We start from the raw sequence: 55,361 nt of genomic DNA, 5'->3' as shown, positions 1-55,361 counted from the left end.
CCCTCCCCGCCCCCCCCCCCCCCCCCCCCCCCCCCCCCCCAACACAACCCCCCCCCCCCCCCCCCCCCCCCCCCCCCCCCCCCCCCCCCCCCCCCTCGGCGGTGCGACCGTGGTGGTAGGCATGAGAGTGAAGTGTGCCTTGTGGCCTTGGTGGATCGGATACCCGGACGGGGTTACTTGCCGGCCTTCTTGACAGCCTCGTCGATCAGCGGCAGGTAGCGGTCGATCGTCCACGGCACGGTCAGCGGGTTGATGATCGAGGAAGCGGTGACGAAGGAGTTGTCGTTGCTCGCGACGACGGCGCCCTTCTTGATCGCGGGGATCGCGCCGTACAGCTTCTGGCCCTCGATCTCCTTGCGGTTCTTCTCGTCCGTGTAGAACGTGAAGATCAGGTCACTGTCCTTCAGCTTCTCGGCGTTCTCCAGGCCGATGAGGGCCGAGTCGGTGCCGGGGGTCTCCTTGAAGCCGTTGACGACCGGGTCGACCTTCAGGCCGAGCGAGGAGACCATCTTGACGCGCTGCTCCTCGGGCTTGAAGACGCCGAGGGTTCCGGGGCCGGAGTTGTAGATGTAGGAGAAGGTGACGTCCTTGTAGTTCGGCCGGGTGGCCGCGGCGTCGGCGAGCTGCTTCTCGATCTTCGTCTTGAGGCCGTCGGTGTCCTCCGTCCGGCCCAGCGCCTTGCCGATGATGTCGATCTGCTCGTCCCAGTCGGTGCTCCACGCCTGGTCCGGGTAGGCGACCGTGGGGGCGATGTCCTTGAGGACGTCGTACTGCTTCTGGGTGAGGCCCGACCAGGGGGCGAGGATGACGTCCGGCTCAAGCTCGGTGATCGCTTCGAAGTCGATCTCCTCGCCGCCGGCGAACTGCTTGGGCAGCTTGTCGCCGGACTTCTTCACGGCTTCGTTGATCCAGGGGAGGTAGCCGGACTTGTCGCTGCCCCACGGGTAGCTCTCGATGCCGACCGGGGTCTGGCCGAGGGCTATCGCGGTCTCGGCGGAGCCCTGGCCGAGGGTGACGATGCGTTCGGGCTTCTCCTCGATCTTCGCGGTGCCGAGCGAGCTCTTGATCGAGACGGGGAAGGCGCCGCCGCTCTTCGCCGTGTCCTTGGCCCCGTCCTTGTCCTTGTCGCTGCCGCTGTCCGATGAGCAGCCGGTCAGGGCGACGGCGAGAGCGACGGCGGTGGCCGAAGCGGCGAGGGTGTGGCGACGCACGCGGGTGGAGCCGAGCATGGAGGGTCCTCAGGTTGGCCGAACGAGTGAAAGTTAGGCAAGCCTAAGCTAGAGGATTCGCCACTTCCAACAGACCCCCCCTCCAAACCCTCTCCAGCCCCCTCCCACAGTCCGCCTGTCAGTGCTCGTGCGGGGCGGACTCGCCGTCCTCCGGGGCCGGATTCCCGGCGGCGGCCTTTCCGGCGTGGACGGTGAAGGCAGCCGTACGGGCCTTGCCCTCGTGCTGGAAGTCGAGGAAGAGTCGATAGGCGCCCTTGCTCGGGGCCGTCGCGGTGAAGGAGATCTCCGGACCCGGCTCCGTCCGGCCGTCGCCCGGCTCTCCGTTCGGGTGGACGTGCAGATGGGCGAGGTCGCCGGAGCGCAGGGCCACGACATGCCCGTACGCACCGAGGTAGGGCTGGAGGTCGGTGACAGGCTTGCCGCCCTTCTCGACGTTGAGCTTCAGCTCGGTGCCCGCCCCCGGGCGCAGGGCGCCGTCGAGGGTGACCTCGTACCCGTCGACGGTCACCACCTTCTCGGCACGCGGCAGCGCCACGGGCCGCGCGTCGCCCGCGACGGAGAGGTCCGCGCCGAGGATGAGGCCCCCGGCGTTCTTCACGTCCGGGGTGAACTCGGCGAAGACGCGGTAGCCGCCGGCCTCCGGCAGCTCGACGGGCGCGGACCAGGTGCCGTCGGCGGCCCGGACCGGGTGCAGGTGCCGGTAGGTCGCCAGGTCGTTCGACGCGACGATCAGGCGCAGCTCCGTGCCGTGCTCACTGCGGAACGCGGTCACGTTGCGGAAGGTGTCCTCCTCCACGACGGCGAAGCGCAGCACCGCCTCCTTGCCCGCCTCGACCCTCGGCGTCCTGAGATCGAGGGCGAAGCCGCCCTCCGAGATCCGCAACCCGCCCGGGAGCTCAGCCGCCTCCCGCTTCTCCCCCTGAGCCCCTTCACCCTTCGGCGCCCCCTTCGCGCCGTGAGCCTCGCCGTGCGGGGGCGGCCCCTTCTCGGCGATCGCGGGGTCCAGCGCGCTGCCCACCGCGTACGCCGCCCCGAAGGTCGCCGCGAGCGCCGCCGCGAAGGCCGTGACCTTGAGCCCGGTATTCATGACCCACTCCCTCGTCGAGGCCGCTGGGGCGCGACCACACCTCCAACCATACCCCCTGGGGGTATACAGTCAAGCGGGGTCGAGCTCTGGTGATGGATACATCCTGGAGGTATGCGCAGAGGCCTTCTGCCCATACCCCCAAGGGGTACATGCTCATGCAGGAGGAAACACGCCGTCGTGCTGTTCGTCCGGTGGACGCGTTCAAGGCCCACGCCAGCTCGCCCTGCGAGAAGATATGTTCGAGCAGGAGAGGCATCGATGGCAGCGGTTTCGCTCGCAGTGATGGCGGAGGCGCGGAACAGCCGGAACAGGGGGATTCCATGGGGGCTTTCGTCGCTCTGGTGGCCGGGGTGGGCAGCTTGTCCGCACTCTGCGCTGTGGTGCTGGTCCGGCGAGGACGGCGCGGCCCCACGGACAACGCGGACGGGCTGCTGATCGAGCAGGAGGCCCGGTTGCGGGCACAGCAGATGCGCAGCAACGGGCGCGACTTCCGGGCCCATCCGCACGGGGGGCCCGGCTCGGGTTCTGGTCCGCGCCGTTACTGACGCCGCTACCGAGGCTACCGAGGTACGCCGTTACTGGCGTGCGTCGCTACCGTCGTGCGTGGCTAGTTGCCTACGTCGTTACGGCGTACGCCGTCACTGGTGTACGTCGTCACTGGTGTACGTCGTCACTGGTGTACGTCGTCACTGGCGTTACGTCGCTACCGGCCTCCCGCCAGCGCGCGGAGCAGGGTGTCCGTCTGATCGTCCATCGGGAAGAACGACTCCACCGCGAGCTCCGAGAGGGTCACATCGGCGGGGGCTCCGAAGGTGGCGATCGTGCTGAGGAACGCCATGTCGCCGAGCGGTGTACGGATGCGCAGCGGGACGACGATGCCCGTCGGGTCCACCGGGCCGGGGTCAGGGTCGAGGTCCGGCGGGTCCGGGTAGCCGGACACCTCCTCGTAGAGCTCCCGCAGGTCGCGGTGGCCGGTGGTGTTGGCCTGGTGCTTCAGCCTGCCGAGGGCGTGGGCGCGGACCTGGGCGAAGTTCAGGCACTGGGAGGCCAGTCCCTCCGGGTGGAGGATCAGGCGCATCACGTTGCCCCCGGACTCCGTCAGATGCGGGGGCACGACACCGAGCAGGATGTTCATCGCGTCGTTGCTCGCGACGATGTTCCAGATCCGGTCGATCGCGACGGCAGGGAAGGGCTCGTGCCCCGTCAGCATCACCTTCACCGCGGACCGGACCATCGTCATGCGCTCGCTGTCGAGCGGCGACTCCCGGTAGGCGGGGGCGTAACCAGCCGCCAGGAGAAGGCCGTTGCGGTCGCGCAGGGGGGATGTCGAGATGCTCGGCGAGCCGCAGGACCATCTCCCGGCCGGGGCGGGCCCGGCCGGTCTCCACGTAGGAGAGGTGCCGGGTCGAGGAGCCCGCCCTCAGGGCGAGATCGAGCTGGCTGAGCCCCCGGCGTCGCCGCCACTCGCGGAGCAACAGGCCTACGCGCGGCCTCTCTTCGGTGTCCATGGCCCCACCGTATCCATGACCTGGGAAGTCATGGAGTCGGGGCCGGGTCCATGACACGGTGTCATCACCCCACCGCACGAAGGAGATCCGTGATGACGCACGCCCTTTCGCCGTCCGCCGCACCCTCATCCGCACCCTCACCCTCAGCCGCGCCCGCACCCGCGTCGACACCTGCCTCCGCCTCCGTCTCTGCGGGGGCCGTACGGGACTCCGCGAGGTTTCTGCGCCTGGTGTTGCGTGTCGACAGTGTGAGCACCGCCGTGATGGGTGTGGTGTTGATCGCCGCCGCTGCGCCGCTGAGCTCCGCGACCGGGATGCCGGTGGCCTTCGCGGTGGCGTTCGGAATCTTCCAGATCGGCGGGGCGGCCTCGCTCGCGCTGATCGCGGGCTACCCGGTGATCCCGCCCGCCCTGGCCCGGACCGTCGTCGCCGTGAACGGCCTGTGCGCCGTCGGCTGCGTCGTGACGGCCTTCGCGGACTTCGTACCGCTGACCGGGTTCGGGGTCGTCTTCATGCTGATCGGCGCACTGATCGTGACGGTCTGCGCCGCACTCCAGTACACCGGGCTGCGGCGGATGACGGCCGCCACCCGGACCTGACGGAGCGGGGCCCCACTCAGGCCACTCAGGCCACTCAGGCCACTCAGGCCACTCAGGAGCGACGCAGGGTGAGCGCGCTGCGCTTCTCCGGCTGCGGTCGGCTGGCCCACAGGGTCCGTACATGCTCCAGATGGTGGCGCATCAGGGCCTCGGCCGCCCCCGCGTCCTTCGCGATCATGAGATCGAGCAGCGTCACGTGCTCCTCGGCGGAGTCGACGAGCACCCCGGCCTCGTCGAGTTCGGTGAGGCCGTAGAGCCGGGACCGCTTACGCAGATCGCTGACGACCGAGACGAGGTGTCGGTTTCCGCCGAGGGCCAGCAGGTCGAGGTGGAATCGGCGATCGGCGTCGAGGTAGCCGATGAGGTCGTGGCCCCGGGCCGCCGCGACGATGGCCTCGGCGCCCGGGCGCAGGGCTTCGAGCTGCTCTCGCGTGGCGGTGCGGACCACCTTGCCGACGGTGGGCACCTCGATGAGCGTACGGATCTCCGTGTACTCGTCGAGGTCCTGCTCGGTCATCTCCGTCACCCGGAAGCCTTTGTTCCGTACGGCTTCGACCAGGCCCTCGCGGGCGAGGTCGAGCATCGCCTCGCGGACCGGGGTGGGCGACACGCCGAACTCCGCCGCGAGGGCCGGTGCCGAATAGACGCCGCCCGGCTTGATCTCCCCAGCGATCAGCGCGGCGCGCAGGGCGTGGGCCACCTGGTCGCGGAGGTTCTCGGTGGGCGACACCAGCTTGCGCGACTGCAAGGTGACCACGGCATCCTCCGGGGCGCGGGACGCGAACTTCGCGACGAGCGATCAGTGCAATATCACGTTACCCCAGCGGGCTTCGCCCGCGGCCGCCCGGCCCCAGCGGAATCCTGCCGGTCACAGCAGAAACCCCGCCGGGAACGGATCGTCGGGATCGTGGCGGAACTGCGAGGTTCCGGTGATCCCGGCACGCCACGCGATGGTCGGCACGACCACGGGCACACCGGCCACCCGGCACTCCTCCAGCCGCCCCGTGAACGACGTACCGAGGAAGGACTCGTTCACGAAGTCGCGATGCAGCGGTTCGGGGCCTTCCACGACCACGAGGCCACCTTTGTTCTCGAACTCGGTCTCCGGGGACGGAACTTGGCTGAGCTCCCCCAGAGGTGGAGCAGGAGCCCGACCAGCTCCGTTTCCGGCGCTGTCTCTTGCCCGAGACGGGGAGGCCGCCCTCCCCGGACCCACTGGTCCCGCCCGCGACCGGCCCCCGGCCGACTACGGCCACCGAGAGGCCGGCCCGGGCGGCGCAGTAGGCACACGCGGCGTCGGCCACTCCGGCACCCAGGACTCCGGAATCCACGAGCCACGGCCCCCCACCGGCTACGGCACCCACGGCTCCAGCGCCGATCGTGACGAGATCCACGGACTCCCCTTGAGCACGGCAGCAACATGCCACACGAGTCATTCACATGCCACATGCCACATGCCACATGCCACATGTCACATGTCACATGTCACGTGCCGCAGACGCTGCCAACACCGCGGACAGCGGGCAGGGCGCACTCAGTACTCGGCGGAGACCGCGAGCCCCGAGACCGCCTTCTCACCGGCGACCGAGACGTAGTGCCAGCCTGGTTCGGGCGCGTTCACGGTCACCGTCTCGGCGTTTCCGGGCCCGGCGGACCGGTGGGTGTACGCGGTCTTGCTCGGCCAGTTGCCCGCCCGGTGGTAGAGGTCGGCGTTGCCTGTCCCCCCGGCCGTGGTGATGCGCAACCGCGGTGTTCCGGCGGGGACATAGAGATACAGGTAGGCGTAGTCCCCGGCTCGGACGGAGATCCCGGAGCGTGCGCAGTCGCGGTCGAGCCGGGCCGTGTCGGGAAGGGTGCACTCGGGGAGGCCGGGCGGGTCGGTGATCCCGCCGCAGTCGCCCGCCGCGCAGACCGTGAGCCAGTCGTACCAGTCGCTGTCGTACCGGGTGCCGATCGTGGACTTCAGGTGCGTGCGGGCGGCGTTCCAGTCACCGGCGCGATAGCGGCCGAGGACGATGTCCAGGTCGGCGCGGTGCGACTGGAGCATGTAGCGGACCGCGAGATAGCCCCAGCGGTACACCCGGGCGCTGTCGCTGTTGTCGTAGGTGGTGTCGAAGAGGGTGCTCAGCGGGTAGGTGCGCTTGCCCGCCTCGGACAGGGCCTCCTCGTAGGTGAGTCGGCGGTAGGAGTACGAGACGTACTCCGCGAAGCCCTCGACCCACCAGACGGTCGGGGTGGTCATCCCGTCGGCGAAGTCACCGGCCATGGTGAAGCGGCCGTCGAGGTAGTGGGTGTACTCGTGGTTGAGGTTCCAGATCTGGAAGTCGGGCCGCAGCCATTCGGCCTCGTACGCGATGAAGCGCGGCTGGTTCCCGGCGGCGGACGGGTCGCCCTCCAGATACATGCCGCCGTTGTCGGTGTCGATGCCGAACATGGCGCCCGCGTACGTGCCGTAGTCGTCGCTGGAGTCGTACACGACCACTTCGAGGCGGGTGTTCAGATCCCCGGCGACGGGCCCGTCGTCCCGGGCGATGTCGTGGAAGAACGCGTCCTGGTCCGCGAGGTTCGCGCAGGTGGCGGCAAGCTGCCCGGCGGACATCTCCTGGGCGCGGATGCGCAGACTGTCGCTGCACTCGTGCCGGACGGGCAGCGCCGCATCGTCCAGGCGGCCGGGGAGGTCGCAGGTGCCGAAGTACGCGCAGTTGGCGTCGTCGTAGTGATTGGCCATCTCGGCGAGGCCCACCCACAGCGGGGCGGTGGGGCCGGTGATGGACGTCCGGCCCAGGAGCCCCTTCACCTGCGGGCGGACGGCGGGCCGCAGCGCGTCGTACTGAAGGAAGCGGGCGAGTTCGCGGCCCGCGTTGGTGGTGAGGAACGCGTGATCGGTGCCCAGCAGGCCGAGGGTGCGGGAGGCGAAGGAGTGCACCGTGTCGACGGTACTGCTGTCCTCCGTGACGGCGGTGACGAACGCCGGGAGCTGGTGCCCGCGGAAGAGCACGGTGAAGGTGCTGTTCACGGCGTTGCGCATGTGCCAGAGGGCGTTGTACGAGCTGTCGTAGTCGGTGAGCAGCCACTCGACCACGCCGAGATAGCGGGCGTTCTCCCGGGCGCTGTCGATGAGTATGACGGCTTCGGAGAGGGTTTCGCCGTTGGCGTCGGTGACGTCGCGGGAGCGCGGGGAGGCGAAGAAGGCGTCGAGCCCGCGCCGTATCGCGGTCGTGAGCGCGGGCCCGTAGGAGCCGACGGCCGCCTCGTTGTACCACTGCACGTAGTACCCGGCGCGCAGATACAGCACCAGCTGCTGTACGCCGGTGGAACCGTCACCCGGGTAGTAGTCGGCGGCGCCGCGCAGCGCGTACGCGACGGTCACCATCTGCGCCTCGCGGAAGGCGAGTCGGGCGTCCTCCCCGGTCAGGCCGAACAGGGTGTTGACGCAGCCGACGGTCGACTCCTTGATCCGCTGCACCAGGGCGGCGCCGGTGCGGGAGGTGAAGTCGGCCGGATCGCAGGGGGCCTCGGCCGCGGCCGCCCCCTGGACCGGCTTGTCGTAGTCACGTCTGCGCTCCTCGCCGGAGGCCGGAACCGGCCCGCGCTCGTCGACCGGGAGCGCCGAGGCACGGACATGCTCGGGCTCGGCCGATCCGCTCCGGCTGAGCGCGTCGACGGGCGGGATCTCCGCCCTGTCGGCGGCCGACGGAGAAGTGGCCACGGACGAGGACGGTGCCGTCCGGGACGGGGACGGCGCGGCGGATGCGTACGCAGGGCCGCCGAGCAGGGTCAGGCCCATGCACATGCAGAGCGTCAGGGCTGCTTGCCTGAGGGCGCGTTGACATCGCGTCCGGGCTGGTCTCACCAGCTGCCTCCTCGGGAGGAACACCCGAAACGGGTGTGGGGGGATGGGGATGGGATGGACGGCGCTACAGCACCCCGCAAACCACCTTTGACATGGGCACGCAAGGTGCCATGCGACAGTACAATTTCACACAGCACTACTTTTGAGAAGGCGTACGGCCGGACTTTCGCGCGCCGGTGGAGGAGGGGTCGAAAGGACTGGCGGAAGGCCAGGGCAGGAGCAACCGTCAACGTCTGGCCGCCTGCCGCTCGGCGATCCCGCCTCGCGCCGAGCTACGTGACCGCCCGGGACAAGGCCGTCCTGTACTCCTACGCCGCGAGGCGTGCAGCGCGTATCGGCCCGATCCCGTGCGGCGGGGAGTCGGCTATCAGCCTCTGGCCCAGCCGGTTCCGGACAAACTCGGCCTACTTGTCGGTGAGGGCCTTCGTCAGGGCCTTGCGCAGCTTCCCCGCCACCTTGACCGGGTCGTCGAGCCGGCCCAGTTGTTGCGTCAGCCCCGCCAGAACGGCCCGTGGCTGTGCCCGTTCGGCCCGGCAGCCCCGTGCGAAGTCCGTCAGGAGGACAGCCACGGCGACAGGGGCGCCGGTCACAGCGGTCGGCATTGGAACGTGCCGGCACATCGGCGCCCGCAGGTAGCAGCGGCGCGATGCGGCCGCCCCTGACCACGAACGACGCCGTTAGGATTTCTTCTCCCGGGTGCCTCAACCACCGGCTCACTCGACACGACGAGCCGACCGGGTGTAACCAAGGGGACACGGAAACCAACGGGTGGGGACAGCGCATGCGAGAAGGCCGGTGGACCACGGTCACCGAGTCCGAGTTCGATCACGAGCGGCGTGGGCTGAAGGCCATCCGCGAGCAGTTGCCGGACTCCGATCCGTGGCGGGCGTGGTCGAACTTCACCTTCACCGCGAACAGCGGCCACGTCCGTGAGGTAGATCTGCTCGTCGTCGCCCCCGGCGGCGTCTGCATGATCGAACTGAAGAACTGGCACGGCTCCCTCACCAGCGAGAACGGCACGTGGGTCCAGACCGCACCGAACGGACGCCGCATCCCGCACGGCAACCCGCTGCATCTGGTCGACAAGAAGGCGAAGGAGCTGGCCGGCCTGCTGGGCCAGCACGGCAGGCGGGTGTGGGTGGGCGAGGCCGTCTGCTTCACCGAAGGCTCTCTGCGCATCCGGCTCCCGGCCAACGACCAGAACGGCGTGTACACCGTCGACGAGTTGGTCACCATGCTCGAGCAGCCGCCGCGCGACGAGCGCCGCCGGATCACCGCACCCGGTTCCCGGGATATCAAGAACGCGCTGGACCGTGTCGGCATCCGCAAGAGTGATGCCGAGTTCAAGGTCGGTCCGTACGAGCTGAAGCGGAAGTCCTTCGACACCGGGCCGACCTGGGCTGACTACCTGGCCGAGCACAGTGAGCTGCCGGAGACCGCCCGGGTCCGCGTCTACCTACGGGAGCGCGGTTCGGACGCCACCATTCGCCGGTCGGTGGAGAACGCGGCCCGGCGCGAGGCCGCGGTGCTGCAGAGGTTCCAGCATCTCGGTGTGGTGCAGCTCAAGCAGTACAACCCGTCGGGTCACTCGGCGGGGCCCGCGTTGATCTTCGACTACCACCCGCAAACCCTGCGCCTGGACGAGTACCTGCTCCAGTACGGCGAGAAGCTCGACATCCTCGGCCGGATGGCCTTGGTGCGCCAGCTGGCGGAGACCATGCGCTCCGCTCACTCCAGCCGGATCTTCCACCGGGCGCTGGCGGCCCGCTCGGTGCACGTCGTACCCCGTGACCGGGGGCGACGGGATCACGATCTGGGCGAGGAGGCCGCCTGGCTGGCCCCCAAGCTCCAGATCTCCGACTGGCAGATCGCCACACAGCAGAGCGGCACGGCACCCGGTTCGACCCGGCTCGCCCCGACCGCGCTGTCCACGACGCACCTCGCCGAGGGCTCGGACGCCTATCTCGCCCCCGAACTGCGGGCCCCGAGCGCGGACCCGGTGTATCTGGACGTGTACGGGCTCGGCGTCCTGACCTACCTCCTGGTCACCGGCAGAGCGCCCGCCGCGAGCCAGGCCGAGCTGCTGGCCCGGCTTGAGGCGGGCGAGGGGCTGCGGCCCAGTTCGCTGGTGGACGGTCTCTCTGAGGACATCGACGAACTGGTGCAGTTGGCGACCGCCTACCGCCCGGAGCACCGGCTCTCCACGGTCGACGAGTTCCTGGAGATGCTGGAGCTGGTCGAGGACGCGCTCACTGCCCCGTCCACCTCACCCGTGACCGAGACCCCGGAGAAGGACCCGCTGGAAGCCGTCGCCGGGGATGTCCTGGGCGGGCGCTGGGAGGTCCGCCGACGCCTCGGTACGGGTTCGACGAGCCGCGCCTTCCTGGTCCGGGACCTGGAGGCAGCGGCGCGCGGCACCCGGCCGCTGGCCGTCCTGAAAGTGGCCCTTTCTGACGGCCGCGGCGATGTGCTCCGCCGGGAGGCGGAGGTCATGGGGCGGCTGCGCCCGGACTCACGCGTCATCCGCCTCGTCGAGCCGGAGCCCCTGCGGATCGCGGAGCGGACGCTGCTCGCCCTGGAATACGTGGGCGACGAGCGGGACGACGACGCGGAGAGCACGGAGTCAGGCGGCAAGCGCACCCGGCGCCGGCAGGAGACCGTGGCCCGCCAGCTCCGCGACAGCGGGCGTCTTCAGGTCGATCAGTTGGAGGCGTACGGGGAGTATCTGTTCGGCGCGGTCGACTTCCTGGAGGGCGAGGGCGTCTGGCACCGGGACATCAAGCCCGACAACATCGCGATCCGGGTCCGCCCGAACCGCACGCGCGAGCTGGTCCTGATCGACTTCTCGCTGGCCGGTTACCCGGCACGGGAGTACGAGGCGGGCACGGACGGCTACCTGGACCCGTTCATCGGCACGCTGACGCGTACGGCCTACGACTCGCACGCGGAGCGGTACGCCGTCGCGGTCACCCTGCACCAGATGGCCTCCGGCGAACTGCCCAAGTGGGGGGACGGCTCGGTCCTGCCCCGCCAGACCGACCACAAGGAGTTCCCCCACCCGACGGTCGCGGCCGACGCGTTCGAGCCGGCGGTACGGGACGGACTGGTCGCGTTCTTCCAGAAGGCCCTCCATCGGGACGCCTCCCTGCGCTACCCCGAGCTGAAGCCGATGCGGGACGCATGGCGGAAGATCTTCCTGGACGCCTCGCAGACCGTTCCGTCCAGCTTCTCCCGCCCCACCGGCACCCCGACCCCCGTCTCCGAAGAGGCTGGCCGGCCCGCCATCGCGGACGCCGAGCCGCTCAGCGCGGAGCAGCAGCGCGACCGGGCCGCCAAGGACGTCACCCGCGAGACCCACCTCTCGGCGGCCGGGCTCACCGAGGCCGCCCAGTCCTTCCTCTACAACCTGGGCATCACCACGGTCGGCGGTCTCCTGGACTACAGCCGCCGCAAGCTCGTCAACGCGCCGGGGCTCGGGGCGAAGACCCGGGGCGAGGTGCAGCGCCGTCAGCGGGAATGGGGCGAGCTACTGCGCGAGGCGCCAGTCTCACCGCTGACGGCCCGGGGCCGTGCGGAGGCCAAGGAGGAGCTGGCGCAGCTCACCTCGGGCGAGACGGCGGTGCTCGACGCCCTCGCCACGGACGGCAAGGCGGCGGGGCTGTCTAGTGCAGCACTCCGCTCGGTCAGCCTGGACACGCTCGCCACGATCCTGGTCCCGGAACTGAACAACAACGGTTCCAACAGCAACAAGGTGGAGATGGTCCGCCTGCTGCTGCGCCTGCCGAACGAGCGCGGTGTCCTGCCGGACATCGGAGTCTGGCCCCGGCCCAAGGACGTCGCCGAGCTGGTGGGCATCACCCCGCAGCGCGTCTACCAGATGCTCAAGGAAGAGCGGAAGCGCTGGAGGAAGGACCCGGCGGTTCAGGCGCTGCGCGCCGAGATCATGGATCTCCTGAAGGGGCTGGGTCGGATCGCGTCCGCCTCGGAGATCGCTGACGCCCTCGCGGTGCGGCGCGGTACGCAGCTGTCCGAGCGGGAGCAGCGCCGGGCGCTGGCGCTGGCGGCGGTTCGGGCCGTGGTGGAGCTGGAGCAGTTCGACCCGGAGAGCGCCCAGTTCCAGCACCAGGCGAACCGCGGGGCCACCGACGAGTCCCTCGGCGCGGGTCTGCTGGCCCTGGACGTCCGGGAGCCGGACGAGGAGGCGGGGACGCCGGGCGACCCTCCGGACACCCCGACGGCCCCGGGCCTCCTCGACTACGCGACCCGGCTGGGCAAAAAGGCGGGCAGCCTGGCGGAGCTGGACACCCTGCCGACGGCGACGACGGTCCTCGGCGAACTGGCGGCGGTCGCCCCGCCACCGGGGACGGTGGAGTGGGACGAACGCCGCCTGGTGGAGCTGGCCGCCGCCGCCTCGGAGAACGCTGCGGCCACCCCCCGCCTCGAGATCTACCCCCGCGACCTCGACCTGGTACGCGCGCTGCGCCTGACCCAGGCCGGTCTGGTGCGCCTGATCCCGGGATCGCCGGAGGCACGGCAGCCGGGGATCACCGGCGACGACGTGCACGAGCGCGTACGGGCACGCTTCCCGGAGCTGGTCGTGCCGGACGGCCGGGGCGGCACGACCGCCGACCTGCCGACAGCGGGCCCGCTGACGAAGGCACTGCGGGAAGCGGGCTTCGAGCTGACCCTCGCCACCCGCGAGGACACCGGGACGCTGCGCTATCTCCCGACGCGGATGGACGCGGCGTCCAGCTACCTCACCACGGACAGCTGGGGCCGCTCGACGAACCTGGGCGCGGTCACGCGCTACGCGGACGATCCGCTGGTGGCAGCCGCGGTACGCACCGACGAGCGCCTCGTCGCCTCGGCCCGCAGGGACGGTTACCGGGTTCTGACGGTACGCCAGGACCTGTCGCCGAAGGCGGTACGGTCCCTGGCGCGCGAGACCGGGGAGGGCGCGCTGGGCGCACACGCGGTGTCGGCGACGCAGGTGTTCCTGGACGCCCTGCGCGCGCTGGTCCCGCCGGGCACGAAGCCGACGTGGGAGACGCTGCTGAAGGCGGACGCGGCGGAACCGGGGCACCGGGGCGCGGTGAAGTTCGCCGAGTACGCACGTACCGCGTGGGGCTCGGTCGAACCGCGTGTACGGGAACTGCTGGCGGAGGGCGGCCCCGGGACGCCGCCGGTGCTGCTGACGGACGCGAACGTCTTCGCCCGGTACGACGCGATGGGCGTCCTGGACCGGCTGGCGCAGGCGGCACGCCATGGCGGGCGGGGGCTGTGGCTGCTGGTCCCGCAGGGCGACCCGGCCCGCGAGCCGAAGCTCGGCCAGGTCGCGGTCGCCTATCAGGCGGGCCTGGGCGAGTGGATCGAACTTCCGGACGCGTGGGTGGACGACGTCCACCGGTCCGTACCCGCCGCCAGGAGCGGCATCCGGCAACACCAGGGGGAAACCAAGTGATCGACCGCAAGGCTCTGTTGAACGACCTGAAGCAGCAGGTCAAGGCGGCCGAGACGGACCTGTCCCAGCAGGTGAAGGCCGTGACCGATGTGGGTACGCGGCTGCGCGCCGAGTACGACCGGGCCCGGAAGCTGGGCCGTACGGCGGCGACCTGGAACTCCTGGCTCGACGAACGCGTCACGCAGGTCGCGGTGGCGTGGGTGCTGGGCACGGTGTTCGTCCGCTTCTGCGAGGACAACCGCCTGATCCCGGAGCCGTACCTGACGGCCCCGGAGGACGACCGCCGCGACCTGGCGCTCGCCCGCTTCGAGGACTACGTGTCCACGTCGGACGACCCGACGTACCGGGGCTGGCTGGAGACGGCGTTCGAGGAACTGGGCGCGGGCCAGGCGGGCCAGCTGCTCTTCGACAAGAAGCACAACCCGCTGTTCCAGATCCCGCTGTCGCACGACGGGGCCCGCGACCTGGTCGACTTCTGGCGCGCCCGGGACGAGGAGGGCGTGCTCGTCCACGACTTCACGGACCCGCTGGAGAAGGACGGCGACGGCACGAAGGGCTGGGACACCCGCTTCCTGGGTGACCTGTACCAGGACCTGAGCGAGGCGGCCCGGAAGACGTACGCGCTGCTCCAGACACCGGAGTTCGTGGAGGAGTTCATCCTCGACCGGACGATGACCCCGGCGGTAAGGGAGTTCGGGTACGAGGGCCTGAAGATGATCGACCCCACGTGCGGGTCGGGGCACTTCGTGCTGGGCGCGTTCCGGCGGCTGGTGCGGCTGTGGGCGGACGGGCAGCCGGGGCGGGATGTGCATGAGCGGGTGGCCGCTGCGCTGGACTCGGTCCACGGGGTGGACCTGAACCCGTTCGCGGTGGCGGTGGCGCGGTTCCGGCTGCTGGTGGCGGCTATGGCGGCTAGCGGGGTGCGGACGCTGGGGGAGGCAGCCCAGTTTGAGTGGCCGATTCACTTGGCGGTGGGGGACTCGCTGATCAAGGCTCGGCAGTTGGAGCTGGACCTGACGCTGGATGGAGATGAGGAGGGCGAGGATGAGCTGGCCTCGTTCGCTTACGCCACCGAGGACGTGCACGACCATCCTGGGATTCTGCAGCAGGGAAAGTACCACGTAGTGGCGGGAAACCCCCCCTATGTTCAGGTAAAGGATCAGGGACTGAATAAACTTTATAAAGAATTGTACGACGCTTGCTCGTTGCAGTATGCGCTGTCCGTGCCATTCGCTCAACGATTCTTCGAGTTGGCAAAAATCGGTGATGCCGATGGTCGCGGCTTCGGGCTGGTCGGCCAGATCACAGCAAATTCGTTCATGAAGCGCGAGTTTGGCTCCAAACTCATCGAGGAGTATTTCGCACACAAAGTCGAGCTGACCGAGGTGATTGACACGTCGGGCGCTTACATCCCCGGACATGGCACACCAACCGTAATTTTGGTCGGCAAACGCCGCGACGGAGTGGGACGCACCGCGTCCATCCGAACTGTGCGGAGCGTCCAGAGCGAGCCTTCCGCGCCGGAGCGAGGCGAGGATGGGCTTGTATGGCGAGCCATCGTTGATCAGATCGACACGCCAGGGTCCATTAGCCAATGGGCTTCCGTGGATGATTTGGCAAGAGACCGCTATTTTGCGAAGCAACCTTGGATTCTCACCGACGGCGGACTAGAGCTGAATGAGAGAATTGAATCAGCGAAGACAGGGAAGCTCGGCCAAATTCAGCGAGTTATCGGTAGATATGGACACACCGGCAGCGACGACGCATACTTCGCACCATTGGGCACCTGGAAGCGCTACGGCGTTTCCAGTTCTCATAGCATTCCCTTGATCGGCGGTGATGCAGTTCGCGAATGGAACATCCAAGGCAGTATCGAAACTATTTTCCCCTATGGAGACACGCTTAAGCCCGAGCTGGCCGAAGATTTCGCACCGCTACTGTGGGGCTATCGATCCCTTCTTCGCACCCGTCGCGAACCAGGAGGAACGCACGACGAAATCGGTTTGACATGGTTCGAGTGGAGCCGCTGGCACCCTGAGCGCTATTCCGCTCCACTCGGAATCTCCTTCCCATTCGTCGCGACTCACAATCACTTCGCCCTCACCCAGGGCGGTCTTACATTTAAGCAAACGGCTCCGGTTATCAAGTTGAAGGATGGAGCAAGCGAAGAAGACTACGTAAATCTACTCGGCCTGCTCAATAGCTCTACTGCAGGCTTCTGGTTGCGGCAAGTTAGCCATGACAAGGGTCGACCCGGTGCAGAGATTGCTGGTGCCGACGAACCCTGGGAGCATCGATTCGAATTCACAGGAACTAAACTCGAGGAGTTCCCACTCCCAGATACTTACCCAACAGTTCTGGCTGCTGCCATAAATTCACTTTCCAAAAGCCTCTCCGCCAGCGCCCCTAATGCGCTTGTTTCTTCAGGAACACCTTGCGCAAGCGATCTGCAAAGCGGCCGAGCCCTGTGGAAATCTATTCGAACTGAAATGATTGCTCTGCAGGAAGAATTGGACTGGCAGGTTTACGCAATTTATGGCCTGCTAGACAATTCGATGACGGTGCCCGTCAATCAAGTTCCCAAAATTTCAGCATCCGAACGCGCCTTTGCTATAGTTCTGGCACGCAGGGCCCAAAGAAGAGAAGCAAACACCACCTGGTTCGAGCACCATAATCACAAGTTCACCCCTGTCACCGAAATTCCGACCCACTGGCCTGCTGCCTACCGTGACGTCGTACAAAGGCGCATCGATGCTATCGAATCAAGCCGTGCCATCGGCATGGTCGAGCGGCCAGAGTACAAGCGTCGCTGGGCTACGGAAGGCTGGGACGCCCTTCAGCAGAAGGCCCTCTACTCCTGGTTGCTGGATCGGATCGAGAAGCGCGATCACTGGTTCGACGAGAACGACATGCCAGTCCTCGTCACTCTCTCCCGTCTCACCGATGTTCTCTCCCGCGACGGGGACTTCGTCTCCGTCGCCAAGATCTACGAGCCGCACAAGGAACTCCACACCGTCGTTGCTGAGCTGATGACCGGTGAGCACGTGCCGTTCCTCGCCGCCCTGCGCTACAAGCCCTCCGGGCTCAAGAAGCGAGCGGACTGGGAGCACGTGTGGGATCTTCAGCGGCAGGAGGACGCGGCGCCGGACGAGCTGGCCAAGCGGAAGATCCGGGACACCATCCCCGTACCGCCGAAGTACACCTCCGCCGACTTCCTGCGGCCCTCCTTCTGGAAAGCGCGCGGCAAGCTGGACGTGCCCAAGGAGCGGTTCATCTCGTACGGGCAGAGCAACGCGGCCACGCCCGAGCTGTACGGCTGGGCCGGCTGGGATCACCGTGAGCAGGCGTACGCGCTCGACGCGTACATCGCGTCACACGAGGCCCTGACCGCCGAAGAGCTGGCCCCGTTCCTCGCGGGTCTGCTCGAACTCCAACCCTGGCTCGACCAGTGGCACAACGAGTTCGACGCCACCTTCAGCTCCTCCCCCGCCACCTACTTCCGGGGCGACCGGCAGATGGTCCAGGGCGAGAACGGGCTCACCGACGACGATCTGCGCGCATGGCGGCCAGTCGCCTTCAAGCGGGGTGCCAAGAGGAAGTAGCCCGCACCCAAAGACGTCGATGGCCCTCGCTGAACGTGTCAGCGAGGGCCATCTTGTACCAGGGTCGGGGTCAGGCGTTCAGCTCGCCATTCCTTACGGCAGTCACGAACGACGACCAGCCGCCAACCGCGAACGCGAGCGCGGGGCCGGACGGGTTCTTGCTGTCACGAACAGGGACGACATCAGAGAAACTGTCAGAAACCTCTACGCACTGGCCGCCGTCAGAGTTGCTATAGCTGCTCTTGCGCCACACGGCAATGCTCAGGTCAATGGATCGCACGGTACTTCCTCCAACACGCGCAGAATGTGCTGACGCGACTCGCCCGGGGACGACGCCAAGTCCCGCACCGAATCGTACAGTTGCTGGAGCTCCTCCACCTGCCGAGATGCCTCGATCAGGTTGCCGTGGCTTGCACTCTCCACGTATGCAACAGTACGTCCCTCGGCAACACGTAGGAACATCACGTCGGTACTCGACAGACTGTGTGCACCAGCGCTGTGCGGCAAAACCTGCACGACCACGTGGGGCCGGGACGCCACCTCCAGCAGATGCTTGAGCTGTTCCCGCCATGCGATCCCGTCGCGGAGGCCCGTACGCAGCACCGTCTCAGAGAGGATGCAGCGGAAGTGAGGTCCGCCCTCGCCCTCAAGTAGATCCCGCCGCGTAAGTCGAGCCTTCACCTGTGCCTCGATCTCCTCGCCTGTGAGCCGTCCAGCCGCCAGCACTTCTCGCGCGTACGCCTCCGTCTGCAGCACTCCAGGCAGTACTCCCACCGCAAAGTGCCACATGCTCACCGCCTCCGCTTCCAGCGTCATATACCGCCGGTACCGCTCCCGGAACTGCGTCTGGTCACTCACCGCCAACTCCCACAGCGCCAGCAGCAACCCAGGCGTCCCGTAGTGCGTGTCCAGCGCCTGGACCACCTCCGGGCCGCCGACCGTCTCCCCCTTTTCCATCTTGCCGAACAGCGACCAGTCCCAGCCCAGCCGGTCGCCCAGTTGCCGCAGGCTGTGGCCGCGTGCCGTGCGCAGGAGGCGTAACTCCTCCGCGAACCGTGCTCGTGGTTCCCTGCTGCGGCCCGTGACCGCTCGCCTCGTCGGCATCGCGCCCTCCGTGGAACGTGTGGAACTTGCGGATCCGGCCGGGGAAACTCCCCCGGCTTCGGCAGGACTCCGCCCCTGACCAGGGCATTCTCGTAACGAGCCCCTCACGCAACGTAGTTCACGACCTACGGCCGGAGCACCGGTTCCGCGCAACAACCAGCCGAAAGAAGAGGCCCCCACATGTCCTCCAAGCCGCCCCTCCCCCGCCGGACGCCCCAGCACACCTCCGCCACCACGGCCACCGCCGCCCACGTCCCGGTTCCGCCCGGCGGACTCCCGGGCTCGGCCAAGGTCCAAGAGGCCCTGGACGCCCGCGACGCCCTCGCCGCCGCCCTGTCCCGGGCCGGCATCCAGCTTCCCGCGATGGATGTCCGTACCCCGTGGGCCGACGCCCTCCGCGAGGACGGCACACCCTCCCCGTACGGCGACGGCGGCGAGAACGCCCACGACCACACGCAGCCGACAACAGAGCGGTCCGGCGAGATCCGTTACGCCCTCGTCCACCTCGGCGTGTGCTCCGCCCCCGTGGCCCACGCCCTCGCGACGGCGATCACCAACGGGCTGGCCCGGTGACCGAGGACGGCGTCCCCGGCGTCGGGGTTGCCGTCCACGACAGCGGGAGCGGGCGGGTCGGGCTCGTGGCGGGCCAGCGGAGCCCGTACGTCCTGCTCCGGCCGCTCGGCGGAGGCCGGGAGTGGGAGGCCGATCCGGGGCACCTACGACCGCTCAGCCGGGCCGAGTTCCTGAGCGCGCAGCTCGCCGAGGTCAACGCCCGCAGCCGACAGCCGCACCACTTCTGACCTCGGCGGCCGCCACCGGTGGCGCGCGCCGGGAGGGGTCCTCTCGGCCTCGCGTTCGAAAAGCCTCGCCGCCTGTCATACCCCCGTCCTACGATGAGAAGGATCATCTCAGCGGCCCGCCGGGCTTCCGTTCCGCGTCAGCGGACTGAAGAGGACATGCCCCCACCCGCACGAGTCATTTCGTGCTGCCTGGGGGCAATTCCTTGCTGTTCCGCGAGTCCGCCGCGTCCGTCGCCGCCCGCAACCTCGAAGGTTCGCTGACGCTGCATCTGATGGAGAACTTCAAGCACGCGCACGGCCGTAGTGCCGGGGACTCCGAGGTGCGCTCCTGGAAGCGCAGCATCCCCGCCCTCACCGGGGCGCTGCTCGACGCGGGGCTCGGCGAGGTCGAGATGCTCATCGAGTACTCCCTGCCGCTGACCAGCAAGCGTGCCGACGTCCTGCTCGCCGGGGTGCACCCGGTCACCGGGGAGCCGTCGTACGTCGTGGTCGAACTCAAGCAGTGGAGCAAGGCCTACGCGGAGGAGGACGAGCCGCTGCTCTGCCGGATCGACGCCTACCCGCGCCCCCTGCTGCACCCCATCGAGCAGGTCCGGGGCTACGTCTCGTACCTGCTGTCGTTCAACGGCGCTCTGGAGCGGATCCCGGAGTCGGTCGCCGGAGTGGCGTTCCTGCACAACGCGAAGGAAGCCGACATCAGCCCCCTGCGCGAGGTAACGGGAGACATCCAGGGGTCCATGTACACCGCCGAGCAGCGTGGCGCATTCCTCGACTTCCTGCGTTCGCGGCTCGCCCCGAAGTCCGGGGCGCACTCCGCCGACCTCCTGCTTCAGGGGAAGGTACGCCCCTCCAAGCAGTTGATGGCGGTCGCGGCGGCCGAGGTCCGCGACCGTGAGCAGTTCGTGCTCCTCGACGAACAGCGGGTCGCCTACGAGCTGGTGCTCTCCGCCGTGCGCAGGGCGAAGCGGTCGAACCACAAGCAGGTGGTCGTCGTGACCGGTGGGCCGGGCTCGGGAAAGAGCGTGATCGCCCTGTCGCTCCTCGGCGAGCTGTACCGGCGCGGCGTGACCGCCCTGCACGCGACCGGGTCCGCGTCGTTCACCAAGACCATGCGCAAGGTCGTGGGGCACCGGAAGCCCGAGGTGCAGAAGTTGTTCATGTACTTCAACAGCTTCATGGACGCCGAGCCCAACGATCTCGACGTCGTCATCTGCGACGAGTCCCATCGGCTCCGCAAGACTTCCGCCAACCGCTACACCAAGGCCGAGCTGCGCACCGGCCGCCCCCAGGTCGCGGAACTGATCGAGGCCGCCCGCGTACCAGTGTTCCTGCTGGACCAGCACCAGGTGGTGCGCCCCGGCGAGATGGGAACCAAGGAGCAGATCAGGGCGGCCGCCGCCGCGATGGGCCTGGACTGCGTGGTTGTGGAGCTGGACAGCCAGTTCCGCTGCGGGGGCAGCGACGCGTACGTGAAGTGGGTCGCGAACCTGCTGGGGCTGGAGGGCGACGGGCCCGTGGCGTGGGAGCCGGACGGCAAGGTGGAACTGCGGACCGCCGAGAGCCCGCAGGAGCTGGAGGACTTCCTGATCGCCAGGCGGGCGGAGAAGTACGGGGCGCGCATGGCGGCCGGGTACTGCTGGAAGTGGACGACGAAGATCACGCCGGAGATGTCCGCCCTGCCCACCGACGTCGTCATCGGTGACTGGGACCGGCCGTGGAACCTGTACGGCGACCGCTCCGTGCTCGGTGCGCCGCCGGCGCCGCTGTGGGCGACCGATCCGGCCGGGTTCGGTCAGGTGGGGTGCGTGTACACCGCCCAGGGCTTCGAGTACGACTGGTCGGGCGTCATCATGGGGCCGGACCTGGTGTGGCGGACCGACCGGTGGGTGGTCGACCGTACGGCGTCGAAGGACCCGGTCTTCACCAAGGCGACCCCGGACGCCGACGTGGCGCGGCTCATCCGCAACACGTACAAGGTGCTGCTGACCCGGGGCATGGTCGGAACGATCATCTACTCCACCGACCCCGAGACCCGGGAGAAGCTGCGCTCCCTCGTCAGCCCGGAGGCCGTGGCGAAGGACCTGGCCGCCGTCTGACCCGGGGCGGTCCCGGGATGGCGGGATCATTGGTCCGCTGTCGTACCCACGCCATACGATCGGACCACACCACCTGCCATCAGCCCGCCGGAGAGTGAGACCGCCCATGGCCCAGCAGCCGCCCCTGCTCCGCGATGTCATCGACATCAAGGAGTCCCTGTCGACCTCGGACTTCGTTCTCCGGCTCTCGGAGGCGACGACCCCGGCCGGCGCCGAGGGCGCTCTGCGGGACTACGTGGTCACGGAGCGGCTGCGGGACAACTTCGACGAGGCCCTGGGCCTGATCAAGGCGGCGCTGGACGGGCACACGTCGAAGGCGGCCTATCTGCACGGTTCGTTCGGTTCGGGTAAGTCGCACTTCATGGCGGTGCTGCACGCCCTGCTGAGCGGCAGCCCCGCCGCACGGGCACGGGTCGACCTCGACCCGGTGCTGTCCAAGCACGAGTGGCTGGGCACTGACGGGAAACGGTTCCTGCTGGTGCCCTACCACATGCTGGGGGCCAAGGCCCTGGAGCAGCGGGTCCTCGGGGGCTATGTCACACACGTGAAGAAGCTGCACCCGGAGGCCCCGACTCCGCAGGTGTACCGGACGGACGCGCTCTTCGACACCATCCGGTCGCTGCGGGAGCGCAACGGGGACCGTTTCATCATCGACGGCCTCGCGCCCTCGGAGGCCACCGGTGGCGACGAGGACGACGAGTGGGGTGAGGCGTTCGCCTGGCAGCCGGAACTGCTGGACACCGCGTTGGCCGCCGAGGAAGTGCACGAGTCGGGTCGTGCGCTGAATCTGGTGAGTCCGTCGACGCCGGCCGAGCTGCGCGCCCGGCTGGTGGAGGACGCGAACGCGCATCTGCTGCCGGGCTTCACGAGGAGCGCCGCCGAGGACGAGCACGGGTTCGTGTCGCTGGACGCGGGCCTGTCCGTCATCGCCGAGCACGCCAAGTCCCTCGGGTACGACGGGCTGATCCTGTTCCTGGACGAGCTGATCCTCTGGCTGGCGACGCTGATCCACGACCAGAAGTTCGTGGCACGCGAGGCCAGCAAAATCACCAACTTCGTGGAGGGCGGCGACGCACGGCGTGCCGTGCCCGTGGTGTCGTTCATCGCACGCCAGCGTGACCTGCGCGAGCTGGTGGGCGAGGAGGTTTCGGGGGCGGCCGAGTCGTCCATCCAGGACACACTGAACCTGGCGTCCGGGCGCTTCGACAAGATCACCCTGGAGGACCGCAACCTGCCCCAGGTGGCGCACGCGCGGCTGCTGACCCCGAAGGACCTGGAGTCGGCGGCGCTGGTGAACGCCGAGTTCGAGAAGACGCGCAAGGTCCGCCAGGAGGTGTGGGACACCCTGCTGGGCTCGGACCGGGGGGCCGACGGAGTGGGGGCCGACGAGGAGAGCTTCCGGCTGACGTACCCGTTCTCCCCCGCCTTCATGGACACCCTCGTCCACGTCTCCTCCGCCCTCCAGCGCAACCGGACGGGTATGAAGCTGATGGGGCAGCTGCTCGCCGACCACCGGGACGAGCTGCGGCTCGGGGACCTGATCCCGGTGGGAGATCTGTACCCGTTGATCACGGCCGGTGGCGACAAGCCGTTCACCGACAGCCTGAAGGTCGTCTTCGAGGCGGCCGACAAGCTCTACCGCACCAAGTTGCGCCCCTACCTGCTCGGCACGCACAACGTGTCCGAGGAGGACGTCGAGCAGTACACCCACCGGGGCCCTGACAGCATCGCCGACCCGGAGCTGAGGGGTCGGGTGAAGATCTTCGTCGGGGACAACCGGATCGTGGGCACCCTGCTGCTGTCGGCGCTCGCGCCCAGCGTGCCCGCGCTCTCCGACCTCACGATCCGTCGGCTGTCCGCGCTGAACTACGGGTCCGTCGTCGCCCCGATCCCGGGCCGCGAGTACGGCATCCTGAAGAACAAGATCGCGGAGTGGGCGGGGCGCTTCCCGGAGATCAAGGAGACCGGCACCGACACGAACCCGGGTGTCCGGCTCGAACTGACCGGTGTGGACGTCGACTCCGTCATCGCCAACGCCAAGGTCAACGACAACCCGGGCAACCGGCAGGCGCTCGCCAAGCGACTCCTGTCCGAGGAACTCGCCATCGAGCACGGCCAGTTGACGAATCGTGTCAACTTCGACTGGCGCGGTACGAGCCGCAGCGCGGAGGTCCTCTTCGGTAACCTCGCCGACGAGGAGGAGCTGCCCGACCACGACCTGTCGCCGAACGAGGACGGTCTCTGGCGGATCGTCGTCGACCTCCCGTACGACGAGGGCGAGTACGGACCCATCGACGACGTCAACCGGGTGCGACGGCTCCGGGAGAAGCAGCAGGACGGCGAGCCGTGGCGCACGGTCGCCTGGCTGCCGGCCCACCTCTCCGCCCAGCGGTACACCGACTTCTGCCGGCTCGTCGTCATCGACAAGGCACTCTCCGACGAGCAGCGGTTCGACAGCCAGTACGCCGGTCATCTGAACGCGGACAACCGCGCCCGCGCCAAGGGGCTGCTGGAGACCCAGCGGGAGTCGCTTCTGAAGAACGTGAAGGCCGCGTTCAAGCAGGCGTACGGGCTGGCGGAGAAGAAGCCCACCGATGTGGAGCTGGGCTTCTCCGAACACCTCCAGTCGCTGCGTGACATCGACGGGCTGGTCTTCTCCTTCGGTCAGTCGATGCGGGACGGGCTGCGACACGTGGCGGGCAAGCTGCTGGCCGATCAGTTCCCCGAGCACCCGGACCTGGACCCGGACCACACCGGCATCCCGTTGAAGGCGGCCGACGCCCGCAAGGTCTTCACCCATATCCGGGCGGCGGCGGAGGCTCGCGACCACCGGACCGAGGTGCCGGCCGCGGACCGGAAGCTGCTCCAGCGCATCGCGGGGCCGCTGCGTCTCGGTCAGCAGAAGGAGGCGTACTTCGAGCTGTCGCTCTTCTGGGCCGACCACTTCCGGCAGCTCGCGCGGGAGCGTGGGGTGGCCGGTGACCTCTCGCTGATCACCCTCACCGACTGGACCGATCTGCCGCAGCCGCGCGGGCTGCCCGACTTCCTCACCCGGCTGATCGTGGCCGCGTTCGCGGAGATGGACGACCGGGTGTGGGTACGGAGCGGGATGCCGCTGGACCCTGCCCCGGAGCTGTCCCAGATCAAGGATCACGACGCGCTGCGCAGCCAGCCCCGGCCCTCCGAGCAGGACTGGGAAACGGCTCGTCAGCGGTTCGCCACGATCTTCGGGGAGCCCGCTCCCACGCTGCGGCGCGGTCGCATGGTCAACCAGTTCGCCCGCCAGATCGTCCAGGCTGCCCATGCCCACAAGGACTACGCGATCAGCCTGGTGGCGAAGCTGGAGGAGCACGGGGGATTCCTCCGGCTGGACAGCACCGACGAGGCCGCGCGGCTGCCTCTCGCCCGGCGGTCGGTCGAGCTGCTGCAGGCTCTCGGTCAGAGTGCGGGGCAGGGTGCGGCCGGGGCCAAGAAGACAGTGGACGCGCTGGCCGCCTTCGACCTCGGACAGGTGAGCGCGGACCGGTTCGGTTCCTCGATCACCCAGGCCAAGGACGTCGCCCGCGCCCTGACGGACACGTCTTGGACCACGCTGGAGCTGGCGGTCAACGAAGGGCCCGAGGGACAGGCCCTGCTGGACTCCCTGCGCAACGCGGCCGGGAGCGACCAGCGGACCATCGACCTGAAGGACGCCCTCACCCGCACGCAGCGCGAAGTGCTGGCGCTGGTGAAGCGCAACCGGGCCGCGGTCACTCCCCCGCCCCCGGTGCCGCCGGCCACTCCCGGCGCGGACCAGGTACCGCTCGACACCGGGACCAGCCATCCACCCGTTCCCACTGACCGGGTGGCGGAGCCCGGCCCTAGCGGCTCGCGGAGCCGACGGTCGGGCGGCGGGCGCACGACCGCGGCACGGGCCGTGGCCGAGCTCCAGGCCGAGATCGCCGACCTGGCGGCCCGTGAACCGGGAACCGCGGTCGAGATCACCTGGCGGGTCGTCGAGTCATGAGCGTCACGAGCACATCGGCGATCGCCCGGCTGAACGTCGCCACGATCACCCAGTACCTGTCGTCCCAGACATCGCTGGCCTCGTCCCTCACCGGCGCCGGGCGACGCCGTGCCGTCCTCCTGCGTTCCGCCCCCCAGTGGGACGGACCGGCCGAACCGGTGTGGGGCGAGGGCCGTACCGCCCGCATCTCCACAGCCCCTTCGCCACTCGCCGTACATGAACTGCTCCTGCAACACCTCGGTGAGCCGCTCGAGAACAAGACGGACTCCGCCACCACCGCGGACTCCGTCGGCCCCGCCGTGCTCGTCATCCTGACCGACCGCGAACAGAGCGAACTCGACCCCGCCATCCTGGCCCGCGTCCACAAGAAGCGCATCGACACGCTCGACAGCTGGGATGTGGTCCGTGAGGCGTTCGGCGCCGAGCAGGTCGACACGCGGCTCCGGCATGCCAACTGGGCTGCCGAGGCCCTCCTGGACGCCACCCCGCCCGGCGGCTGGCCTCCGTTGGCGGGCGGTGTGCTCTCCCGGCGGAAAGCCCTGTCCGCCCTCGCCCTGCGCCGACTGCGGCTCGGAAGATACGACACCGAGTCGGGTGGGCCGACGTACCGCGTCCGGAGGACGGACGATGCCCTGGACACCCACGCCCTGCTGAGCTGGTCCCTGAGCCCTGGTGGCCCCGGTCGGCTACTCGAACTGCGCGGCCCCGAGCGTACGGGGCTGAGACAGTTCCTGGGGGAGGAGGACCAAGCAGGACTTGCCGGACAGGCTCTCCTCGCCCTGGTCGAGGCGGAACACGGCGAGGATGCGGTGGCCTTCGGGCTGGTCTGCGCCGCGTTGTGGCAGCACGCCTCTCCGGACGCCGAGGTCTACCTGGCGCGGGGCCGGGCCGAGCGATGGTTCGGAGAGCAGTCCCTGGCCACGGGGGAACAGCTCGACCACCTGGCGTCCGCCTTCGGTCGTGCTTGTGAGGACTACCTGGGCGTCCTGTTGACCGCCGCCGCACGGAGCGGGGGCTCCGAGAGCGAGGAGTCACGGGAGGCACGTCGGATCGGCGACACCGTTCTGGACCGGGCCACTTCACTCGTCCGGCAGTTCGGGGCGGAAGCCGCCGCTCAGGCGAGCCCGCTCCTCCCGACCGGTCTGGAAGCCCGCTTCGCCGCCGTGGGGCACGTCCTGGAATCGGGGCGGACCAGCGCTCTCACGGACGCCTTCCGGAACCTGGAGGAGCACCGGCGGGCCGTTGATCCCGAGGCGAGGATCCGGATCCGGCGGGCCAGGATGGGCGGGCGCCTGGCACAGTGGCTCGCCGGTGAACCGCCCACCGCGTGCGACTCGACCGGCGCCGGAATAGAGCGCCACCTCGCGGAGACCGGGTGGGTGGACCAGGCGTTGGAACACATCGAGGCCGGCGGCGACCCGGACCCCGCACTTCGGTCCGCGTACGACAAGCTCGGTGCCCGTGTCCGCGAACGCCGCCATGAAATCGACCGGGACTTCGCGCGGTCGCTGGCCACCTGGACCGCGGCGGGCACACCTCCCGGCTCCATGCTCACGGTGGAGACCTTCCTGGACCGGGTGGTGAAGCCCATCATCCGCAGCTCCGACGGCCGACGTGTCCTCCTCCTCGTCCTGGACGGGATGAGCGCCGCGATCGCCACCGAGCTCGGCCAGGAGCTGCGCTCCACGTGGGCCGAATTCGATCCGGTCAAGGACGGCGAACCGCACCGGCGGGCCATGGCCGCCGCGCTGCCGACCCTGACCGCCGTCTCCCGCACCTCTCTGTTCGCGGGCCGCCTCATGAAGGGCACCCAGGCCGACGAGAAGAGGCTCTTCCCTCAGCAGAAGCTGTGGGGCGGTGCCCCGGCGGCCGTGTTCCACAAGGACGACCTGCGCACGTCGAGCGCCGGAGAAGTGTTCGGCCCCGCCCTCGGCGAAGCCCTCGCCGACGGACGCACCCATGTGGCTGTCGTCCTGAACGCCATCGACGACCGGCTCGCCAAGGAGCAGAAGCTCGGCGACGGGACCTGGCGCGCCTCCGACATCCCGGGCCTGGTCGAACTGCTTCGGGTGGCGGCGGCCCAGGGCATGGCCGTGCTCCTGACCAGCGACCACGGGCATGTCGTGGACCGGCGCGGCACGAAGGTCGATGCGAGTGTCCCGGAGTCGGCCCGCCACCGTCTGCCCGGCGGGACGCTGTCGGCGGCTGAGGTCTCGCTGAGCGGGCCTCGGGTCGTCCGGCCCGATCCCGGTGGGTCGATCGTCGCCCTGTGGGACGCGGATTCCCGCTACACGGCGCTCAAGGCCGGCTACCACGGCGGGGCGTCCCTCGCGGAGTTCACCATCCCTGTTCTGGCCTTCCTGCCCTTCGGAGCGACACCCCCGAAGGAATGGCGTGAGCTGGGTGACCAGCGGCCTCCATGGTGGTTCCTGGACGAGCGAGCTCCGGCTCCCGTACCGCCGTCTCCCGGTACCGCCCCTCCTGCGAAGAAGCCGGGCCGACAGGCCCCGTCCAAGACCCAGGCGGAGCTGGCGCGTACACACGACTCGCTGTTCGATGTCGTTCTGGTCCCGGCCGAGGAGACCGGGGACGCCTTGGTCAGGACGGAGCTGCGCACGCAGACCGAGATCCTGGTTCACCGGCTGTTCGGGTCGGCTGCCTTCCAGGACCAGGTCGAGCTGCTGGCCCGGAAACCGCGCGAGCGCGAGCTGGACCGGTTCCGGCAGGCGGTCCAGGCGCTCGTCGATGCGGGCGGCACCCTGCCCGTGACAGCCCTGGCCCAGCGCGTCGAGTTTCCGGTCACCCGTGCGGACGGCTTCGCTGCCGTCCTGCGTCAGCTGCTCAACTACGACGGCGTACAGGTCCTGGAAACTCTGCCGGACGGGCGGACCCTGCGGTTGCACCAAGGGCTCTTGCGAGAGCAGTTCGAGCTGAGCTGAACGGGAACGTATCGGGGCTGTGCATAGGCAGTCGTACCGCGTGCCATCGTGCTAGCCTCGATTTCAGGGACGTCTCCAGAAACTGACGCCCGGTTCGCCTCAGGCCCCGCGGAAGCGGGGCCTTTGTGCTGCATGGGGGAAGATCGGCACAGGCTGGTCCGACGCGTCAGCAGGTGTGCTGGTCAGGCGCCCAGCAGTGCTTATGGGCGACGCGGGGAGCCACGTACGACCAGAGCGTCTCATTGGCTCGGCGCGCCCGCGGATCGCCGTCCTGCCCACTGACCAACCGACGGTGCAGATACGCGATCAGGTCCGCCGCCTGCAGCAGCCTGCTCGCCTTCGAGGGTGCGAAGTGGATGGTGTCCACGAGACACGGCAGTTCGTCGCCCACACTGCCGCCCACGGCAGTCTGCTGGTAGTCACGGAAACGCCGTCGATGGTCGTCCGCCCCGTCGATCTCGTCGGCGATCACCAAGGCCAGCTCATCCCGCACCTGCACGTGTTCGCAGATCTCTTCCAACAGCTGCCGCAGAACAACTTCGTGCGGCGAGGGACAGACTCCGGGACCGAAATGGCTGCTGCGATGGGGCCGCAGGTCGAGCCCCCGCACGATGACCCGTACGTCATGCGCACCGATCGCCTTCATGGCATCCGCGTAGACACCGATGCGGGCGCGCACCATGTTGTGGCCCTTGTTTCCCATCCGCGTCCAGTCGTCGCGGGCCTGCACCAGTGCGTGACCGTGAAGTTCAGCATGACGGTCCACGGGATAGTGGTCCGCTGCCTTGGCCACGACGGAGTCGAGTGCGCGCTGCAAGGGACGTAGATGCTTCTCCGCCACGACGAGAGCGACCATCCAGTAGTGGTCCCGGTCGTATGACTCATCGACATAGGTCAGCAACACAACGTGAGTGTTTCACACCGGCACCGGCCGTGAAGGAGGGGGAGACAGCCCTCACGGTACGGCCCCGGGTCCTGATCATGCCGGGTGAGAGACTGGGCCGGTGAGTTCAGCGAAACCGAATCCTCCCGCCTCTGCCGCCCGCCGTCGCACCGTGATCGATGCGCTGCGGCGCGGGGCCGTACCGGACAGCGGACTCGACCTGCTGGCCACTGGACTGGACCGTTTCGCTTCCGCGCTCGACGGCGAACTGGACGCGGTCGCATCGGGCGGGGCCGTGTTCAAGGCGGTGCGCGGCGAATACGGGTCGGGCAAGACGTTCTTCACCCGGTGGCTGGGCGAGCGGGCCAAACGCCTGGGCTTCGCGGTCGCCGAAATCCAGGTCTCGGAAACCGAAACACCGCTGCACAAGCTGGAAACCGTCTACCGAAGGCTCACCGAGCGGATGGCCACGGCCAGCTTCCCGCCGAGTGCGCTCAGGCCCATCGTGGACGCCTGGTTCTACGCCCTGGAGGAGGACGCCCTAGCGGCCGGTGCAAGCGAGGACGAGCTGGCCCGTGAGGTCGAGGACCTGCTGACGACCCGGCTGGCCGAGGTCTCACGGCACGCCCCGTCCTTCGCCACCGCCCTGCGCGGATACCGGGCGGCCCTCGCCGAAGGCGATGAAGCGACAGCGGCAGCCGTACTCGCATGGCTGGGCGGCCAGCCGCATGTCGCCGCGGCTGCCCGGCGGTCGGCCGGCGTCCGGGGCGACCTCGATCACTTCGGTGCCCTCGGCTTCCTCCAAGGCCTCCTGACAGTGCTGCGCGACTCCGGGCACCGTGGACTGTTCGTCGTGCTCGACGAGGTGGAAACGCTCCAGCGGATCCGTTCCGATGCCCGGGACAAAGCCCTCAACGCGTTGCGCCAGCTCATCGACGAGATCCACTCGGGCCGCTTCCCCGGCCTCTATCTCGTGATCACGGGTACGCCCGCGTTCTACGACGGGCAGCAGGGCGCGCAGCGCCTGGCCCCGCTCGCCCAGCGGCTGGCCACCGACTTCACCACCGACCCGCGCTTCGACAACCCGCGGGCCGTACAGCTGCGCCTGCCCGGTTTCACCCAGGAATCCCTGGTCGATCTGGGCGTGACCATCCGTGACCTGTACGCGGCGGGGGCTTCGGCCCCCGACCGCATCGTGTCCGTCGTCGACGACGCCTATGTCGCCGAACTCGCCCGAGCGGTCGGCGGTGCACTCGGCGGCAAGGTGGGAGTGGCACCGCGGCTCTTCCTGAAAAAGCTGGTCGGAGACGTCCTCGACCGGGTCGACCAGTTCGACGACTTCGACCCCCGCCGCCACTACCGGCTGACTGTGAGCAGCAACGAACTCACCGACGTGGAACGGAACTCCGCAGCCGGCCACTCGGCGGACGACATCGAACTGGACGTGTGATGGGGCAGCCACCGGTGTCCGAGGATCCTGTGGACCGCCTGGATCCGGTGGTCCTGCACCATGTGGTGAACACACTGGGCTGGCCGGACCTGCGCCCGCTGCAGCGGGCGGCGATCCGACCGCTGATGGACGGTGAGGACTCCGTTCTCCTCGCTCCCACAGCGGGCGGGAAGACGGAAGCGGCCTGTCTGCCGATCCTGTCAGCCATGTCGGAGCAACACTGGTCCGGCACATCCGTGCTGTACCTGTGCCCGCTCAAGGCACTGCTCAACAACCTCGTGACGCGCATCGACGGCTACGCCCAGTGGCTGGGGAGACGAGCCGCCCTGTGGCACGGAGACACCAAGGAGTCGCAGCGGCAGCGCATCCGTGCCGACCGACCGGACATCCTGCTCACCACTCCGGAGTCGCTGGAGGCCATGCTCATCGGCGTGAAGACCGATCACGCGCACCTGCTGGGAGATGTGCGAGCGGTTGTCGTGGACGAGGTTCACGCCTTCGCGGGTGACGATCGTGGCTGGCATCTGCTCGCGGTGCTGGAACGACTGGAACGCGTTACCGGGCGTCCGATCCAGCGAATCGGGCTTTCGGCGACCGTCGGCAACCCGGAGCAGCTACTCACCTGGCTTCAGGGATCGGGGGCGGGAAAGCGGCCGGCTCGCGTGATCGCGCCCGGTCCCTCCGCGATCGGCCCGGCGCCGACAGGCGAGGTGGAACTGGACTACGTCGGTTCGCTGGAGAACGCGGCCAAGCTCATCGCCACGTTGCACCGCGGCGAGAAACGGCTCGTCTTCTGCGACTCCCGACGACAGGTCGAACAGTTGGGAGCAGCCCTGCGTGAGCGGGAGGTGACCGTGTTCCTGTCGCATGCCTCGCTCTCGGCGGAGGAAAGGGCCAGATCGGAGCAAGCCTTCGCCGAGGCCCGGGACTGCGTCATCGTGTCCACCTCGACACTGGAACTGGGCATCGACGTGGGTGACCTGGACCGTGTGATCCAGATCGACTCGCCCAGCAGCGTCGCCTCGTTCCTCCAGCGCATCGGACGCACGGGAAGACGTCCGGGCAGCACCCGCAATTGCCTCTTTCTCGCTACCCGGAAGGACACGCTCCTTCAGGCGGCCGCGCTGCTCCTCCTGTGGAGGAAGGGATGGGTGGAGCCGGTGATCCCGCCGCCCGAGCCTCGCCATCTGGTCGCCCAGCAGTTGCTCGCGGTCACGCTCCAGCAGCAGCGCGTCGGTGACCGGTTGTGGCCGATGCAATGGAATGGTCTGGTGCCCTTCGACGCCTCGGCGACGCCAATCCTGCGCCATCTGGTGACGCGGGGCTTCCTTGACGAGGACGACGGGCTTCTCTTCATCGGCCCCGAGGCGGAACGGCGCTTCGGGCGGCGTCATTTCATCGAGCTCACAGCGTCCTTCACCGCACCGCCTCAGTTCACCGTCCTCGCCGGCCGTACCGAGATCGGGCAGATGGACCCCTCGGTGCTGACCGAGGAACGCCCCGGGCCCCGTCGGCTCCTGCTCGGTGGGCGTAGCTGGCAGGTAACGTTCATCGACTGGGCCCGCAAACGGGCCTTCGTCGAACCGGCGGACGGCGGCGGGGTCGCCAAGTGGAGCAGTGGTTCGGTCCTCGGCCTCTCGTACCACCTCACCCGTGCGATGCGCACGGTGCTCATCGGGGAGGATCCTCCGGTCTCCCTCACCCGTCGTGCCGAGGTCTGCCTGGCCGGCTGGCGGGAGGACGAGGCCCCTTCACTCGTACACCCGGCTCGGACCTTGGTAAGCCGTCAGGGCACGGACGTCCGTTGGTGGACCTGGGCCGGCTACCGTGCGAACGCGACCTTGGCGGCGACGCTGCCGTCCATCGCCGATCCCGTCCAACGCCCCACGGACTGCTACGTACGCCTGCGTGAAGACCTGACGCAGGAAATGTGGCGGGAGAGCCACGAGGCCGCGAGCGCTAGCCCGGCCCTCGTTCTTCCGGATGTCGATCGCCGCGCCGTACACGGACTCAAGTTCTCCGCTGCCCTGCCCGAACGGCTCGCGGTGGCCACGGTCGCCGCCCGACTTGCTGACTTCGAGGGAGCCCGCGCGGCCTTGCATGAAGCGGTGCTGTTCCACCACGGCTTCACGACATGACGCTCCCCTCCAGTCGACCGGTCTTCAGCACACGCCTAAGTTTGTCGAGCCAAGCAGTTCATAGCCGTTCGCTGTCCGCCCTTGCCCCTGCTTCTCACTAGATTCTCCTCTATAGAGAAGAATGGGTCTTAGTCCTGAACGAGGTCCTCAGGCGCGGACCGCGCCAGATCGCCGAGGGTCGACAGGGCGCGGGAGAGGGTCGCCGCGGTGGGCGAGGCCAGGCCGAGGCGGATCGCCTGGGGGCCACGGGGGCGGCCGACGGCGAACGCCGCCGCCGGGGTGACCGCGATGCCGTGCCGTGCGGCGGCCGCGACGAAGGTGTCGGCGCGCCAGGGGCTCGGCAGCTCCCACCAGAGGTGGCAGGAGAGGGGATCGCTGCGGGTGCGGAAGTCACCGAGGTGGGCCCGCGCGATCTCCTGGCGCGCCATGGCCTCCCGCCGCTTGGCCCGTACGAGCAGGTCGACAGCACCGTCCGCCTGCCACTGGCACGTCGCCTCCAGCGGAAACCGCATCGGCGCCCAGCCCCCGGAGCGCACGGACGCGGCCACCCTCCCCACCAGCGCGGCGGGAGCCACGGCGAACCCTAGGGACAGCCCCTGGGGACAACCGCTTGGACACGCTGTCGACGAGCACCGTCCGCTCGGCGGCCCGCGACGCGAGAGGCGGCAGGTCGCCCCGGAGGAAGGCCCAGACCGCGTCCTCGACGGCATGGACGCCCGAGGAAAGCAGCACATCGGCCAGACGGTCCAGCCGGCCCGGGGGCATGGTGAGGGACAGCGGGTTGTGCAGAACAGGCTGTACGTAGACGGCATGCAGCGGTTCGGCGCGGTGCGCTTCCTCCACCGCTTCGGGGATCAGCCCCTCCGCATCCATGGCCAGCGGCACGAGGGTGACGCCGAGCCTGGCGGCGATGGCCTTGAGCACCGGATACGTCAGCTCCTCGACGCCCAGCCGCGCGCCCGGCCGGGTCAGCGCGGCGATGGCGGCGGAGATCGCCTGACGGCCGTTCCCGGCGAACAGGACCCGCTCCGGGAGGGGCCGCCAGCCACCCCGTGCGAGCAGGTCCGCCGCCGCCTCGCGAGCCGCGGGAGTGCCGTCGGGGCCGACCGGCCGGAGCACCGACTCCAGCCGCTCGGGGCGCACCAGCCTGTCGAGCCCGGCGGCGAGCAGCCCGGCCTGCTCGGGTACCACGGGATGATTGAGCTCCAGGTCCACCCGGCCGACGGCTGGTTCGGACAGGGCGGGGGCCGGCGCGGGCGCACCGGGGGCATCGCGCACGAACGTGCCGCGTCCCACCTGGCCGACGGTGAGGCCCCGGCGGGCGAGTTCCTGGTAGACCCGGGTCGCCGTGGAGTTGGCTATGCCGTACCGCCGGGCGAAGTCCCGTTGCGGAGGCAGCCGTTCCCCGGGCTTCAGCCGTCCGGCGGCGATCTCCCGCGCCACCGTGTCGGCAACGCTCCGGAAGTCCTTCACGGACCCCACCCCCCCCCCGTAGTGAACGGCACCGAAACCTCAGTGAGCGGCATCGGAACACATCATTGCACCGAGTGCAATGTCCAGCATTGAACCGAGCTAAAGCGCGAACCTAGACTCGCATTGCCCCGAGTCGCACCAGGAGCAATCCCGGTGCTGCCGGTGCTGCCCCGGTGCTTTCCCTGCGCGACAGCACACCTCGGGACGTGATCGGGACGTGAACAGAGCGGCGGGTGGCCATGGTTGAGCTGGGCGGAGTGCTGGGTGTCGCGATGGTGGCCCTGGGCATGGTGCTCACCCCCGGCCCGAACATGATCTACCTCGTCTCCCGGAGCGTCACTCAGGGCCGACGCGCCGGTGTGGTGTCCCTCGGCGGTGTCGCCGTGGGCTTCCTGGTCTATCTGCTGGCCACGAACCTCGGCCTGTCGATGGTGTTCCTCGCCGTGCCCCCGCTGTATGTCGCCGTGAAAATGGCCGGTGCCCTCTACTTGGCCTACCTGGCGTGGAGCGCCCTCAAGCCCGGGGGCGTCTCCGTCTTCGCCCCCCAGGAGATGCCCCACGACTCCCCGCGCAGGCTGTTCACCATGGGCCTGATGACGAACCTGCTCAACCCGAAGATCGCCATCATGTACCTCTCCCTCATCCCTCAGTTCATCAGCCTGGATGCGGGGAACGTCCTCCTTCAGGGCATCGTCCTCGGCTCCGTCCAGATCGCCGTGGCCCTCACTGTCAACCTGAGCATCGTCCTGGCCGCCGGCACCATCGCGCTCTTCCTCGCCCGCCGCCCCTCCTGGCTCCGGGCCCAGCGCTACCTGATGGGAACGGCACTCGGCCTGCTGGCCGTCTCGGTGGCCCTGGACACATCGGCACCGGCCGGCGCGAGCTGATCCCCGGGGCCTGAGCACGGGCACCAAGCAGAGACCGGGGAGCCAGAGTCGGAGGGCAGAGGGCATAGGGCAGGGGGCAGAACGATCGGAAGGCAGAGGGCAGAGGGCAGAGGGCAGAGGGCATAGGGCAGAGGGCATAGGGCAGGCGTCAGACGTCAGACGTCAGAGCATGATGAGCAGACGCGTGTTCGCCTTGAGCTTCCTGTTCACCGAACGACTCTGCACGTACACCTCCAGCTTGGGGTTGTTTCCGGCCTTCACGGAAACGGTGCCGTGGACGCCCGTTCCGAACAGGAGGCTGCGCGCCGCGTCGCCCGCATACGCCCGGTCGGTGTCCTTCTCGACCACGATGACCTCCTTGCCCGGCTGAACCTGCACCCGGGCACCCAACTGGTAGTAGCAGGAGCCGCGTTCGTACGCCACACCGGGGTGCGACTCCACGAACGGCCGGATCTCCATCTCCTTGTCGACCTTCAGGAGGCGGTACTTGTCGGCCGGGATCGGTTCGAGGACCGCCCGCACATCGTCCACCGATATGTCCTGGCCGACGGCGAACAGATTCTTCGTACCGCGCACGCCCTGTTCCCGTCCGCGCAGGAAGCTGGTGGCGGCGGCGCGCACGGTGCCGATCGCCTCCTCCACACCCTCCTGGGAGTCCGCGTCCCAGATGGCGATGTTCCCCGCCGGGAAGCCGTAGTTCTGGGCGGTGCGCTTCGCCAGCGAGTTCGGAACGAGGATCGCGGACGTCCAGTGCCCCGGAAGCCGGCCCATCTTCGCCGCGATCCTGTCGAGCCAGGGGCCGAGGATCGCCATGTCCCCGTCGTGCCGCCGATCGCCGCCGGAGGCGTTCTCCTCGCCGTCCGTCACCACGATCTGGAGGAAGCTGTGCTCGCCGTACTCCTCCCAGATGTGCCCCAGGTCCTCCAGGGACTTGAGGGAGGCCTCGATGAGTGCCGTGGCACCGTTGTTGACCTTGTACAGCCCCCGCATGGACGGCAGGTGCTTCACGTCCATGTCCCAGACCAGGTTCTCCACCCTGTGGTCGAAGGAGTAGAGGCTGATCCGGGTCTCATGACCGAGGCTGTCCGACTCGGCCTTCAGCCCCGCCACGAATTCGTCGACGACCCGGATGAGCTGACTCTCGTGCTGCCGCATGGAACCCGAGCAGTCCACGACCAGCGCGACGTGATTGACCTTGTGCTGAATCCTGTTGGCGGACATGTCTGTGCTCCCTCTCCGAGGCTCCCCGACTGGTGATTCCGACTCTATGGGGAGGCACTGACAACGCCCGGGGCAGCGGGATGGGGAGGGCCCCGGGGGGGGGCCAGGGAGGGGCCAGCGAGGGGTCAGGAAGGGGCCGATTCCATCGGTATTTCATCGGCGCTTCCTACTGTCGGCCGCCAACGAGCGGAGTTCCCGACGGAGAGGCACACCATGGCAGGAAGCGGCTCGCACCGCGCATTCACCGGGCTGGCCCTGGTGGCCGGTATCTGGGCGTTGATCATCGGGCTGACCGCCTCGGTCGCCGTGGCCCGGCCCCTGCCCGCTCCCGGGCCGGGCGACGACCGGTCCGGTGTCTCGCGGTACTTCAGCGGCCCTCAGGGCCTGGCCATTCCGACCGCACCGTGCGACCCGGCCGGCCCCTCGGCCACCGACGGCGTCATGGCCACCCAGCTCAACCCGCAGCTCAAAGCGAAGATGGCCGGATATCTGGATGCCTACAAGATGTCCTGTGCCCGGATGGTCACGCAGGCGGTGAAGGACCGGGGGCTCAACCCGAGAGCCGCGGCGATCGCCATCGCCACGATCATCGTGGAATCCAGCATGAACAACTACTCCCAGGCGGTCGACCACACCAGCATCGGACTGTTCCAGCAGCAGGACTGGTGGGGCAGCAAGGAGCAGCGGCTGGACCCTGCCTACGCCACCAACGCCTTCCTCGACGACATGGAACGGCGCTACCCGGACGGCTCCTGGAACAACGCGCCGATCGGCGAGGTGTGCTGGAAGGTGCAGCAACCGCGCGAGGACCTGCGCCACCTGTACGGGATCGAGGCGGGTGACGCCACGCTGATCGCCAACGCGTTGTGGTCCGGTACGAGCGGCGGCCCCAAGCACCCGTACGCCTCCGGCCGGATCGTGTCCGGGCAATCCGCGGACGGACGACTGGAGGCCTTCGCCGCCGGGGCCGACGGTGTCTATCACGCATGGCAGACGGAGGCGAACGGCGCGTGGTCGCCCTGGCGGTTCGCGGGTGGTCCGCGCAACGCGCAACTGGCGGTGGCGTCCAACGCCGACGGGCGGCTGGAACTGTTCGCACTGTCGGACACCACGTTCGATCACATGTGGCAGACCCGGCCCAGTGCCGGATGGTCCGACTGGGAGACCTTCGGCACCGGCGGGCACGAACTGGCCGCGGGCAACAACGCCGACGGCCGGATCGAAGTGTTCGCCTCCAACTCGGAGGGCGTGTTCCACCGCTGGCAGACCGCGCCCAGCGGCGGCTGGTCCGGCTGGGAAGGCACCCACGGCGGCCCGGCCAACGCGCGGCTCGCCATGGAAACCGCGTCCGACGGCCGTCTTGAGGTCTTCGCGCTGTCCGACTCGACGTTCGAGCACCTGTACCAGACACGCGTCAACGGCGGGTGGTCCGCCTGGGAGACCTTCGGCACGGGCGGGCACGCGGTGGCCGCCAGCTACAACCAGGACGGCAGGCTGGAGGTCTTCGCCTCGAACTCGGAGGGCGTGTTCCACCGCTGGCAGACCGGCCCGAGCTCGTGGTCGAAGTGGACCGGCACCGCCGGACTCCCCGACGCCGAGCTGGCCACGGCACGGTCGGTCGACGGACGGATCGAGGTGTTCGCCATGAACGGCACGGCGGCGGGGCATGCCTGGCAGACCCGCCCGAACGCGGAGTTCTCGCAGTGGGAGGAGTTCGGCGGCGGCGGTACGTCGGTCAGTGCGGGCAACAACGCCGACGGTCGCATCGAAGTGTTCGGTACCAGCCATGTCGGCGTCTACCACCGCTGGCAGACCGGCTTCGCCACCTGGTCGGAGTGGGCCTGGCTGAACGATTCGGGCCCCGCGATGACCTAAGGGCTGTCCCCTTCACGCCGTCGTCCCGTGAACCGCGTCAGCCGCGAACGGGACGACGGCTCCGAGCACCGTTCCCGTGTAGTCGACGTGGTTCCGTCTGTCAGCCCGTAACGTTCCGGGGTCTACTCGGCCCCGCCCTGTTGCTAGCGTCCGTACCGCCTTCGTACTGCCTTCGTACCGCTTCACACTGCGTTCGTGCCGCCTTGCGCACCGCTCCGCTGCCTTCCTACTGCCTTGCGCACCGCGGTTCGCATGTCCCGACCGTCCATCCCACTCACCCCGAGACTGCCAAGGGGAGGAGGACTCGTGCTTCCAGGACTCTCCCGACGCGCGCTGACCTGGGTTCTCGCGGCGACAGCCACCCTGCTGCTGCCGACGCTGCTGCCCGCGACTCCGGCCGCGGCCGCCGCCCGGGCCACCACCACCGCCACCACCTCTACCGCCGCCCTCGCCGCCACAGCGGCCTGCCCGGCCGCCGGTTTCGTGTCCCAGCACTTCCACGACGGCCACAACGGTGTCGACATCGCCAACGCCGTCGGCACGCCGATCTACGCCGTGGGCGACGGCGAGGTGACCATCTCCGGGTACGACAACACCGGCTACGGCCAGTGGATCCGGGTCCAGCACCCCGACGGGCGCATCTCCGAGTACGGGCACATGAGCCGACGGGACGTCGTCGTCGGGGACCGGGTCGTGGCCGGTCAGCAGATCGCCCTGATGGGCTCCGAGGGGCAGTCCACCGGCCCCCACCTCCATCTGCGGATCTGGAGCGACCGGTCCGCCTCGCGCGGGATCGACCCCGAGGTCCACCTCGCGGAGCGCGGCGTGGTGCTCCCCTGCACCCCGGGCAGCGTTCCGCGTCCCCAACCACCCGTGTATCCGGCGGAGTCGGGACGGGTCGTGTCGGCGCGGTCGGCGGACGGGCGCCTGGAGCTGTTCGTCGCCGGTGCCGACGGCATCCATCACGCATGGCAGCAGAAGGCGAACGGCGACTGGTCGGAATGGGAGTCGCTCGGCGGGCCCGGCAACGCCGAACTGGCCATCGCGCCTAACTCCGACGGCCGCCTGGAACTGTTCGCCATCAACGGCGACACCTTCCAGCACCGCTGGCAGTCGCGCCCCTCGGGCGGCTGGTCGGACTGGGCGGACTTCGGCGGCGGCGGCCGGGACATCGCGGCCGGTGTCAACGCCGACGGCCGCATCGAGGTCTACGCCTCCGGTCCGGTAGGGCTCTTCCACCAGTACCAAGTCGCCCCGAACGGCGGCTGGTCGGGGTGGAAGCCCACAGGCGGCGGCCCCGCCGACAGCCGGGTGGAGATGGGGAAGGCACCCGACGGGCGGCTGGAGGTCTTCGCTCTCAACGGCACCGCCCTTGAGCACCGGTACCAGACCGCCCCCAACGGCGGCTGGTCCGAGTGGGAGGGATTCGGCGAGGGCGGCCACGATCTGACGATCGATCATAATGCCGACGGCCGCCTGGAGATCTTCGCGTCGGGCCCCACCGGCGTCTTCCACCGCTATCAGACCGGCCCCACGAGCTGGTCCGACTGGGACCCCACGGGCGGCCCCGCCGACTCGCAGCTCACCAGCGAGCGATCCCCCGACGGCCGGGTCGAGGTCTTCGCCGTGAACGACACCACCGCCATGCACATCTGGCAGACCGCCGTGAACGCCCCCTACGGCGACTGGGCGACCTTCGGCACCGGCGGCACCGAGGTCACCGCCGCCACCAACGCGGACGGCCGCATCGAGGTCTTCGGCACCAACCAGGACGGCACCTTCCACAAATGGCAGACCGGCTTCACCACCTGGTCCCAGTGGCACTGGCTCAACAACTCGGCGGGTCCCGGCGTCGACTGACCTCCGGAGGACTCAATCGGAGGAATCAATTCCACGAAGGGCTCACAGCTGCGAAGGGCCTCATGCCCGTGAAGGCCCTCTTACCTGCGAACTCATTCCCGTGAAGGCCTCATGCCTGCGAAGGAACCCATGCCTCCGATCAGCAGACGGAGCCTGTTGCTCGGTGCGGCGGGCGCCGGCGCCCTCCCGCTCCTGGGCGCCGGCCCGGACCTCGCCGCAGCCGCGCCCGGGAGCGCCCCGCACCCGTACAAGGTGGGCGCGGGCCCGTTCACGTACGTCTACGACCCGTCCACCTCCGCAGGTCCGCGCTATCTCAACGACCACACACTGATCAGGGCCCACGGCCGCTGGCACCTGTTCAGCATCGTCGGCAACAGCGCGCCGCGCGGCGAATCCCCCGACAGCGCGGCGGAGACGTCCTTCGCCCACGCCTCCGCGCCGAGCCCGTACGGCCCCTGGACCAGCCACCCCGACGCGCTCACCGTCGACCCGTCCTACTTCGGTGAGGAACACCTCTGGGCGCCGCACGTCATCGAGGCGGACGGCAGATTCTGGATGTTCTACGCGGCGGGCGGCACGAACGGCGCGGCGATCAACCTCGCCACGTCGACCGACCTGTTCAGCTGGACCCGCGAACCGTCCGGCCCGCTGTTCCGGGGGCGTGCCGCACGGGACCCGATGGTGCTGCGGGTCGGTGGCGAGTGGGTCATGTACTACACGGAGCTCTCCGCAGCCTCCACGACAGGCGACGGGCACCACGTCGTGGCCCACCGTCGCTCCGCCGATCTGCTGCACTGGGGCGAGCCGGGCGTCGCGTTCACCGACGCCAGCACGGACACGACCGTGTCGGTCACCGAGTCGCCGTACGTCGTCGAGCGGGACGGCTGGTACTACCTGTTCATCGGTCCCCGGGGCGGCTACGAGGGCACCGATGTCCTCGCGTCACGGGATGCGTTCCGTTTCGAGCTGACGGGCCGTACGGGGCATGTGGCGGGTCACGCCGTGGAGGTGGTCCGCGACGGCGAGGACTGGTACGCGAGCGCCGCGGGCTGGTTCCGCAACGGGCTGTACGTGGCACCCCTGTCCTGGCGGGACACCCCGCCGCCGTGGCAGAGCCCCGACAACCCGGTGGCGGGCCTCGATGTGAACGGCCGCCTTACGGTGTTCGCCCTCGACGCCGCCGACCGCGCGATGCTGCGGCGCGTCCAGCTCGACCCGCACGCGGACATCTGGTCGCCGTGGGAGCCCTTCGGCGGTCCGGCAGGCGCGGTGCCCACCCTCGGACGCACCTCCGACGGCCGCCTGGAGGTGTTCTCGCTCGCCCCGGGCGGCGCCAACCTGCACCACCGGGTGCAGCGGCCGGACGGCGGCTGGTACGACTGGGAGGAGTTCGGTGGCCCGGCCGGTGCCGCCCCCGCCGTCGCGCGCGACGCCCGCGGCAGGCTGGAGGTCTTCGCCCTGAGCCCCGGCGGCGCCTCCCTCGCACGGCGGCGGCAACGGTCGGCCGGGTCCCTCGCCTGGGACCCGTGGCAGCCCGGCTTCGGCGGGGCGGCGGGCGCGCCCCCGGTGGTCGCGTCGAACGCCGACGGCCGGTTGGAGGTGTTCGCCCTCTCCCCCGGCGGCTCGGGCATCGACCACCGCTGGCAGGAGACACCGGGAGGCCCCTGGACCGCGGCATGGCACCCGTTCGGCACGGCGGCCGGTGCCGCGCCCCGGGTGGCCGGCGACGGCAGCGGCCGCCTCACCGTCACCGCGATCGGCCCGTCGGGCCTGGGAACCTTCGCCCGACGCCAGTCCGTACCGAGCGGCGGCTGGGACGCGTGGCAACCGCTGTTCGCCTGGAGCGCCGCCGCCCCGGCCCTCGCCGTGAACGCCGACGGCCGCCTGGAGGCACTCTCCCTCACCCCCGGCGGAGCCCGCCTCAACCACCGCTGGCAGACCTCGCCCGGCGGGGACGTACACCCCGGCGGGGAGTTCGGGGAGCCCGGCATCCGTCTCGTCGCCACGCCCACGGCAGCCGCCGACGCCACCGGCCGCCTGCACGTCTTCGCCGTCACCACCGCGGGCCGGATCCGGACCCGCGTCCAGACCCGGCCGAGCGGCGGCTGGCAGCCGTGGGCGGCCTTCGGTGACCGCAACGTCGCGCCTCTCGTGTCGGGCAGCCAGGCGCTCTAGGGACGCGGGCCCCTCCTGTGGCCGAGAGGCCCTACCGGTCCGACAGGCCACACAGGTCCTACGGGTCCTACGGGTCCTACGGGCTATACGGGCTATACGGGCTATACAGGTTTTACAGTCAGGCCCCCTTGAGCTTCGCGGCTGCCGCCTGCAACTCCTCCAGAACGGCCACGCTCCCGAAGATGGTCCGCAGGGAGGTGCCGACGCGGCGAGCCGGTCCGCGCAGCCGGCGGCTGGAGGCCGCGAACAGGTCGATCATCGACAGCACCTCCTGGAAGGCGACCGCGGCGGACCGCATGTCCCACGGTGCACCGGCCACGTCCGTCAGCAACTCCTCGGCACCCTCGGGCCATTCACCGCGCGGCGTGGCCCCTGCCCATTCCAGGAACGCCCTCAGCGCGGCCATGCTCGCCTCCATGCGCCCCGCGAAGCGCTCGGCGGCCGCCTCCAGGTCGTCGGCCGGTCCGTCGATGGCCTGGGCAAGGCGGTGGATCACCGTCAGCTTCGCGCCCGTCGTGGCTCCGGGGTGGCTGACCCGGGCCATGTCCTCCGTGATCAGCTCCATCATCGCCGCGAGATCCGCCAGCGCGGACTCCACATCCTCCATGTCGCCCGTGATGGCCTCCATCTGCGCCTCCGCCTCGACGACCAGGTCGAAGAGGCCCGGCGATTCCTCATCGGGCTCGGCCGCGGTCTGCACACAGGGCTCCGCCGGGGCCGCGGGCTGCGCCGGGACCGTCTGCCCGCCCACCGCGGCGGTCAGCCCGCTCACCGTCGCGGTCAGTACGCCGATGAGTTGCCGCCGGGCCCCGGCGGCGTCGGCCGACTGCGCGGGAAACGCGATGTGCGGCGTCACCCCCGCGGGCCCTGAGGGCACATCAGCTGTCTCGGTGACACGGACGGTGCAACGACCGAGCGCGTGCCGCACACCGAGGCCGAAGGCCAGCTCCGCGTCGGGTGCGCCGAGGTCGGCGACGACGACGTCGGCCTCGGCCACCATCCGCTGAAGCTGTTCGCCGGGTAAACCGGCCTCCGTGAGCCGGTCCGCCCGTACGAAGGTGAGACCGAGCTGTTCGCATGCGGGACGAACGACCTCCTCGTAGAAGGTGGTGGACCGATGGCGCTGGCCGTCGGGGGAGAGGCCCGGGGGCAGGCCTGGGGGCAGGTCCGGGGACAGGCCCGGGGGGTCAGCGGCGGGCGTCCGGCCGATGGCGAGACACGTGGGCATGGCAGGCTCCTTCAGTTGAAACAGGTCAGTTGCATGGGGTCGGTCACAGGGGGTCGGTCACAGGGGGGGGCAGACATGGTGAGTCGGTCGAAGAGGGTCAGTCGAAGAGCGTCAGCGCGACCCCGTCGGCGACCTCGTCGGCGAAGACCGGACGCTCCTCGATGCCGAGCGCCCGCAACAGGTCCACCGTCAGCACCCGGTGGCGCCGGCCGACCCGGACCGTGGGGCACGGGAAGTCGCCGTGCGCGATCAGCCGGTAGGCGGTGCCCTGGCACATGCCGAAGGCCCTGGCAGCCGTACGCAGGTCGACACTGACCGGGAGGTCGAAGATCTCGCGGAAGCTGAGAGGCGACTCGGCGTGGGTGCTCATCCCTTCCTCCCGCCGCGCCGGAGGGACATCCTGGCGACCTGTCGGCCCCGGCCGGAGTACCGAACGCCGGACGCCGTGTCCGCCGCTCCCCAGGCCCGGGCCAGCGCACCGAGCCGTACCCCTTCCACGCGGTGCGCGGGGACGGTGATCCGTACGTTCGCCGAGAGTCCGGACCGGCGAGCGGGCGGGTCGTAGTCCGCCTCCCAGAAGCCCTCCCCCGCCGGGTCGAGGGGAGCGCCCCCGGTGGTCTCCACGTCGTCCACCGCCCATTCGGGACGGGCCCTGCGCCACAGGGCCCACGCTCCCGAGCAGGCCGAGCGCAGCACGTGGCCGCCGGGGTCGGGGGTGTCCGGTCCGAGCTCCGCCAGCGCTTCGAGGTAGCAGGTGACGAGTTCGGCCTCGACCTCACTCCGTTCGACGCGGAAGCCGTGGCTGAGCCGGAAAGCGGTGCGGCGGAGTCCGGGAAGTCCCAGCCACACGACGGCCGTCGGCCAGTCGGACCCGACGGGCGGCCCCTGCCTGCGCTCCGCGATCTGGTGCCACAGGGCGGCGCGCCCCTGCGGGCACACGGAGCGGTCGTAGACCTTGCGCCGGGCCCGCCCCAGGGTGAGGGGGACGCCCGCTGGTTCCGATCCGTCGAAGAGCCGGAGCCGGGGTGTCGGGTCGCTGTCGGCGCAGTGGCGCTCGACAGTGGAGAAGAGTCCGGGGTGAGGGGGAAGGGGCATGGTTCCTCCGGGAGAGTCCGCGTGGTCGAACTGCGTGATGGAGCTGCGTGATGGAGCTGCGTGGTTGATCCGCGTGGTGAATCTGTGTGGTGGAACTACGTCGTCGAACTGCGTGGTTGATCCGCGCGGTCGAACTGCTGGGCTATGTCGCGCGGTTAATCCGCCTTCGGGGCAGGGGACTTGCTGCGCCACTCGGTCAGCGCCCGGGCCGCCAGACTCTTGCCGGGCAGCGTGTCCGGCCCTCTCTCGACGGAGAGGAGCCAGCGCAGGAATCCGGGCTGCCGGGCGGCCACCAGACCGTCGAAAAGCTCCTCCGGAGCCCGGCGGCCCTGGTTCTCCGGCCCGTCCACGCCGCAGCACCAGACGAGCAGGGCGTCACGCATCGCTCCGTAGGTGATCGATTCGTTGAGAGCGTGCCCGGTCAGCTCGACGGCGCCCGACGCCACCTCGGTGTCGCCGGAGATCCGCTCGCTCCACCAGGTGATGTCCGCGCTCGCCATGCCGGGAAAGGCCAGGGCTGCCAGCAGACCGGGGACGCCGCCGCACTCCTTCCACTCCCGCATCCGGTCGAGGACAGTGGCCCTGGCCCGCGATTCGCCCGTCGCGAAGAGCTGCACCAGAGCCGTCTCGACGAAGGTGAAGACGGCCGTGTCGTCGTCGTGTCCGCCGGTCGGCGTGTCCATGAGCCGGTGGAGCAGGTCCAGCGCGTGCCCGGTGGTGAGACCGCCCCGGTCCGCGTGACAGGCGTGCGCGACCACCTTGCGCAGGGCCGCTTCGGTCTCCGTACTCCACTGTTCGAGCAGATCGCTCGCCGTACGCGCCGCGGCAGGGTCCCTGACCGCCGTACCCAGGCACCGGGCGGCCACCTCCGGAGCCGCCGGGTACGGTGCCAGAGCCAGGTCACGCAGGTATTCGAGGGAGCGGCCGAGGGTGGCCGCCGCCATCGAGGCGGCCGCCCGGCCGGCGCGTTCGATCTGGTCGGCCTCGTGTCCGGTTGCCGCGAGCCAGGTGTGCAACTTCGGCAGGAGGTACGCGTGTTCACGGCACAGGACCTCCCACACCGTCTCGGCCACCGCGGGCCGGAAGAAGGACACGGTGTCCGTGCCCGTGTCGGCCTGACCGGTGCCCGGGGCCCGGTGTGCTCCGAGGGCGCGGAGGATGTCGGGCCAGGGGCGCTGAGGAGAGGCGTCGGCAGGCGGCTGGCCGGAGCCCCACTGGGCGGGATCCTGCCGCCCGGCGGTCCCGGTGACGCTCAGCAGCTCCGCCGCCCGTTCCGCCACGACACCCCAGTGGAGACCTCCGTAGACGCTCACGGAGACCAGGTGGGCGAGGAGAGGCGGTTCGGCCTGGGCGCGGGCGACGATCTCCCGGCCCTCGGCCCGGGCCAGAGCCCGTACCACCTCAGTGCCGGAGGACCCGCCGACGATGCCGAGCCGGATCACGGCTTCCGCCGTCTGCGCGGCACGGCGGGGCGGCAGCCCGTCGGGCAACAGCTGGGCGAACCGGCCGGGTTCCAGCGTACGCAGCCACACGGCGGACGCCTCCTGCGTGGGGCAGCCGTCCGCTAGATGGGCGGCGAAGACCTTCCCCGGGTCCGGTGGGAGATGGCGCAGGACCGGCACGCCCATGCGGTCCTCCAGGGTTCCGGCCAGTCCGGGGGCGTCGGCGACGACGATGACCATCCGCGCTCCCGCCTCCGCCTCCGCCAGAAGGGCCTCCAGCCGGGACAGGTCCCAGGCCCGGAGCTCGAACGGGTCCGGAGGCTCCATCACCAGATAGCCGTGCACGCCCCGGGGCCGCGGTGTCCACCGGGAGAGGTTGACGGCCCCGTCCACCTGGACGACCACGGGCTCCTCCCTGCCGTGGGCCAGCAGGTTGAGGGCGTGGGTCTCCCGCCCGGTGCCCGGTTCGCCGATGAGCACGACGATGCCGGAGTCGAGTGCGGCGCGCGCTTCGTCGAAGCCGGGCGGCGCCGTGAAGCGACGCCTCACCGCCGCCAGGCGCTTCGCCCGCACGGGACCCTGCCTCATCGGTCCCGCGGCAGAGCCGCTGTCCGCCGGGGCGGACATGCTCATCCGCTGGTCACCGTGCACCGTGCCGGTGTTGAACGCGCCCTGGGGCGCATAGACCAGCGTGTCCGGCCGGGCGGGAAGGGCCGCGACGACGGCGCCGAGGTCGCCGAGGCCGTCCGCCCGGAAGAGCTCAGAGGTCACCGTCGGCTCCGGGGTCGACGTGGCTGCGGAGCTCGACGGCGGTGATGTGCTGACCGCCGTGCACGGTGCCGGTGTTGATGATCCCGCGCTCGGCTTTCAGGACCATGGCCGGGGGGATCTCCGGCTCCTGAGCCGTACCCGGCGCCTCACGGGCCGGGTACGCCGGCTCGGCGGTTTCTCTCGGTCCGGGGAATTCGATGACGTTCCCCTTCCCCTTCCCCTTCCTCTTTCCCGTTCCCTCGCCTGCTTTCTCGATCTCGCCCTTACGACAGGTCTCTTCGGATCGCATGTCGCCCTTTCGATACGGACGCCCCGGTAACCGATTCGGGCGTCCCCCTTGGACTCCTTGGACTCCTTGAGATTCCCGTACGTCTGCGCGCGGGTCCGCTCCCGGAACCCGCATGAGCGGTGACCGTGGTCACATCCTGAGATCCTGAGGGCGAGGGGCATAGGCCGAGGGACACAAAACGGGTGGGCGCGCTGCCCTAAGACAGCGCGCCCACCCATACATCCGAATATCGAATACGCTTTCCCGCCTCAGAGAGGAGCTCCGGGAACCGGTCGCCCCAGTGCGGATATGCGGTCGCGCAGAAGGTAGGAGATCTCCTTGCGTTCCTGGTCGGTCAGCGTGCCGAGCATTGCGGCCAGTTCCTCCTGCCAGTCGGTGCGCGGCGGGACGAGCAGCCGCTCGTGGTCGACCGCCCAGTCCAGCACCTGGCGCACCTGGTCGGGGTGCCTGAGCAACCAGAGGGCTGCCAGCGAGGCCGGTCCGGCACGGAGGGCCTGGAGGCAGAACTCGTACTCGCCGCGCCGGCTGGTCGTCCACGAGTAGCGCACGCCGTCGCCCTCGTCCTCGCCGAGACGCAGTTCCTCGCCCGTCTCCCGGAGCCGTACGTCCAGGACCCGATAGCTCAGGCCGGTCTCCTCCAGGTGCTGCGGCACGCCGAGGTGCTGCATGATCTCGGGGGCTCCGAGTCCGCTGCCCGCTGACTCCTGGGCCTCGGTCAAGTGGCGCAGGACGCTGGTGAGATGAGCGCGCACCATGTGCCAGCCGTGCAGGGTCTGCGTCCGCACGACGCGTACGGGATCGCGGACCCACCACGCCACCCACAGCTCCACGGACTCCCTGCCGTACACCGTGGGAAGGCCGACGGCCTGGGTGTCGACGTGCTCGGTGACGTCGACCCGGAAGACATCGGTGTAGCTGCCGCCGATCCCCGGCGCGCCGGCTTCGTCGGGCAGCGGAACATAGGCTCCGGTGTCCTCAGCTTCTCCGGGGGCGCCGAGCAGGAAATAGTCTCCGTCGGCATTCCGGAGCACCAGGGAGGAGTCCCGTGCGGCGGACCACCGGTGGCTGAGGATTTCCCGCCAGGGCGGCCTGGACGCTCGATGGTAGAGACGCTCGGTGGACTGGTCGTTCATGCCGCCTCCCCAGGCTCTCCGTGTTCCCCGTAACGCCATCTGCCGAGCGCGTCCCGTGCGATGTCCAGCCCTGCCCAGCCGTCGACTCCTTTCTCCTCCATTTCCACGAAAAGGCGGAACTCACCGGGTCGCAGGGAACGGGACAGGGAGGCGAACAGGTTCTCCACCGCCCGGCCCAGCTTTCCGTCCCACTGGCCCCATTGGGACCAGTTCAGCAACGCCGCACAGACGGTGTCGAACGAGGCTTCCGTGTTCAGTGCGAGATGAATCGTGTCGGTGATCGCCCGCCCTCCATGGCTCCCCTCGGCGAGATGCCACTGGAACCACCGGGGGTACTGCAACAACTGACCGAAGGTCACCAGCAGTTGTTCCGTGTCGGACTGCTCCGCATCCAGCCAGTCGAGAAGGTGGCCGAATACCCTTTCCTCGTTTCCGGCGCGGAACAGTTGCAGGGTCGCCGCCCGCACCGCCATCAGGACCCGGTCGCCCGCCTCCTGGCCCGCCCCGTCGCGAACCGGGCCACCGAGAACCAGGGTGCGCAGGAGTTTCAGCGCTACGGCCGGGCGGGACAGGCCGAACTCCGCGCCGCACGTGTACGCCACCGTGGTCCGCAGCCGGAAGTCGGCCGCCACGCTCCACCGCTGGAGGCGGTAGCGCACCTCCGCGGCCAGTACGGGGTCCTCGGCCGCGATACCCAGCGCGTGGGCCGCGATGAGGCGGCCGGTCGTGCGGTCGGCCCCGGCCAGAGCTCCGATGTGCCGCAGCGCCCGGCGACCGCCTCCCCAACTCGCGGCCCGGCCCATCACCTCGCCCACCGGGCGGGTCAGTTCACCGGAGCGGTGCACCTCCCCCAGCCATGCGACCAGCAGGTCGGAGAGCTGCCCGTACTCACGCCATACGTGCCGGAGCACCGTTTCGGCCTGTCGGTGCCGGACGAACGTCACCGCTTCCACGCTGTGCGCGTAGGCGCCCTCCGTCCGGATCTCACGCGTCTGCCGGGTGGCACGGACGGCGCGCAGCAGTTCCGTCAGGGAGCGCCGGAAGACGAAGCCCGGGTTCGGACGCTCGGCCTTCTCGGCCCCCTGGGCATCCGCCGCCGGAAGCATGGCCGTCAGACGCCCCTGCGACAGCTCCAGCAACCGGTCGGCCTCCTCCCTGACGATCCGGTGGTCCAGGCCCTCGAAGACACAGGCGGCCAGCAGAAAGGCGAGGGCGTCCGGATCGCCGCACAACTCCGCGATGAGCTGCGGGACTTCCCGCTCCGCCCGGTAGCTCAGCCGGGCCCGTACGTCGCCGAGGGCGTCCGGATCACCGTCGGCGGCCACGATGGCCGACACCAGTTCCACCACCTCCGCCGGCACCAGCTCGGGTACCAGCAGGTCCCCCAGCTCATGGCGGTGGTCCAGAGCCGCGAGCAGTCGTTCACGTTCGTGCTGTTCCGGTACCGCCGCCTCGAATTGGCTGCCGAACACCCGTGCGGGAGGCGGCGGTTCGCACAAGGTGGGGCTGATGTGGAGGTCGTGTTCGAGGCTGCGCAGCAGGGCCGCGTCATCGGGCAGCACGATCACCATGAGCGCCCCGGCCTGCTCCAGCAGCGAGCGCACATGGCCGAGGACGCCCGACCCCAGAGGCCGGTTCGGGAACAGCCCGTCCATCAGGTATCCACGCGCGGAGCTGTCGGTGGGCTCCCAGCGGTCCAGCTCGGTGACCCCGTCCAAGGCCCGCAGCGGAGCGTCCTCGCCGCAGGCCTGCCGCAGAAGGTTGAGCGCCGCCGTACGCCGCCCGGAGCAGGGGCGGCCGACGAGGAAGAGCGGCCCCCGGCGGAGCTTGCCGAGGGCGGCACCGAACCAGTCCGGCTCCGTGAACCCGAACGCGGCGGCCCGCACTTCGGCCTTCGGGATGGGCCCCTCGCGCACCGTGGCCGCCCGCCTCCCCCGGCCTTCGCCGGCAGAGGCGTTGTGCACCTGTTGATCGCCGTGGACGGAGCCTGCGTTGATGTTTCCGTGCGGCGCGTACACGAACGGCCCCGCCGCTCCTGCGGTACCTGCGGCCCCGCCGATGGCGTCGATCAAGGCGGCGAAATCCCACTCCGGCGGCGCGCCCGCGTCCGGAGTCACTTCCGCCCCTGCCGCTTGTCTCCGCGCACCTTGTCCCCCTGGAAGCCGCGGACGCGCTCGGCCTTGTTGCCGCCCACGTAGTCCCCGGCGATGTGGTCCCCGGCGATGTGGTCCCCGGTGGTCCGGGAGTTGTCCACGCTCTGTCCGCCGTGAACGGTGCCGGTGTTGATGTTGCCCCGCGGCGCGCTGTTCCTCACGCCGGGGCTCCGCGTATCGCCGCCCCCGAGCGGAGTGGGCGTTTCCGCCACCGGCTCCTGTGCGGCCTCCTCGGGCGCGGGCTCTTCGTAGAGCGGCCCCGAGGGCTGGGGAACGTAGATCCATGCCTTCTGGGAGAACGGTTTGCCGTCGACCGTCGCGGCGACCTCGACGAAGTGGTCGAGATGGCGTCCGGTGTACCCGCCGGCCACCGCGTCCTCGTAGCAGCGGGCGGAGAGGATGGCCGCGACATGCGTGATGTTGGCCTTGTGGGAGGCCAGCACCGCCTTGACCGGGCGGGAGTCGAGCAGGCGGTGCGTGTCGTTGCGGGCCGTCCCGTTGCCGCCGAACTCGTCGCCGGTGTCGGGCAGGGGGCCGATGTGCAGGCTGGCCCGGAGCCTGATCGGCGCCGCCCCGTGGGACAGGACGTTGTAGTCGGTCAGCACTTCCTGGAGCGTGAGCAGCAGGGGGTGGACCACGAAGGGCATGAGCGCGGGATCGAACCCGAAGACATACCCGTCGCCGGTCGTAGCGGGGAAGACACGGCTCTCCCAGAGCTCCAGGAGTTCCGCCCTGACCAGCGCGGTCCTGAGGAGTTCGGGGACGACACGGCTGATGGCCTCGTGCTCGATGGCCGGGCGCCCGGTGAAGTCCTTGGCATCGACGGCCAGGATGCCCCGGTAGGGCGGTAACGGCCGGCTGCGGGTGTACGACCCCGTGATCGCCTGCGGGAGTTGGCTCATGTGCTCGCTCATGCGGCTCCTCCGTACTCTCTGTGAAGGGCAGCCCGGCGGTTTCGAGCCGGGCTGCGACGCCGTCCACGAAGTGGTCCGGCCTTTCGAGCTTCACAGCGGCCGCGCGGTCGTTCCGCTCCGCGGGCACCGACGGGACATGACGCGCGTCACTCCCCGGTCATGCGGCGGCGGGACCGTCGAGCGCCTTCCGCAGACCTTCCACGTCGACCACGCAGATCCGGCTCTTGCCGGCCTGCACCAGCCCCGGCCCGAGCTGCACCAGCGCCTTGCTCACCGACTTGCGCCCCACTCCGATGTGCTGGGCCAGCTCGTCCCTGGTCAGGGAGAAGGAGCGCGCCCCGCCGGAGACCTCGACCAGGCGGAGCAGCGCCATCACCAGGCGTTCGCGTACGTCCCCGTCGTGGACCTCGGTCTGCTCCTTCAGTCGTCGTGTCGCCAGCTCCGCGAGGGGCTCCGCGAGCCGGTGTTCGCGCACGAGGCGCCGGAAGTCGCCAGCGGGAATCACGGTGACTTTGCATATGCTCATCGTCCGCACGTCAGCCAGCCTGACATCACCACGCTGGAGCGCCATCTCCCCCAGGATCTCGCCCGGACCACGAAAGGCGAGCAGCCGCTTGCGCCCGTCACGGTCGGTGCGCACCACCTTGACCAACCCGCTCACCAGGGCCAGACCTTGTGTTCCCTCGGTACCCTGCCACAGCAGGGTCTCGCCTGCCGCACGATGCCGCACCGGGTAATCGGTCAGCCCCGCCCACGCCTCGTCCGACACCAGATCCCGGAGAGACGACACTAAGAAGGAAGAATCTTCGCTCATGCGATCACGCTAGAGCAGCGAGGCTCCGGCCACCTCGGGAATTGCGCACTCCGCACCGGGAGTCGCTCGATGAGGCCGGAACCTTTCCATCACAACAGGGGCCCACCGCCGTCGGGCACACCGCAAACACCGGGCACGAACCGGCAGGATGGGGAGGCAGACAGCCCCCATCCCGGGGCGGCACGAGGGGATGATCGCCCGCATGACCACCAAACCCACGCCGTTCGACGAGCTCGACCGGAAGATCGTCGCCACCCTGATCGCGAACGCCCGGGCGAGCTTCGCCGAGATCGGCACGGCCATCGGACTGTCGGCCACCGCCGTCAAGCGCAGGGTCGACCGGCTGCGCGCCACAGGAGTGATCACGGGGTTCCGGGCCACCGTCCGCCCGGCCGCACTCGGCTGGCGCACCGAGGCGTACATCGAGGTGTACTGCGACGGCGCGGCGCCGCCCAGGCGCCTGGCGGAGGTGGCGCGCAAGTACCCGGAGATCGCGGCGGCCATGACGGTGACCGGGGCCGCCGACGCCCTGCTCCACATCCGGGCCACCGATGTGGAGCACTTCGAGGAGGTGCTGGAGCGGATCCGCAGCGAGCCCTTCATCCGCAAGACGATCAGCTACATGGTGCTGTCCCACCTGCTGCCGGACAGCCCGGAGGCCGGAGCCAGCGAGCCCGCGCCGGACACCGGGGCGGGCGCGAGCGGCGGCAGTGACGCAGCGAACCTGCCCTGAGTCGCGCATCTGCGCAGCATTCCTGCGTATGCACGCAGCTCTTCTTTCTTGTCGGGCGTATCAGCCGCTTTCTACGGTGAAGGCATCCCCATCGTCACCGGAGAAGCGGAGGAGCTCTGTGCCCGTAGGAGAAAACTCTGTGCCCGTGGAACGTGGCCCGCTGGGCGATCGTCCGAGCCTCAGGCGCTATCTGATGTGCGAGCCCCGCTATTTCGAGGTGCGCTACGCCATCAACCCGTGGATGGACACCGGCACACCGGTCGATCTTCCTCTCGCCCGTGACCAGTGGCGGACTCTGGTCGAGGCGTACCGGAGCCGTGGCCACGCGGTCGAGACGATCGCTCCGGTCGCCGGTCTGCCCGACATGGTGTTCGCGGCGAACGCGGCTCTCGTCATGGACGGAAAGGTCTTCGGTTCGTCCTTCCACGCGGCGGAGCGGCAGCCGGAGTCGGCGGCGTACGCGAGATGGTTCAAGGAAGCCGGGTACGACGTGCACCCCTCCCGGTCGGTCTGCGAGGGCGAGGGCGACCTCGTCCCGGCCGGGCGGTACGTGCTGGCGGGAACGGGCTTCCGTACGCACAGCGCCGCGCACCGCGAGGCGCAGGAGTTCTTCGGCAGGCCCGTGATCGGCCTCGACCTGGTGGATCCGCGCTTCTACCACCTGGACACCGCGCTGTTCTTCCTCGGCGGGCAGCCGGGCGCGGACGAAGGGGCGGGCGAAAGCACGGGCGAGGGGACTGGCAAAGGGACGGGCGAGAGAACCGGCCAGAGGACTGGCAAGGAAGGCGACGAGGGAAACGTCGCCTACTACCCGGCGGCGTTCTCGCCGGGCAGCCGCGAGGCCCTGCGGCGGCTCTACCCGGACGCGGTGATCGCCACCGAGGAGGACGCGCTGGCGTTCGGCCTCAACTCCGTCTCCGACGGCCGTCACGTCTTCGTCGCGCCGCGGGCCCACGGCCTGATCGATGAGCTCAGCCGCCGAGGCTACGTCCCCGTTCCCGTCGACCTCTCGGAGTTCCGCAAGGCCGGCGGGGGCATCAAGTGCTGCACTCTGGAGATCCGCTGATGACCGACACACGCACCGACACCGTCGCCACTACCTCCGCCACTACCTCCTCCTCCGCCGCCTCCGCCCCTGCCTCCGCGTCCGAGACGCGTTCCTCGGAGCAGCTGATCCGGGCCGAGGCTCCGGTGCTCGCGCACAACTACCACCCGCTGCCCGTGGTCGTCGCCCGCGCGGAAGGCACCTGGGTCGAGGACGTCGAGGGCCGCCGCTACCTCGACATGCTGGCGGGCTACTCCGCTCTCAACTTCGGCCACCGCCATCCCGCACTCATCGGGGCCGCGCACCGCCAGCTCGACGAACTCACCCTCACCTCACGCGCCTTCCACCACGACCGGCTGGCGGGTTTCGCCGAGCGCCTGGCGGCGTTGACCGGCCTTGAGATGGTGCTGCCGATGAACACGGGCGCCGAGGCCGTGGAGAGTGCGGTGAAAGTCGCCCGCAAGTGGGCGTACGAGGTCAAGGGCGTCTCGCCGGACCGGGCGACGATCGTCGTCGCCGACGGCAACTTCCACGGCCGCACCACGACGATCGTGAGCTTCTCCACGGACGAAACGGCCCGGGCAGGCTTCGGGCCCTTCACTCCGGGCTTCCGGGTCGTCCCGTACAACGACCTCGCCGCGCTGGAATCCGCCGTGGACGAGACGACGGCGGCCGTGCTGATCGAGCCCGTCCAGGGTGAGGCCGGGGTCGTCATCCCCGACGACGGCTATCTCACCGGGGTCCGTGAACTGACCCGGCGCGCGGGGTGCCTCTTCATCGCCGACGAGATCCAGTCGGGCCTGGGGCGCACGGGCCGCACGCTGGCCGTCGACCACGAAGGCGTGGTGCCGGACATGCTGCTCCTGGGCAAGGCCCTGGGCGGCGGTATCGTCCCGGTCTCCGCCGTGGTCGCCCGCCGCGACGTGCTCTCCGTGCTCGGGCCGGGCGAGCACGGCTCGACGTTCGGTGGCAACCCGCTGTCGGCGGCGATCGGTTCGGCGGTCCTCGACCTGCTGGCCACCGGTGAGTTCCAGCGGCGCGCGGCCGAGCTGGGCGAGGTACTGGACCGCGGCCTGGCCGCCCTCGTCGGCTCGGGTGTCACGGGCTACCGGGCCCGCGGGCTGTGGGCAGGCGTGGACATCGACCCCGCGATCGGCACGGGCAGGGAGATCAGCGAGCGGCTCCTCGCCGAAGGCGTGCTGGTCAAGGACACCCACGGCTCGACCGTACGGCTGGCACCGCCGCTGACCATCACCGAGGAGGAACTCGGGTCCGCGCTCGCGGCCCTGACGAAGGTGCTGTCGTAGCCGCGAGCCACGGTGGTCGGCAGTGGGTGCTGTGGTAGCCGCGCGTCCCGGCGGTCGGGGGGGGGGGGGGGGGGTGTGGGGGGGGGAGGCCCCCCCCCCCCCCCCCAAAACCCCCCCCCACAACAAAAAAAGACAACCCCCCCCCAACCCGGGCACTTTTTTCTGCCATCCCCTCCTTCTCCCCCCGGTTT

At 69.7% G+C, this 55,361-nt stretch carries 36 protein-coding genes and 3 pseudogenes; 18 read left to right on the top strand and 21 right to left on the bottom strand.

What is annotated here, in order from left to right; all coding sequences use genetic code 11:
- Nucleotides 1-173 precede the first annotated feature (173 nt).
- Both ACZ5WC_RS12095 and ACZ5WC_RS12090 read right to left on the bottom strand, forming a co-directional pair.
- Nucleotides 174-1,229 (bottom strand): iron-siderophore ABC transporter substrate-binding protein, encoded by a 1,056-nt coding sequence (locus tag ACZ5WC_RS12095; RefSeq protein ID WP_468540694.1) that lies wholly within the window; start codon nt 1,227-1,229, stop codon nt 174-176.
- Nucleotides 1,230-1,347: 118 nt separating this feature from the next.
- Nucleotides 1,348-2,316 (bottom strand): hypothetical protein, encoded by a 969-nt coding sequence (locus ACZ5WC_RS12090; RefSeq protein ID WP_468540693.1) that lies wholly within the window; start codon nt 2,314-2,316, stop codon nt 1,348-1,350.
- Nucleotides 2,317-2,636: 320 nt separating this feature from the next.
- Between ACZ5WC_RS12090 and ACZ5WC_RS12085 the strand changes: the two genes are divergently transcribed.
- On the top strand, nt 2,637-2,861 hold the full coding sequence (locus ACZ5WC_RS12085) for a hypothetical protein (protein ID WP_468540692.1): 225 nt from the start codon (nt 2,637-2,639) through the stop codon (nt 2,859-2,861).
- 158 nt (nt 2,862-3,019) lie between these two features.
- Here ACZ5WC_RS12085 and ACZ5WC_RS12080 read toward each other — a convergent pair whose 3' ends face one another.
- Together ACZ5WC_RS12080 and ACZ5WC_RS12075 are read right to left on the bottom strand one after the other, a co-directional pair.
- On the bottom strand, nt 3,020-3,556 hold the full coding sequence (locus ACZ5WC_RS12080; RefSeq protein WP_468540691.1) for an MmyB family transcriptional regulator: 537 nt from the start codon (nt 3,554-3,556) through the stop codon (nt 3,020-3,022).
- A gap of 133 nt (nt 3,557-3,689) precedes the next feature.
- Nucleotides 3,690-3,824, bottom strand: a pseudogene (locus tag ACZ5WC_RS12075) (helix-turn-helix domain-containing protein); the annotation flags it as partial.
- 230 nt (nt 3,825-4,054) lie between these two features.
- Between ACZ5WC_RS12075 and ACZ5WC_RS12070 the strand changes: the two are divergent.
- The gene (locus ACZ5WC_RS12070) at nt 4,055-4,423 is read left to right on the top strand and encodes a hypothetical protein (protein ID WP_468540690.1); all 369 of its coding nucleotides are present in this window, start codon (nt 4,055-4,057) and stop codon (nt 4,421-4,423) included.
- 52 nt (nt 4,424-4,475) lie between these two features.
- On the opposite strand, the gene ACZ5WC_RS12065 is transcribed toward ACZ5WC_RS12070, so the two are convergent.
- The 4 genes and pseudogenes from ACZ5WC_RS12065 to ACZ5WC_RS12050 form a co-directional block, all read right to left on the bottom strand.
- Nucleotides 4,476-5,180 (bottom strand): GntR family transcriptional regulator, encoded by a 705-nt coding sequence (locus ACZ5WC_RS12065; protein WP_468540689.1) that lies wholly within the window; start codon nt 5,178-5,180, stop codon nt 4,476-4,478.
- A 111-nt stretch (nt 5,181-5,291) separates the two neighbouring features.
- Nucleotides 5,292-5,486: pseudogene (locus tag ACZ5WC_RS12060) on the bottom strand (proline racemase family protein); the annotation flags it as partial.
- A gap of 471 nt (nt 5,487-5,957) precedes the next feature.
- Nucleotides 5,958-8,216, bottom strand: a complete 2,259-nt coding sequence (locus tag ACZ5WC_RS12055) for a M9 family metallopeptidase (RefSeq protein WP_468540688.1) — start codon at nt 8,214-8,216, stop codon at nt 5,958-5,960.
- Between the two features lie 464 nt (nt 8,217-8,680).
- Entirely contained in the window at nt 8,681-8,845 is a 165-nt protein-coding gene (locus ACZ5WC_RS12050; protein ID WP_468540687.1) for a hypothetical protein, read from the bottom strand.
- A gap of 212 nt (nt 8,846-9,057) precedes the next feature.
- Here ACZ5WC_RS12050 and pglW point away from each other — a divergent pair, with 212 nt between their 5' ends.
- Complete coding sequence (gene pglW / locus ACZ5WC_RS12045) at nt 9,058-13,737, top strand: BREX system serine/threonine kinase PglW (protein WP_468540686.1); 4,680 nt, start codon at nt 9,058-9,060, stop codon at nt 13,735-13,737.
- Nucleotides 13,734-17,339 carry a BREX-2 system adenine-specific DNA-methyltransferase PglX gene (gene pglX, locus ACZ5WC_RS12040; RefSeq protein WP_468540685.1) on the top strand — a complete coding sequence of 1,202 codons (3,606 nt, stop codon included), beginning with the start codon at nt 13,734-13,736 and terminating at the stop codon, nt 17,337-17,339. The genes pglW and pglX overlap by 4 nt, the downstream gene beginning before the upstream one ends.
- Before the next feature lie 70 nt (nt 17,340-17,409).
- Here pglX and ACZ5WC_RS12035 read toward each other — a convergent pair whose 3' ends face one another.
- Complete coding sequence (locus ACZ5WC_RS12035) at nt 17,410-17,619, bottom strand: DUF397 domain-containing protein (RefSeq protein ID WP_468540684.1); 210 nt, start codon at nt 17,617-17,619, stop codon at nt 17,410-17,412.
- Entirely contained in the window at nt 17,601-18,443 is an 843-nt protein-coding gene (locus ACZ5WC_RS12030) for a helix-turn-helix domain-containing protein (protein ID WP_468540683.1), read from the bottom strand. Before ACZ5WC_RS12030 ends, ACZ5WC_RS12035 begins: the two co-directional genes overlap by 19 nt.
- A 180-nt stretch (nt 18,444-18,623) precedes the next feature.
- On the opposite strand from ACZ5WC_RS12030, the gene ACZ5WC_RS12025 reads away from it, so the two are divergent.
- The 5 genes from ACZ5WC_RS12025 (at nt 18,624) to pglZ (ending at nt 28,284) form a co-directional block, all read left to right on the top strand.
- Nucleotides 18,624-19,016: a hypothetical protein gene (locus ACZ5WC_RS12025; protein ID WP_468540682.1), complete on the top strand. Its 393-nt coding sequence runs from the start codon at nt 18,624-18,626 to the stop codon at nt 19,014-19,016.
- Entirely contained in the window at nt 19,013-19,243 is a 231-nt protein-coding gene (locus ACZ5WC_RS12020) for a hypothetical protein (RefSeq protein WP_468540681.1), read from the top strand. Before ACZ5WC_RS12025 ends, ACZ5WC_RS12020 begins: the two co-directional genes overlap by 4 nt.
- A gap of 203 nt (nt 19,244-19,446) precedes the next feature.
- Nucleotides 19,447-21,339, top strand: a complete 1,893-nt coding sequence (locus tag ACZ5WC_RS12015; protein WP_468540680.1) for a DNA/RNA helicase domain-containing protein — start codon at nt 19,447-19,449, stop codon at nt 21,337-21,339.
- Nucleotides 21,340-21,445: 106 nt separating this feature from the next.
- Nucleotides 21,446-25,345, top strand: coding sequence for a BREX-2 system ATPase PglY (gene pglY / locus ACZ5WC_RS12010; RefSeq protein ID WP_468540679.1), 3,900 nt, complete (start codon nt 21,446-21,448; stop codon nt 25,343-25,345).
- Nucleotides 25,342-28,284, top strand: coding sequence for a BREX-2 system phosphatase PglZ (gene pglZ / locus ACZ5WC_RS12005; RefSeq protein WP_468540678.1), 2,943 nt, complete (start codon nt 25,342-25,344; stop codon nt 28,282-28,284). The genes pglY and pglZ overlap by 4 nt, the downstream gene beginning before the upstream one ends.
- A 166-nt stretch (nt 28,285-28,450) precedes the next feature.
- On the opposite strand, the gene ACZ5WC_RS12000 is transcribed toward pglZ, so the two are convergent.
- The gene (locus ACZ5WC_RS12000) at nt 28,451-29,188 is read right to left on the bottom strand and encodes a DUF3800 domain-containing protein (RefSeq protein ID WP_468540677.1); all 738 of its coding nucleotides are present in this window, start codon (nt 29,186-29,188) and stop codon (nt 28,451-28,453) included.
- Between the two features lie 100 nt (nt 29,189-29,288).
- Between ACZ5WC_RS12000 and brxD the strand changes: the two genes are divergently transcribed.
- Entirely contained in the window at nt 29,289-30,617 is a 1,329-nt protein-coding gene (gene brxD, locus ACZ5WC_RS11995) for a BREX system ATP-binding protein BrxD (protein ID WP_468540676.1), read from the top strand.
- Nucleotides 30,617-32,755 carry a DEAD/DEAH box helicase gene (locus ACZ5WC_RS11990; RefSeq protein WP_468540675.1) on the top strand — a complete coding sequence of 713 codons (2,139 nt, stop codon included), beginning with the start codon at nt 30,617-30,619 and terminating at the stop codon, nt 32,753-32,755. Before brxD ends, ACZ5WC_RS11990 begins: the two co-directional genes overlap by 1 nt.
- 128 nt (nt 32,756-32,883) lie before the next feature.
- Here the strand turns inward: ACZ5WC_RS11990 and ACZ5WC_RS11985 are convergent.
- Nucleotides 32,884-34,228: pseudogene (locus ACZ5WC_RS11985) on the bottom strand (aminotransferase-like domain-containing protein).
- Nucleotides 34,229-34,467: 239 nt separating this feature from the next.
- On the opposite strand from ACZ5WC_RS11985, the gene ACZ5WC_RS11980 reads away from it, so the two are divergent.
- Entirely contained in the window at nt 34,468-35,115 is a 648-nt protein-coding gene (locus tag ACZ5WC_RS11980) for a LysE family translocator (protein WP_468540972.1), read from the top strand.
- Between the two features lie 162 nt (nt 35,116-35,277).
- Here the strand turns inward: ACZ5WC_RS11980 and ACZ5WC_RS11975 are convergent, their stop codons facing one another.
- Nucleotides 35,278-36,336 (bottom strand): vWA domain-containing protein, encoded by a 1,059-nt coding sequence (locus tag ACZ5WC_RS11975; protein ID WP_468540674.1) that lies wholly within the window; start codon nt 36,334-36,336, stop codon nt 35,278-35,280.
- 213 nt (nt 36,337-36,549) lie between these two features.
- Here ACZ5WC_RS11975 and ACZ5WC_RS11970 point away from each other — a divergent pair, with 213 nt between their 5' ends.
- The 3 genes from ACZ5WC_RS11970 (at nt 36,550) to ACZ5WC_RS11960 (ending at nt 42,246) form a co-directional block, all read left to right on the top strand.
- The gene (locus ACZ5WC_RS11970; RefSeq protein WP_468540673.1) at nt 36,550-38,211 is read left to right on the top strand and encodes a PLL family lectin; all 1,662 of its coding nucleotides are present in this window, start codon (nt 36,550-36,552) and stop codon (nt 38,209-38,211) included.
- 306 nt (nt 38,212-38,517) lie between these two features.
- Nucleotides 38,518-40,071 carry a DUF8189 domain-containing protein gene (locus ACZ5WC_RS11965; protein WP_468540672.1) on the top strand — a complete coding sequence of 518 codons (1,554 nt, stop codon included), beginning with the start codon at nt 38,518-38,520 and terminating at the stop codon, nt 40,069-40,071.
- A gap of 129 nt (nt 40,072-40,200) precedes the next feature.
- Nucleotides 40,201-42,246 (top strand): DUF8189 domain-containing protein, encoded by a 2,046-nt coding sequence (locus ACZ5WC_RS11960; RefSeq protein WP_468540671.1) that lies wholly within the window; start codon nt 40,201-40,203, stop codon nt 42,244-42,246.
- A 118-nt stretch (nt 42,247-42,364) separates the two neighbouring features.
- Here ACZ5WC_RS11960 and ACZ5WC_RS11955 read toward each other — a convergent pair whose 3' ends face one another.
- The 8 genes from ACZ5WC_RS11955 to ACZ5WC_RS11920 form a co-directional block, all read right to left on the bottom strand.
- Nucleotides 42,365-43,474, bottom strand: a complete 1,110-nt coding sequence (locus ACZ5WC_RS11955; RefSeq protein ID WP_468540670.1) for a hypothetical protein — start codon at nt 43,472-43,474, stop codon at nt 42,365-42,367.
- A 97-nt stretch (nt 43,475-43,571) separates the two neighbouring features.
- Nucleotides 43,572-43,844 carry a helix-turn-helix transcriptional regulator gene (locus tag ACZ5WC_RS11950; protein ID WP_468540669.1) on the bottom strand — a complete coding sequence of 91 codons (273 nt, stop codon included), beginning with the start codon at nt 43,842-43,844 and terminating at the stop codon, nt 43,572-43,574.
- Nucleotides 43,841-44,569, bottom strand: coding sequence for a hypothetical protein (locus tag ACZ5WC_RS11945; RefSeq protein ID WP_468540668.1), 729 nt, complete (start codon nt 44,567-44,569; stop codon nt 43,841-43,843). Before ACZ5WC_RS11945 ends, ACZ5WC_RS11950 begins: the two co-directional genes overlap by 4 nt.
- A 155-nt stretch (nt 44,570-44,724) precedes the next feature.
- Complete coding sequence (locus ACZ5WC_RS11940) at nt 44,725-46,782, bottom strand: hypothetical protein (RefSeq protein ID WP_468540667.1); 2,058 nt, start codon at nt 46,780-46,782, stop codon at nt 44,725-44,727.
- Nucleotides 46,783-47,319: 537 nt separating this feature from the next.
- On the bottom strand, nt 47,320-48,204 hold the full coding sequence (locus ACZ5WC_RS11935; protein WP_468540666.1) for a hypothetical protein: 885 nt from the start codon (nt 48,202-48,204) through the stop codon (nt 47,320-47,322).
- Nucleotides 48,201-50,321 (bottom strand): hypothetical protein, encoded by a 2,121-nt coding sequence (locus ACZ5WC_RS11930; protein ID WP_468540665.1) that lies wholly within the window; start codon nt 50,319-50,321, stop codon nt 48,201-48,203. Before ACZ5WC_RS11930 ends, ACZ5WC_RS11935 begins: the two co-directional genes overlap by 4 nt.
- The gene (locus ACZ5WC_RS11925; protein WP_468540664.1) at nt 50,318-51,271 is read right to left on the bottom strand and encodes a hypothetical protein; all 954 of its coding nucleotides are present in this window, start codon (nt 51,269-51,271) and stop codon (nt 50,318-50,320) included. The genes ACZ5WC_RS11930 and ACZ5WC_RS11925 overlap by 4 nt, the downstream gene beginning before the upstream one ends.
- Before the next feature lie 157 nt (nt 51,272-51,428).
- On the bottom strand, nt 51,429-52,085 hold the full coding sequence (locus tag ACZ5WC_RS11920; protein ID WP_468540663.1) for a Crp/Fnr family transcriptional regulator: 657 nt from the start codon (nt 52,083-52,085) through the stop codon (nt 51,429-51,431).
- Nucleotides 52,086-52,287: 202 nt separating this feature from the next.
- Between ACZ5WC_RS11920 and ACZ5WC_RS11915 the strand changes: the two genes are divergently transcribed.
- From ACZ5WC_RS11915 to rocD, 3 genes are all read left to right on the top strand, one after another.
- Nucleotides 52,288-52,818: an Lrp/AsnC family transcriptional regulator gene (locus ACZ5WC_RS11915; RefSeq protein WP_096630308.1), complete on the top strand. Its 531-nt coding sequence runs from the start codon at nt 52,288-52,290 to the stop codon at nt 52,816-52,818.
- Between the two features lie 193 nt (nt 52,819-53,011).
- Nucleotides 53,012-53,884, top strand: a complete 873-nt coding sequence (locus tag ACZ5WC_RS11910; protein ID WP_468540971.1) for a dimethylarginine dimethylaminohydrolase family protein — start codon at nt 53,012-53,014, stop codon at nt 53,882-53,884.
- Nucleotides 53,881-55,170, top strand: a complete 1,290-nt coding sequence (rocD, locus tag ACZ5WC_RS11905; RefSeq protein ID WP_468540970.1) for an ornithine--oxo-acid transaminase — start codon at nt 53,881-53,883, stop codon at nt 55,168-55,170. The genes ACZ5WC_RS11910 and rocD overlap by 4 nt, the downstream gene beginning before the upstream one ends.
- Nucleotides 55,171-55,361: the final 191 nt, after the last annotated feature.

The organism is Streptomyces sp. NPDC033165 (assembly GCF_055577965.1).
This window is presented reverse-complemented; position numbering and strand designations above follow the sequence as displayed.

Bases quoted from the DNA above. Each gene is read 5' to 3' on its own strand.
- pglY (WP_468540679.1), top strand. From the start codon at position 21,446: ATGGCCCAGCAGCCGCCCCTGCTCCGCGATGTCATCGACATCAAGGAG.
- ACZ5WC_RS11920 (WP_468540663.1), bottom strand. From the start codon at position 52,085: ATGAGCGAAGATTCTTCCTTCTTAGTGTCGTCTCTCCGGGATCTGGTG.
- ACZ5WC_RS11910 (WP_468540971.1), top strand. From the start codon at position 53,012: ATGTGCGAGCCCCGCTATTTCGAGGTGCGCTACGCCATCAACCCGTGG.
- ACZ5WC_RS11980 (WP_468540972.1), top strand. From the start codon at position 34,468: ATGGTTGAGCTGGGCGGAGTGCTGGGTGTCGCGATGGTGGCCCTGGGC.
- ACZ5WC_RS11955 (WP_468540670.1), bottom strand. From the start codon at position 43,474: ATGCCCACGTGTCTCGCCATCGGCCGGACGCCCGCCGCTGACCCCCCG.
- ACZ5WC_RS11975 (WP_468540674.1), bottom strand. From the start codon at position 36,336: ATGTCCGCCAACAGGATTCAGCACAAGGTCAATCACGTCGCGCTGGTC.
- ACZ5WC_RS12030 (WP_468540683.1), bottom strand. From the start codon at position 18,443: ATGCCGACGAGGCGAGCGGTCACGGGCCGCAGCAGGGAACCACGAGCA.
- ACZ5WC_RS11970 (WP_468540673.1), top strand. From the start codon at position 36,550: ATGGCAGGAAGCGGCTCGCACCGCGCATTCACCGGGCTGGCCCTGGTG.
- ACZ5WC_RS12090 (WP_468540693.1), bottom strand. From the start codon at position 2,316: ATGAATACCGGGCTCAAGGTCACGGCCTTCGCGGCGGCGCTCGCGGCG.
- ACZ5WC_RS11935 (WP_468540666.1), bottom strand. From the start codon at position 48,204: ATGAACGACCAGTCCACCGAGCGTCTCTACCATCGAGCGTCCAGGCCG.
- ACZ5WC_RS11960 (WP_468540671.1), top strand. From the start codon at position 40,201: ATGCCTCCGATCAGCAGACGGAGCCTGTTGCTCGGTGCGGCGGGCGCC.
- ACZ5WC_RS12095 (WP_468540694.1), bottom strand. From the start codon at position 1,229: ATGCTCGGCTCCACCCGCGTGCGTCGCCACACCCTCGCCGCTTCGGCC.
- ACZ5WC_RS11945 (WP_468540668.1), bottom strand. From the start codon at position 44,569: ATGCCCCTTCCCCCTCACCCCGGACTCTTCTCCACTGTCGAGCGCCAC.
- ACZ5WC_RS11990 (WP_468540675.1), top strand. From the start codon at position 30,617: ATGGGGCAGCCACCGGTGTCCGAGGATCCTGTGGACCGCCTGGATCCG.
- ACZ5WC_RS11915 (WP_096630308.1), top strand. From the start codon at position 52,288: ATGACCACCAAACCCACGCCGTTCGACGAGCTCGACCGGAAGATCGTC.
- ACZ5WC_RS12025 (WP_468540682.1), top strand. From the start codon at position 18,624: ATGTCCTCCAAGCCGCCCCTCCCCCGCCGGACGCCCCAGCACACCTCC.
- ACZ5WC_RS11925 (WP_468540664.1), bottom strand. From the start codon at position 51,271: ATGAGCGAGCACATGAGCCAACTCCCGCAGGCGATCACGGGGTCGTAC.
- ACZ5WC_RS12085 (WP_468540692.1), top strand. From the start codon at position 2,637: ATGGGGGCTTTCGTCGCTCTGGTGGCCGGGGTGGGCAGCTTGTCCGCA.
- pglZ (WP_468540678.1), top strand. From the start codon at position 25,342: ATGAGCGTCACGAGCACATCGGCGATCGCCCGGCTGAACGTCGCCACG.
- ACZ5WC_RS12055 (WP_468540688.1), bottom strand. From the start codon at position 8,216: ATGTGCATGGGCCTGACCCTGCTCGGCGGCCCTGCGTACGCATCCGCC.
- ACZ5WC_RS11950 (WP_468540669.1), bottom strand. From the start codon at position 43,844: ATGAGCACCCACGCCGAGTCGCCTCTCAGCTTCCGCGAGATCTTCGAC.
- ACZ5WC_RS12080 (WP_468540691.1), bottom strand. From the start codon at position 3,556: ATGACGATGGTCCGGTCCGCGGTGAAGGTGATGCTGACGGGGCACGAG.
- pglW (WP_468540686.1), top strand. From the start codon at position 9,058: ATGCGAGAAGGCCGGTGGACCACGGTCACCGAGTCCGAGTTCGATCAC.